52 protein-coding genes and 1 tRNA gene (1 of these 53 running past the window's edge) are annotated in these 57,206 nt (G+C 64.1%); 32 read left to right on the top strand and 21 right to left on the bottom strand.

Going from position 1 to position 57,206, the window contains the following annotated elements; all coding sequences use genetic code 11:
* The 3 genes from pnp to F758_RS0120275 form a co-directional block, all read left to right on the top strand.
* Window positions 1-1,344, top strand: the 3' portion of a protein-coding gene (gene pnp / locus F758_RS0120285) for a polyribonucleotide nucleotidyltransferase (RefSeq protein ID WP_024509590.1). 834 nt of this gene lie to the left of the window's left edge; the window shows 1,344 of its 2,178 coding nt (coding positions 835-2,178); its start codon lies beyond the left edge, outside the window; it ends in the stop codon at window positions 1,342-1,344.
* A gap of 230 nt (window positions 1,345-1,574) precedes the next feature.
* Complete coding sequence (locus F758_RS0120280) at window positions 1,575-2,039, top strand: GNAT family N-acetyltransferase (RefSeq protein WP_024509589.1); 465 nt, start codon at window positions 1,575-1,577, stop codon at window positions 2,037-2,039.
* Entirely contained in the window at window positions 2,036-2,632 is a 597-nt protein-coding gene (locus F758_RS0120275) for a glutathione S-transferase family protein (protein WP_024509588.1), read from the top strand. The genes F758_RS0120280 and F758_RS0120275 overlap by 4 nt, the downstream gene beginning before the upstream one ends.
* Window positions 2,633-2,822: 190 nt before the next feature.
* Here F758_RS0120275 and fabI read toward each other — a convergent pair whose 3' ends face one another.
* From fabI to fabA, 3 genes are all read right to left on the bottom strand, one after another.
* Window positions 2,823-3,623 carry an enoyl-ACP reductase FabI gene (gene fabI, locus F758_RS0120270; RefSeq protein ID WP_024509587.1) on the bottom strand — a complete coding sequence of 267 codons (801 nt, stop codon included), beginning with the start codon at window positions 3,621-3,623 and terminating at the stop codon, window positions 2,823-2,825.
* Between the two features lie 192 nt (window positions 3,624-3,815).
* Window positions 3,816-5,039 (bottom strand): beta-ketoacyl-ACP synthase I, encoded by a 1,224-nt coding sequence (gene fabB / locus F758_RS0120265; RefSeq protein WP_024509586.1) that lies wholly within the window; start codon window positions 5,037-5,039, stop codon window positions 3,816-3,818.
* A gap of 59 nt (window positions 5,040-5,098) precedes the next feature.
* The gene (fabA, locus tag F758_RS0120260) at window positions 5,099-5,620 is read right to left on the bottom strand and encodes a 3-hydroxyacyl-[acyl-carrier-protein] dehydratase FabA (RefSeq protein WP_024509585.1); all 522 of its coding nucleotides are present in this window, start codon (window positions 5,618-5,620) and stop codon (window positions 5,099-5,101) included.
* 352 nt (window positions 5,621-5,972) lie between these two features.
* On the opposite strand from fabA, the gene irrA reads away from it, so the two are divergent.
* A complete protein-coding gene (irrA, locus tag F758_RS0120255) occupies window positions 5,973-6,464 on the top strand; it encodes an iron response transcriptional regulator IrrA (protein ID WP_024509584.1) in 492 nt (163 codons plus the stop codon).
* 168 nt (window positions 6,465-6,632) lie between these two features.
* Here irrA and F758_RS0120250 read toward each other — a convergent pair whose 3' ends face one another.
* Window positions 6,633-7,160, bottom strand: coding sequence for an SH3 domain-containing protein (locus F758_RS0120250; RefSeq protein ID WP_024509583.1), 528 nt, complete (start codon window positions 7,158-7,160; stop codon window positions 6,633-6,635).
* Between the two features lie 307 nt (window positions 7,161-7,467).
* On the opposite strand from F758_RS0120250, the gene F758_RS0120240 reads away from it, so the two are divergent.
* Complete coding sequence (locus F758_RS0120240) at window positions 7,468-8,469, top strand: 2-hydroxyacid dehydrogenase (RefSeq protein WP_024509581.1); 1,002 nt, start codon at window positions 7,468-7,470, stop codon at window positions 8,467-8,469.
* A 59-nt stretch (window positions 8,470-8,528) separates the two neighbouring features.
* Here F758_RS0120240 and F758_RS0120235 read toward each other — a convergent pair whose 3' ends face one another.
* Window positions 8,529-9,449 carry a LysR family transcriptional regulator gene (locus F758_RS0120235; RefSeq protein WP_024509580.1) on the bottom strand — a complete coding sequence of 307 codons (921 nt, stop codon included), beginning with the start codon at window positions 9,447-9,449 and terminating at the stop codon, window positions 8,529-8,531.
* A 119-nt stretch (window positions 9,450-9,568) separates the two neighbouring features.
* Between F758_RS0120235 and F758_RS0120230 the strand changes: the two genes are divergently transcribed.
* Window positions 9,569-10,573, top strand: coding sequence for an aldo/keto reductase (locus F758_RS0120230; RefSeq protein WP_024509579.1), 1,005 nt, complete (start codon window positions 9,569-9,571; stop codon window positions 10,571-10,573).
* Window positions 10,574-10,645: 72 nt separating this feature from the next.
* Here the strand turns inward: F758_RS0120230 and F758_RS0120225 are convergent, their stop codons facing one another.
* Complete coding sequence (locus F758_RS0120225; RefSeq protein ID WP_024509578.1) at window positions 10,646-11,446, bottom strand: HesA/MoeB/ThiF family protein; 801 nt, start codon at window positions 11,444-11,446, stop codon at window positions 10,646-10,648.
* A gap of 140 nt (window positions 11,447-11,586) precedes the next feature.
* Between F758_RS0120225 and F758_RS0120220 the strand changes: the two genes are divergently transcribed.
* Entirely contained in the window at window positions 11,587-12,951 is a 1,365-nt protein-coding gene (locus F758_RS0120220; protein WP_024509577.1) for a serine protease, read from the top strand.
* A gap of 353 nt (window positions 12,952-13,304) precedes the next feature.
* Here F758_RS0120220 and F758_RS0120210 read toward each other — a convergent pair whose 3' ends face one another.
* On the bottom strand, window positions 13,305-13,877 hold the full coding sequence (locus F758_RS0120210; protein WP_024509575.1) for a GNAT family N-acetyltransferase: 573 nt from the start codon (window positions 13,875-13,877) through the stop codon (window positions 13,305-13,307).
* A gap of 284 nt (window positions 13,878-14,161) precedes the next feature.
* On the opposite strand from F758_RS0120210, the gene F758_RS44250 reads away from it, so the two are divergent.
* Window positions 14,162-14,953 (top strand): nucleotide-binding protein, encoded by a 792-nt coding sequence (locus F758_RS44250; RefSeq protein WP_024509574.1) that lies wholly within the window; start codon window positions 14,162-14,164, stop codon window positions 14,951-14,953.
* A 30-nt stretch (window positions 14,954-14,983) separates the two neighbouring features.
* On the opposite strand, the gene F758_RS0120200 is transcribed toward F758_RS44250, so the two are convergent.
* Window positions 14,984-15,898 (bottom strand): DMT family transporter, encoded by a 915-nt coding sequence (locus F758_RS0120200; protein WP_024509573.1) that lies wholly within the window; start codon window positions 15,896-15,898, stop codon window positions 14,984-14,986.
* Between the two features lie 94 nt (window positions 15,899-15,992).
* Here F758_RS0120200 and F758_RS0120195 point away from each other — a divergent pair, with 94 nt between their 5' ends.
* A complete protein-coding gene (locus F758_RS0120195; RefSeq protein ID WP_024509572.1) occupies window positions 15,993-16,766 on the top strand; it encodes an AraC family transcriptional regulator in 774 nt (257 codons plus the stop codon).
* Window positions 16,767-16,905: 139 nt separating this feature from the next.
* On the opposite strand, the gene mutM is transcribed toward F758_RS0120195, so the two are convergent.
* Window positions 16,906-17,811, bottom strand: coding sequence for a bifunctional DNA-formamidopyrimidine glycosylase/DNA-(apurinic or apyrimidinic site) lyase (gene mutM, locus F758_RS0120190; RefSeq protein WP_024509571.1), 906 nt, complete (start codon window positions 17,809-17,811; stop codon window positions 16,906-16,908).
* Between the two features lie 297 nt (window positions 17,812-18,108).
* Between mutM and ubiE the strand changes: the two genes are divergently transcribed.
* The 12 genes from ubiE (at window position 18,109) to F758_RS0120125 (ending at window position 36,680) form a co-directional block, all read left to right on the top strand.
* Window positions 18,109-18,870, top strand: coding sequence for a bifunctional demethylmenaquinone methyltransferase/2-methoxy-6-polyprenyl-1,4-benzoquinol methylase UbiE (ubiE, locus tag F758_RS0120180; protein ID WP_024509570.1), 762 nt, complete (start codon window positions 18,109-18,111; stop codon window positions 18,868-18,870).
* Window positions 18,867-20,441: a 2-polyprenylphenol 6-hydroxylase gene (gene ubiB / locus F758_RS0120175; protein WP_024509569.1), complete on the top strand. Its 1,575-nt coding sequence runs from the start codon at window positions 18,867-18,869 to the stop codon at window positions 20,439-20,441. The genes ubiE and ubiB overlap by 4 nt, the downstream gene beginning before the upstream one ends.
* Before the next feature lie 57 nt (window positions 20,442-20,498).
* Window positions 20,499-21,929 (top strand): bifunctional phosphopantothenoylcysteine decarboxylase/phosphopantothenate--cysteine ligase CoaBC, encoded by a 1,431-nt coding sequence (gene coaBC / locus F758_RS0120170; protein WP_024509568.1) that lies wholly within the window; start codon window positions 20,499-20,501, stop codon window positions 21,927-21,929.
* Complete coding sequence (gene dut / locus F758_RS0120165) at window positions 21,926-22,384, top strand: dUTP diphosphatase (RefSeq protein WP_024509567.1); 459 nt, start codon at window positions 21,926-21,928, stop codon at window positions 22,382-22,384. Before coaBC ends, dut begins: the two co-directional genes overlap by 4 nt.
* Before the next feature lie 302 nt (window positions 22,385-22,686).
* Window positions 22,687-25,191, top strand: coding sequence for a sensor histidine kinase (locus tag F758_RS0120160; RefSeq protein ID WP_024509566.1), 2,505 nt, complete (start codon window positions 22,687-22,689; stop codon window positions 25,189-25,191).
* A complete protein-coding gene (tsaE, locus tag F758_RS0120155; protein WP_024509565.1) occupies window positions 25,188-26,711 on the top strand; it encodes a tRNA (adenosine(37)-N6)-threonylcarbamoyltransferase complex ATPase subunit type 1 TsaE in 1,524 nt (507 codons plus the stop codon). The genes F758_RS0120160 and tsaE overlap by 4 nt, the downstream gene beginning before the upstream one ends.
* A 283-nt stretch (window positions 26,712-26,994) precedes the next feature.
* Window positions 26,995-27,309 (top strand): PilZ domain-containing protein, encoded by a 315-nt coding sequence (locus F758_RS0120150; RefSeq protein WP_024509564.1) that lies wholly within the window; start codon window positions 26,995-26,997, stop codon window positions 27,307-27,309.
* 131 nt (window positions 27,310-27,440) lie between these two features.
* Window positions 27,441-28,163 carry a nucleotidyltransferase family protein gene (locus tag F758_RS0120145; protein WP_024509563.1) on the top strand — a complete coding sequence of 241 codons (723 nt, stop codon included), beginning with the start codon at window positions 27,441-27,443 and terminating at the stop codon, window positions 28,161-28,163.
* Between the two features lie 154 nt (window positions 28,164-28,317).
* Window positions 28,318-31,464 carry a double-strand break repair protein AddB gene (gene addB, locus F758_RS0120140; RefSeq protein WP_024509562.1) on the top strand — a complete coding sequence of 1,049 codons (3,147 nt, stop codon included), beginning with the start codon at window positions 28,318-28,320 and terminating at the stop codon, window positions 31,462-31,464.
* Complete coding sequence (gene addA, locus F758_RS0120135) at window positions 31,458-34,961, top strand: double-strand break repair helicase AddA (RefSeq protein WP_024509561.1); 3,504 nt, start codon at window positions 31,458-31,460, stop codon at window positions 34,959-34,961. Before addB ends, addA begins: the two co-directional genes overlap by 7 nt.
* 74 nt (window positions 34,962-35,035) lie before the next feature.
* Window positions 35,036-35,356, top strand: a complete 321-nt coding sequence (gene trxA, locus F758_RS0120130) for a thioredoxin (protein WP_024509560.1) — start codon at window positions 35,036-35,038, stop codon at window positions 35,354-35,356.
* A 313-nt stretch (window positions 35,357-35,669) separates the two neighbouring features.
* Window positions 35,670-36,680, top strand: a complete 1,011-nt coding sequence (locus tag F758_RS0120125; protein ID WP_024509559.1) for an ATP-dependent DNA ligase — start codon at window positions 35,670-35,672, stop codon at window positions 36,678-36,680.
* A gap of 103 nt (window positions 36,681-36,783) precedes the next feature.
* On the opposite strand, the gene F758_RS0120120 is transcribed toward F758_RS0120125, so the two are convergent.
* The 11 genes from F758_RS0120120 to aroA form a co-directional block, all read right to left on the bottom strand.
* Complete coding sequence (locus tag F758_RS0120120) at window positions 36,784-38,127, bottom strand: bifunctional folylpolyglutamate synthase/dihydrofolate synthase (RefSeq protein WP_024509558.1); 1,344 nt, start codon at window positions 38,125-38,127, stop codon at window positions 36,784-36,786.
* Complete coding sequence (accD, locus tag F758_RS0120115) at window positions 38,124-39,065, bottom strand: acetyl-CoA carboxylase, carboxyltransferase subunit beta (protein WP_024509557.1); 942 nt, start codon at window positions 39,063-39,065, stop codon at window positions 38,124-38,126. The genes F758_RS0120120 and accD overlap by 4 nt, the downstream gene beginning before the upstream one ends.
* Window positions 39,066-39,159: 94 nt before the next feature.
* Window positions 39,160-39,996, bottom strand: a complete 837-nt coding sequence (gene trpA / locus F758_RS0120110) for a tryptophan synthase subunit alpha (RefSeq protein ID WP_024509556.1) — start codon at window positions 39,994-39,996, stop codon at window positions 39,160-39,162.
* Window positions 39,993-41,210 (bottom strand): tryptophan synthase subunit beta, encoded by a 1,218-nt coding sequence (gene trpB, locus F758_RS0120105; RefSeq protein WP_024509555.1) that lies wholly within the window; start codon window positions 41,208-41,210, stop codon window positions 39,993-39,995. The genes trpA and trpB overlap by 4 nt, the downstream gene beginning before the upstream one ends.
* Entirely contained in the window at window positions 41,207-41,866 is a 660-nt protein-coding gene (locus tag F758_RS0120100; RefSeq protein ID WP_024509554.1) for a phosphoribosylanthranilate isomerase, read from the bottom strand. The genes trpB and F758_RS0120100 overlap by 4 nt, the downstream gene beginning before the upstream one ends.
* Window positions 41,867-41,921: 55 nt before the next feature.
* On the bottom strand, window positions 41,922-42,308 hold the full coding sequence (locus F758_RS0120095; RefSeq protein ID WP_024509553.1) for a lipopolysaccharide assembly protein LapA domain-containing protein: 387 nt from the start codon (window positions 42,306-42,308) through the stop codon (window positions 41,922-41,924).
* Between the two features lie 119 nt (window positions 42,309-42,427).
* Complete coding sequence (locus tag F758_RS0120090; RefSeq protein WP_024509552.1) at window positions 42,428-42,727, bottom strand: integration host factor subunit beta; 300 nt, start codon at window positions 42,725-42,727, stop codon at window positions 42,428-42,430.
* A 171-nt stretch (window positions 42,728-42,898) separates the two neighbouring features.
* Window positions 42,899-43,879 carry a signal peptide peptidase SppA gene (gene sppA / locus F758_RS0120085; protein WP_024509551.1) on the bottom strand — a complete coding sequence of 327 codons (981 nt, stop codon included), beginning with the start codon at window positions 43,877-43,879 and terminating at the stop codon, window positions 42,899-42,901.
* Between the two features lie 258 nt (window positions 43,880-44,137).
* Window positions 44,138-45,856, bottom strand: a complete 1,719-nt coding sequence (gene rpsA / locus F758_RS0120080) for a 30S ribosomal protein S1 (protein ID WP_024509550.1) — start codon at window positions 45,854-45,856, stop codon at window positions 44,138-44,140.
* 249 nt (window positions 45,857-46,105) lie between these two features.
* Window positions 46,106-46,744: a (d)CMP kinase gene (cmk, locus tag F758_RS0120075; protein ID WP_024509549.1), complete on the bottom strand. Its 639-nt coding sequence runs from the start codon at window positions 46,742-46,744 to the stop codon at window positions 46,106-46,108.
* On the bottom strand, window positions 46,741-48,078 hold the full coding sequence (gene aroA / locus F758_RS0120070; protein WP_024509548.1) for a 3-phosphoshikimate 1-carboxyvinyltransferase: 1,338 nt from the start codon (window positions 48,076-48,078) through the stop codon (window positions 46,741-46,743). The genes cmk and aroA overlap by 4 nt, the downstream gene beginning before the upstream one ends.
* Before the next feature lie 144 nt (window positions 48,079-48,222).
* Here aroA and F758_RS0120065 point away from each other — a divergent pair, with 144 nt between their 5' ends.
* From F758_RS0120065 to F758_RS0120055, 3 genes are all read left to right on the top strand, one after another.
* Window positions 48,223-48,630 carry a TIGR02300 family protein gene (locus F758_RS0120065; RefSeq protein WP_024509547.1) on the top strand — a complete coding sequence of 136 codons (408 nt, stop codon included), beginning with the start codon at window positions 48,223-48,225 and terminating at the stop codon, window positions 48,628-48,630.
* Between the two features lie 76 nt (window positions 48,631-48,706).
* Window positions 48,707-48,782: transfer RNA gene (locus F758_RS0120060), tRNA-Ala, on the top strand.
* Window positions 48,783-48,974: 192 nt separating this feature from the next.
* Window positions 48,975-49,244, top strand: a complete 270-nt coding sequence (locus F758_RS0120055; protein WP_024509546.1) for a GIY-YIG nuclease family protein — start codon at window positions 48,975-48,977, stop codon at window positions 49,242-49,244.
* Window positions 49,245-49,248: 4 nt separating this feature from the next.
* Here F758_RS0120055 and F758_RS0120050 read toward each other — a convergent pair whose 3' ends face one another.
* Complete coding sequence (locus tag F758_RS0120050) at window positions 49,249-49,707, bottom strand: MarR family winged helix-turn-helix transcriptional regulator (RefSeq protein ID WP_024509545.1); 459 nt, start codon at window positions 49,705-49,707, stop codon at window positions 49,249-49,251.
* A 166-nt stretch (window positions 49,708-49,873) separates the two neighbouring features.
* On the opposite strand from F758_RS0120050, the gene F758_RS0120045 reads away from it, so the two are divergent.
* From F758_RS0120045 to F758_RS0120010, 8 genes are all read left to right on the top strand, one after another.
* Entirely contained in the window at window positions 49,874-50,299 is a 426-nt protein-coding gene (locus tag F758_RS0120045; protein WP_024509544.1) for an organic hydroperoxide resistance protein, read from the top strand.
* A 139-nt stretch (window positions 50,300-50,438) separates the two neighbouring features.
* A complete protein-coding gene (locus F758_RS0120040; RefSeq protein ID WP_024509543.1) occupies window positions 50,439-51,641 on the top strand; it encodes a CaiB/BaiF CoA transferase family protein in 1,203 nt (400 codons plus the stop codon).
* A gap of 177 nt (window positions 51,642-51,818) precedes the next feature.
* The gene (ugpB, locus tag F758_RS0120035; RefSeq protein ID WP_024509542.1) at window positions 51,819-53,135 is read left to right on the top strand and encodes a sn-glycerol-3-phosphate ABC transporter substrate-binding protein UgpB; all 1,317 of its coding nucleotides are present in this window, start codon (window positions 51,819-51,821) and stop codon (window positions 53,133-53,135) included.
* Between the two features lie 51 nt (window positions 53,136-53,186).
* Window positions 53,187-54,068, top strand: coding sequence for a sn-glycerol-3-phosphate ABC transporter permease UgpA (ugpA, locus tag F758_RS0120030; RefSeq protein ID WP_024509541.1), 882 nt, complete (start codon window positions 53,187-53,189; stop codon window positions 54,066-54,068).
* A 5-nt stretch (window positions 54,069-54,073) separates the two neighbouring features.
* Entirely contained in the window at window positions 54,074-54,922 is an 849-nt protein-coding gene (gene ugpE, locus F758_RS0120025; RefSeq protein ID WP_024509540.1) for a sn-glycerol-3-phosphate ABC transporter permease UgpE, read from the top strand.
* Between the two features lie 7 nt (window positions 54,923-54,929).
* Window positions 54,930-56,021 (top strand): sn-glycerol-3-phosphate import ATP-binding protein UgpC, encoded by a 1,092-nt coding sequence (locus F758_RS0120020; RefSeq protein ID WP_024509539.1) that lies wholly within the window; start codon window positions 54,930-54,932, stop codon window positions 56,019-56,021.
* 158 nt (window positions 56,022-56,179) lie between these two features.
* Complete coding sequence (locus tag F758_RS0120015; protein WP_024509538.1) at window positions 56,180-56,605, top strand: Hsp20 family protein; 426 nt, start codon at window positions 56,180-56,182, stop codon at window positions 56,603-56,605.
* A gap of 50 nt (window positions 56,606-56,655) precedes the next feature.
* Window positions 56,656-56,919 carry a BQ00720 family protein gene (locus F758_RS0120010; protein ID WP_024509537.1) on the top strand — a complete coding sequence of 88 codons (264 nt, stop codon included), beginning with the start codon at window positions 56,656-56,658 and terminating at the stop codon, window positions 56,917-56,919.
* The last annotated feature ends 287 nt before the right edge of the window (window positions 56,920-57,206 follow it).

Raw genomic sequence — 57,206 nt, 5'->3', positions numbered from 1 at the left:
CACTTCTTCCCGGAAGGGCAGGAGCCGAAATACGACAAGCTGCGGGTCGCCGACGTCTTCAAGAATCTCGAAGCCAAAATCGTGCGCTGGAATATTCTCGACACCGGCCGCCGCATCGATGGCCGCGACGTCAAGACCGTGCGCAACATCACCTGCGAGGTCGGCGTGCTGCCGCGCGCCCACGGCTCGGCGCTGTTCACCCGTGGCGAGACGCAGGCGCTGGTGGTGACCACGCTCGGCACCGCCGAGGATGAGCAGTTCGTCGACGCGCTGTCGGGAACGTACAAGGAAACGTTCCTGCTGCACTACAATTTCCCGCCCTTCTCGGTCGGCGAGACCGGGCGCCTCGGCGGCACCAAGCGGCGCGAGATCGGCCACGGCAAACTTGCCTGGCGCGCGATTCATCCCGTGCTGCCGCCGCATCACGAGTTTCCCTACACGGTGCGTGTGGTCTCGGAAATCACCGAGTCCAACGGCTCCTCGTCGATGGCGACCGTCTGCGGCTCGTCGCTGGCGCTGATGGATGCCGGCGTGCCGTTGAAGCGGCCGACCGCGGGTATCGCGATGGGCCTGATCCTCGAGGACAGCCGCTACGCCGTGCTATCGGACATTCTCGGCGACGAGGATCATCTCGGCGACATGGACTTCAAGGTCGCAGGCACCGAGACTGGCGTCACCTCGCTGCAGATGGACATCAAGATCGAGGGCATCACCGAGGAGATCATGCGGGTGGCGCTCGGCCAGGCCCGCGAGGGCCGCATGCACATTCTCGGCGAAATGGCCAAGGCACTCACCGCCGCGCGTGCCGAGCTCGGCGAATACGCGCCGCGCATCGAGACCTTCAAGATCCCGACCGACAAGATCCGCGAGGTGATCGGGACCGGCGGCAAGGTGATCCGCGAAATCGTGGAAAAGACCGGCGCCAAGATCAACATCGAGGACGACGGCACCGTGAAGGTTGCTTCCAACGACGGCGAGGCGATGAAGGCCGCGATCAAGTGGATCAAGTCGATCACTTCGGAGCCCGAGGTCGGCCAGATCTACGACGGCACGGTCGTCAAGGTGATGGAGTTCGGCGCGTTCGTGAACTTCTTCGGTTCCAAGGACGGCCTCGTTCACATCAGCCAGCTCGCGGACAAGCGCGTGCAGAAGACCACCGACGTCGTCAAGGAAGGCGACAAGGTCAAGGTCAAGCTGCTCGGCTTCGATGATCGCGGCAAGACCAGGCTGTCGATGAAGGCGGTCGACCAGACCACCGGCGAGGATCTGGAAGCCAAGCAGAAGGCCGAAGAGGCCAAGCAAAAGGCCGAGGCCGCACCGCCGCGCGAAGCCGCCGGCGAGTAAGGCTTTTCGTCACATAGCAAAACCAAAGGGCGGCCGAACGGTCGCCCTTTTTATTTTTTATCTTGGCCTCTTTACGTACTGGATCGTCCGCGAAGGCGGACGATCCAGTATCCCAAAGACTGCAATCGCATACGGATAGGTCGCGGCGTCCTGGATCTCCCGCATGCGCGGGGGGATGACGAACAGAGCGAAATCGGGACAGGTGTTTCGGCGTGAGCTATGCTTCATCCATGACAACGCCCGTCATTCGCCCCGCGCGATCCGATGAGTATGACGAAGTGGCCCGCGTCTGGATGGAGAGCTGGGTTTCCACCGGGCTTGCCGAGGCAAGCGGTTTTCTGCTCGCGAATTTGCGCGCACGCGTTCCCAAGGAGATCGAAAACGGCTGGAGCCTGTTCGTCGCCGATGACGACGGCGCGCTCGCGGCCATGCTGGCGCTGCATCTGCCGAAGCTTTATCTCGACCAGCTCATGGTGGCGCCGGCCTATCAGCGGCGCTCCCTGGGGCGGCAACTGCTCGCCTTCACGCGAACGCAATTGCCGGACGAGATTTGTCTGCGCTGCGTGCGCGAAAACGAAAAAGCCTGGCGCTGGTATGAGCGCGAGGGATTTGTCTTCGAAATGGAAGCTGTTGAGCCGATGACGGGGTTTATGATGAAGCACTATCGCTGGAAAAGGGAGGGAAATGCAACATGATGCAGCTCTACTGGTCGCCGCGCTCGCGCTCGTTCACGGCGCTCTGGCTGATGGAGGAAACCGGGAAGCCTTACGAGCGCGTGCTGACGGACATTTCCACCGGCGCGCAGAAAAGGGTCGAATATCTCGCGATCAATCCGATGGGCAAGGTACCGGCATTGAAAGACGGCGACGCCACCGTCGCGGAGTCGGCTGCGATCTGCGCCTATGTGGCCGAACGCTATCCCGACACCAGGCTGGCGCCGCCGCTCGGTGACCCCTTGCGCGGCAAATATCTGCAATGGCTGTTCTTCGCGCCCGGCTGCATCGAGCCCGCGATGGTGCAGATCGCAACCAAGCTCGAGATGAACCCGGTTGCGGCCGGATGGGGCGATGCACAACGCGTATTCGATGTGGTCGACGCCGCGCTCGAGAAAGGCCCGTGGATTCTCGGCGAGAATTTTTCCGCTGCCGATATCGTGATAGGCTCGGCGCTGAATTTTTCCGTGCGGCTGTTCAAGATGGTGCCCTCGCGCCCGTCATTCGACGCCTATCTCGCACGCTGCGTCGCGCGCCCGGCGTTCCAACGCGCCGAGAAGATCGCGGCGGGATAGTGCGGGTTGGCTCGCGCCCACGCACAACTGCCGTCATCCCCGAAGGCAGATGATCCAGTATTCCAGGGACGCTCGAGCTATTTCGAAGAGCCGCGGCGTACTTGGATGCCCCGCATTCGCGGGGCATGACGAGCTTCGGTGGGCACGAGCTACGGCGAACAAGTGCGCTTTGCCCACCCTACAACGCTCCTTACTGCGTCTTCAAATCCTCGGGGCGCGGCATCGAGATCACGTTGTAACCGGAATCGACATAATGGATCTCGCCGGTCACGCCACCGGATAGCTCCGAGAGCAGATACAGCGCCGAGCCGCCAAGCTCGTCGAGCGAGACGCCGCGACCGAGCGGCGAGTGCTTTTGCTGGAAGGCGAACATGGTACGCGCGTCGCCAATGCCGGAACCTGCGAGCGTGCGCACGGGACCGGCGGAGATCGCATTGACGCGGATGCCGCGCGCGCCGAAATCGGCGGCGAGATAGCGGACCGACGCTTCCAGCGCCGCTTTCGCCACGCCCATCACGTTATAATTCGGCATCACGCGCATCGAGCCGCCGAACGTCAAGGTGATCATCGCGCCGCCAGAAGGCGGCATCAGGTCTGCGGCACGCTTGGCGAGCTCGGTGAAGGAAAAGCAGGAGATCAGCATGGTGCGCGAGAAATTCTCGCGCGTGGTATCGGCGTAGCGGCCCTTCAGCTCGTTCTTGTCGGAGAAGGCGATGGCATGCACCAGAAAATCGAGGCCACCCCATTTGTCGCGCAAGGATTGGAAAACCGAATCGACACTCTCGAGGCTTTCGACCTCGCAGGGCAGGACAAGATCGACGTTGAGCGACTCCGCCAGCGGGCGGACCCGCTTGCCCAACGCCTCGCCCTGATAGGTGAAGGCGAGCTCCGCGCCGGCGCCCGCGAGCGTCTTGGCAATGCCCCAAGCGATCGAATGATCATTGGCGATGCCCATGATCAGACCGCGCTTGCCCTTCATCAGCTCCTGCATACTACGCCCGCTCCATGTTCCCCTGTCATCACCCGCGTATGCGGGTGATCCAGTATTCCAGAGGCGTCAATGAATCAATCGAGAAGCCGCGGCGTACTGGATGCCCGCCTGCATCCGATCTCGGGTTTACCCGAGATCGGCACAACCAGTGCGCAAGTCGGCAAAAGCCGACCTGCGGGGCATGACGAAACCTTACGCATCCAGCCGCTTGAATACCAGCGTGGCGTTGGTGCCGCCGAAGCCGAACGAGTTCGACAGCACCGTGCCGAGCTTGGCATTGTCGATGCGCTTGCGCACGATCGGCATGTCGGCAAAGACCGGATCGAGTTCGCTGATGTGGGCGCTTTCGCAGATGAAGCCGTTGTTCATCATCAGAAGCGAATAGATCGCCTCCTGCACGCCGGTGGCGCCCAGCGAATGCCCGGTGAGCGCCTTGGTCGCGGAGATCGGCGGAGACTTCTCGCCGGTGCCGAACACTTTGCGGATCGCATCGATCTCCGGCGGATCGCCCGCCGGCGTCGAGGTCGCGTGGGGGTTGATGTAGTCGACCTTGGTCTTCACGGTCGAGAGCGCCTGTCTCATGCAGCGCTCGGCACCCTCGCCCGACGGCGCGACCATGTCATAGCCATCGGACGTGGCACCGTAGCCGACGATCTCGGCATAGATGCGCGCGCCGCGCGCTTTCGCATGCTCGAGCTCCTCGAGCACGACGACGCCGGCGCCGCCGGCGATCACAAAGCCGTCGCGGTTGATGTCGTAGGGCCGCGAAGCCGTGGCAGGCGTATCGTTGTATTTCGACGACATCGCCCCCATCGCGTCGAACAGCACGGACAAGGTCCAGTCGAGCTCCTCGCAGCCGCCCGCGAAGATGACGTCCTGCTTGCCCCACTGGATGGTCTCGTACGCATTGCCGATGCAATGGTTGGAGGTCGCGCAAGCGGAAGAGATCGAGTAGTTGACGCCCTTGATCTTGAACCAAGTGGCGAGCGTCGCGGACGCCGTCGACGACATCGCCTTCGGCACCGCAAAAGGCCCGACCTTCTTCGGTCCCTTGCTCCGAGTGATGTCGGCGGCCTCCACGATGGTGCGTGCTGAGGGGCCGCCCGAACCCATGATGATGCCGGTGCGCTCGTTTGAGATTTCGGTCGGCTCCAGGCCCGAGTCCTGGATCGCCTGCTCCATCGCGATGTGATTCCAAGCGGCGCCCTGGCCCAAAAATCGCATGGCGCGGCGATCGATCACGCCTGAAGGGTCGAGCGTCGGCGCACCTTGCACCTGCGAACGGAAGCCAAGTTCCGCATACTTATCAGCCCGCGTAATTCCCGACTTCGCGTCGTAGAGGCTCGCAAGCACTTCCTGGGTGTTGTTTCCGATGGATGAGACAATGCCCATCCCCGTGATGACAACCCGCCTCATGTTCGCCTCGCCTGCCGTTATGCCCTTAAGTCCTTGTTCAACGTTTCCCGGTTCAACGTTCAACCCGGCGCGGTGCCTTGCTTGAACAGTCCGACCTTCAAATCCTTGGCGCGATAGATAATCTGGCCGTCCACGGAAAGCCACCCGTCGGCGATCCCCAGCACCAGCTTTGAGCGCATCACGCGCTTGATGTCGACGTTGTACACAACCTTCCGCGCGTCCGGCAGCACCTGGCCACCGAACTTCAATTCACTCAAGCCCAGCGCGCGGCCGCGACCCTCGCCGCCGATCCAACCGAGATAGAAGCCGACCATCTGCCACAGCGCATCGAGACCGAGGCAGCCGGGCATGACGGGGTCATTCTTGAAATGGCAGCCGAAGAACCAGAGGTCCGGCTTGACGTCGAGTTCGGCACGCACCAGGCCCTTGCCGAACTCACCGCCGGTATCGCTGATCTCGGTGATGCGGTCGAACATCAGCATTGGCGGCAGCGGTAATTGTGCGTTGCCGGGGCCGAATATCTCGCCGCGGGCGCAGGCCAGCAAATCCTCGTATTCGTAACCGGAGCGCCGTTGCAGCATGCCAGGTCGCCTCTCCTCTAAAATCCTCGATCGAGCAGTTTTCCGCGAAACGGACCCCAAATCGCGTGGGAAGCCCACCGGATCGTCGCTTAACCGGTGCAGCTACATCAGAGTGTCACGACACGCTTGTACACGCCTGCGCCGATATCGGTGATCGGGTCCGCGCGCTCTCTAACACAGGCCCCGCGGAGGGCAAAGCTCGGCAACAACAGCTAAATCGCCGCATCGGGCTTATAGTTCCGAAAGGGGGAGCTGGCCGCTTTCTAGTTGCGAAAAACTTGCATCTGGCGAATTTCCTTCTTATATTGCGGGGCGATAGTCTGAACTCTCCAGCCCGGTGCCTGACGTGGAAATGAACGAAAAGGCGGCGCGTTTGAACGACGAGACCGCTCCTCTCGCGGCCCCAGAGAAGGGCCGGCAGCCGGCTTTGAACGGCTGCCCTTGGCACGATGTCAACGAAATGCTGCAGTCGGCGGGCCTGCGCCCGACGCGACAGCGCATGGCGCTGGGATGGCTGCTGTTCGGCAAGGGCGCCCGTCACCTCACTGCAGAAATGCTGTATGAGGAGGCGACGCTCGCGAAAGTGCCGGTGTCGCTCGCGACCGTCTACAACACTCTCAACCAACTGACCGATGCCGGCCTGCTGCGTCAGGTCAGTGTGGATGGGACCAAGACCTATTTCGATACCAACGTCACCACCCATCACCACTTCTATCTCGAGCACAATCACGAGTTGGTCGACATTCCCGACCCGCATTTGGCGCTGTCGAAAATACCCGACGTGCCCGACGGCTACGAGATCTCGCGCATCGACATGGTGGTGCGCCTGCGCAAAAAGCGCTGAGCTGTCTCTGCTATCGGTTATATCGCTGTAGCTTGCCGTCATTCCGGGCCGGCGCCAACGGGTCCGCGTAAAGCGCGGCCCGATGACAGGCTCCGAACCAAACCCCGAGTCTCAAGGTTCTGGGTTGGATGCTTATGCATCGCCCCGGAATGACGCGCTGGAGCTGCGTCAATTCACATGCTCGTCGGCATAAACGCCCCAGAGCCGCTGCTGCTCGATCCAGCCGTCAAAGCCATTGCCGGCGACGTGGCACCAGTGGGAATCGCATTTCTTGACTTGGGCGATGACGCCCGCCTGCAGGCGTGCGGTCACCGCGCTCGCCGTATCGGCGCTCTCGTGCAGCGCGGCGAGATCATCCTTGTGCTTCATGGTGACGACCGCCGTGCGGCGCCCGGACAGCAGCGAGTGATAGACCCAGCCCTCGGAACCTTCGGAGTCACGCACGCGCCGCCAATTCTCGAACTCCGCGGTGACTTCAACCGGCAGTCCAGCGCGCGTGTAGACCCAGGCCACATCATTGTCCTTGGTCGGGCCGGCGCGGACATTCACATGGTCGGATTTCAAGCTGACATAGCGCGGAACGGGCAGCCCGCTCGTGGTGACGACCGTATCCTTCGCCGAAAAACCTGTCGTGACCGAAGCTCCCAGCCAACCGCCAACGAGCACCGCGACCAAACAGAAACGCCCCAACGCCATTCCACTCGTCTCCTGCCGAGATTAGCGCAATTCAATTCTTGCGAGCCGAATTGCAGCAATCTGCGCCAGATCCCCTTAAGTCCCCGCCACGGCCCAGGCTAACGCAGGCCTCTCCCCGCGCGCGGGGTTCTTGTCTTGGCCCCGCCTTCTGCTAGAGAGGACGGAACACCTTAGCGCCAAGACGCGCCCGAGGCCCTCTGACGACCTGAGGCAGATCGGGAACCCCAGGAAACGCCGGGACCAAGCGGCCATGGCAGTGTCGAACAACCGGGTTAATGAGGTCTGAACGGCCTCATGAGTGCAGGCCATGTCGGGTAAGAAAAAACCTCTTGTTGTCGTCACACGCAAGCTGCCGGATACGATCGAGACCCGCATGCGCGAATTGTTCGACGCGCGGCTCAATCTCGACGATACACCGATGACGGCCGAGCAGCTCGCGGAAGCGGCGCGCACCGCCGATGTGCTGGTGCCGACCGTCACCGACGAGATCACCTCCGACCTTCTCAACGCGGCCGACTGCAAGCTCAGGCTGATCGCCAATTTCGGCAACGGCGTCGACAATATCGACGTCGCGGCGGCGCATGCGCGCGGCATCACCGTCACCAACACGCCAAAGGTTCTGACCGAAGACACCGCCGACATGACCATGGCGCTGATCCTGGCGGTGCCGCGGCGGATGATCGAAGGCTCGCTGATTCTGACCGAGGGGCGGAACTGGCCGGGCTGGTCACCGACCTGGATGCTCGGCCATCGCATCGGAGGAAAGCGGCTCGGCATCGTCGGCATGGGCCGCATCGGGCAGGCGGTGGCGCGGCGCGCCCGCGCTTTCGGCCTGCAGATTCATTACCACAACCGCCGTCCCGTAGCGCCCCGCATCGCCGAGGAACTCGGGGCGACCTATTGGGAAAGCCTCGACCAGATGCTGGCGCGGATGGACATCATTTCGGTGAACTGTCCGCACACGCCGGCGACGTTCCACCTGCTTTCGGCGCGGCGCCTCAAACTGATCCGCAAGGACGCCTATATCGTCAACACCGCGCGCGGCGAGATCATCGACGAGGATACGTTGGTCAAGCTGATCGAAGCCGGCGACATCGGGGGCGCAGGCCTCGACGTGTTCGAGAACGAACCTGCGGTCAACCCGAAGTTCGTGCGCCTTGCGAAAGCCGGCAAGGTGACGCTGCTGCCGCATATGGGCTCGGCCACGATCGAGGGCCGCGTCGAGATGGGCGAGAAGGTCATCATCAACATCCGCACCTTTCTCGACAATCACAAACCGCCGGATCGCGTGCTGCCCAGCATGCTGTGAAATAAGCCGTCGTCCCGGCCAAGCCACCGGGTGGCTTCTCCGGGACGAGTTTGCGGCACCTATTGCGACTTCCCGCTCCGCCGCTCCTGCTTGCGCCATTCGCCGACGAAGGCGACGAACGCGGCGAGCGCGGGCGGTGGCTGGCGACGGCTCGGGTAATAGAGAAACGGCCCCGGAAATGGCGGACACCATTCCTCGAGCACGCTCACCAGCGCGCCCGACTTCACCGCCTCGCGGACCCAGCCCTCGAACGTCATCCAGAATCCGACGCCATCGATGGCCGCCCGCAGCGCCAGCGGCTGATAGACCGCGGTCAGCCTTGCCGGCGGCGACACTTTGACGATCCGACCCGCCCTCTCGAATTCCCAATCCAGCATGGTGCCGCTGCCAAAGCGGGTACGGATCGCGGGGTGATCGAGGAGGTCGTTCGGTTCGGTCGGCGTTCCATGCTGCGCAACATATTGCGGCGAAGCCACCACAGCGTAGCGCTGCGGCGGGCCGAGCGCCACCGCGATCATGTCCTGCGCGAGATGCTCGCCATAGCGTACGCCGGCATCGAAGCCGGCGTCGACGATGTCGACGAACGTGCTCTCGGCGACGATCTCCAGGTCGATTTTGGGGTAGGCCCGCAGGAACGAACCGACCATCGGCGCCAACACCAGGTCGACCGCCGGCGGCGGCGCGTTGATGCGGAGCCGCCCCGATGGCCCTTCTCGCAGGCCGCGCACGCGTTCCAGCGCCTCGTTCACCTCGGTCATTGCCGGCCCCACGCGCGCCAGGAGCATTTCGCCGGCTTCGGTGACCGCGACACTGCGGGTGGTGCGGTTTAGGAGGCGCACGCCAAGCCGCTCCTCAAGATCGCGTAGCCGCTGGCTGAGGCTGGAGGTCGAGACCCCCTGCTCGCGGGCCGCGCGGCGGAAATTGCGGGTGCGGGCGACGGCGACAAAGGCCGCGAGATCGCGGTAATCGAAATCGATCATTGTTCGGTATACTGAACAAGATGTTCAGCATTGTCCAGCTTATCGGCGCAATAACAGACCCTCATATCAACGGCAACTTCAACTGCGGGCATTGGCCCGCCATTTCGAGGAGAGCCACGATGGAGAAACGCAAACTCGGTTCGACCGGCCCCAGCGTGTCGGCGATCGGCCTCGGCTGCATGGGCATGTCGGATTTCTATGGCCCCGCCGACCGCAGCGAGAGCATCGCGACCATTCATGCCGCGCTGGATGCGGGCATCACCCTGCTCGACACCGGCGATTTCTATGGCATGGGCCACAATGAAATGCTGATCCGCGAAGCGCTCGCCGGCCGTGACCGCGATTCCTTGCAGATCTCGGTCAAGTTCGGCGCGTTGCGCGATCCGGCCAAGGGCTGGTTCGGTTATGACAGCCGCCCGGTCGCCGTGCGCAATTTCCTCGCCTATTCGCTGCAACGCCTCGGCGTCGACCACATCGACATCTATCGCCCGGCGCGGCTCGATCCGTCGGTGCCTATCGAAGAGACCGTGGGCGCCATCGCCGACATGATCAAGGCCGGCTATGTCAAACATATCGGACTGTCCGAGGTCGGCTCGGAGACCATCCGCCGCGCGCATGCGGTCCATCCGATTTCGGATCTGCAGATCGAATACTCCCTGGTCTCACGCGGCATCGAGAGCGAGATCCTCAAAACCTGCCGCGAACTCGGCATCGGCATCACAGCCTATGGCGTGCTGTCGCGCGGACTGATCAGCGGTCACTGGTCGAAGGACCGTTCGGGGCAAGCGGATTTTCGCAAGATGAGCCCACGCTTTCAGGGCGCCAATCTCGATGCCAATCTCACGCTTGTCGAGAAACTGCGCGCAATCGCGGAAGACATCGGTGCCACGCCCGCGCAGCTCGCGATCGCCTGGGTGGCCGCGCAAGGCGCTGACATCGTGCCGCTAATCGGCGCCCGCCGCCGCGACCGGCTGACGGAAGCGCTTGGCGCGCTGGATGTCGTGCTGACGCGGGACGATCTCGCCGCACTCGCCAAGACCTTCCCGCCCGGCATCGCTGCCGGCGAGCGTTATCCGGAATCGCAGCTCGTGCACATGGACAGCGAGCGCCCGCTGACGGCGTGATGTGAAAGCGTGAGGCGGTGCTGGTGCCGCGAACTCCCTCGCCTCTCCCCGTGAAGGACGGGGAGAAGGAGATCACACATGCGCGCTGAGATCGGTGATGGTGAGCCCATCGCCGTTGAGCGGATTGTTCGGATCGCGCGCATAGCGGAGCGTTTCAAAACGCATGGTGCGCGCGTCCACCATCAACAGCCGTCCGACCAGGCCGTCGCCGAAGCCGACGATCTCGCGGATGGCCTCCAGCGCCATCATCGAACCCAGCATGCCCGCGAGCGCGCCCATGACGCCCGCTTCGACGCAAGGCGGCACGGTGCCGGGCGGCGGCGGCTCGGGAAACAGGCAGCGATAGGTCGGGTTGAACTCGCCGTTCTCGTTCTTCTCGTGCGCCCGGATGGTGGTGAGCGAGCCGTCGAAAGTCCCGAGCGCGGCCGTGATCAGCGGTTTCGCAGCGAGGAAGCAGGCATCGGAAACCAGATAGCGCGTTTCAAAATTGTCGGAGCCGTCGAGCACGAGATCATAGCCACCGATGAGGTCGAGCGCGTTGTCCGCCTTGAGCCAGGTGGCATGGGCGGCGAAGCGGACATGCGGGTTGAGCGCATGGATGCGCTCGGCCGCAGTGTCGACCTTGCGTCGGCCGATATCGGGCGTGGTGTGAATGATCTGGCGCTGCAGATTGGATAACGAGACCACGTCGTCATCGACCACACCAAGCGCGCCGACACCGGCCGCGGCCAGATACATCAGCGCGGGCGCGCCCAGGCCGCCGGCGCCGATCACCAGCACGGAGGCCTCCTTCAGAGCGGCCTGCCCGGGACCGCCGACCTCGCGCAGCACGATGTGACGGGCGTAGCGCTCGAGTTCTTCCTCGCTGAACATGGTCTTGCTACTCCTTACCTTGTTCGCCTGCCGCTCCTCATGATGAGGCTACCGAGTTTTCCATGAACCCTGGCGCTGTCATTGCCGACCAACGAGATGTGCTTAAGCCAGAGCAAGTTCAATCGCCTGCCGGATTTGTCATGAGAGCGATGCTCGCCGCAATGGTCTTCCTGACCTCGACCGTTCTTGCACAGGCGCAGGTGACCCAGCCGAGCACCGTCGGCGCCAAGCCGAAACAGGTGGCGACCACGCCGGTCCGCCCTGCCGTGCAGACGCCGACCGACAGCGCCAACGCCATGGCGCAGGCGGAACGGCTGGCGCTGCAATCCGACCTCGCCTGGGTCGGCGAATATAACGGCGCGATCACCGGCGACGTCAGCGAGCGCATGGTCGCCGCGATTAAGGAATACCAGAAGTCCCGCGGCGGCAAGCCGACCGGTGTACTCAATCCGCAGGAACGCAGCGCGCTCGCCGAGACCGCGCGGCGACGCCAGGAGAATGTCGGCTGGAAGATCGTCACCGATCCCGTCACCGGCGCGCGCCTCGGCATCCCCACAAAATTGGTGCCGCAACAATCGAGCGACGCCACCGGCAGCAAATGGAGTTCGCCGACCGGCACCATCCAGCTCCTGTTGACCCGGCGCAAGGAAGCTAATCCCACCACCACAAAGCTCGCTGACCGCGAAAAGAAGGAGCCGGCAGGGCGCAGCGTCGACTATACCGTGGTCAAGCCGGACTTCTTTGTTCTCTCCGGCCTGCAGGGCCTGAAGAAGTTTTATGTGCGCGGCACTTTCAAGGACGATGAAGTCCGCATCATGACCATCCTCTACGACCAGGCGACCGAAAATACCGTCGAGCCCGTGGTGATCGCGATGTCGAGCGCGTTCAATGCGTTTCCGCCCGCCGTGCAAGTCGGAGGTCCACCGCCGCGCCGGACGGTCGAATACGGCACAGGCGTTATCGTCAGCGACGACGGCGCGATCGTGACGGACCGCGAGGTCACCGACGGCTGCATCGCCATCACCATTCCGGGCTTCGGCCATGCCGACCGCGTAGCCGACGACCGCGAGCGCGGGCTTGCGCTGTTGCATATCTATGGCGCGCGCAGCTTGAAACCTTTGTCACTGGCGAGCAGTGCAGCAGCAACGGCCGTTGACGTGATCGGCATTGCCGATCCGCAAAGCCAGGGTGGCGGCGCGGCGGTGAGCGTCATCAAGGCGCAGCGCTCGCAAGTCGGGGATTCCAGCGATGCCGCGCTGTCCCCGGTGCCAGGGTTCGGCTTTTCCGGTGCCGCAGCACTCAATGATGCGGGCAAGTTTGCCGGCATCGCGCTGCTGAAGCCGGCGACCATTGCTGGGCCATCGAACGCCACGGCTGCAGCCCAGGCGGTGCTGGTCTCGCCGGATGCGGTTCGCGCTTTTCTCAAGGCGAATGGCATTGAGGCGAATGGCTTGTCGACAGACGCCAAGGCTGCCGTAGTCCGCGTGATCTGTGTGCGGAAGTAGGCAATTCCTCGCCACGTCCGGGACGAGATTTCGCTGGTGCCAAGCGCCGCCTGCTGCACGTTGCGCGCGATCTCCTGGGTGGCGGAGCCCTGTTCTTACACGGCGCTGGCAATCGCGGTGGCAATCTCGTTCATTTGGTTGATGGTCGCGCTGATGCCCCTCATCGCGGCGATTGCCTCGCCGGATGACGGGTTCGGCAGAACGCTGCCGCGCGAATGTTCAGCGCGCGCAGAGCACGGTGCGCGCGAAAGCGCTGCCATAAGCCGAAGCTGGCGACAGCAGCATTGATGGCACTGCCACCAGCCGCCGCTCGCGTCGAGAGACCATGCCCATCGGATTCCGCCGGCTGACCGTCATTTCCGGCCTTTCTGATGCGCCTGCCGGGCCAGCCAGCTTTCGCGGGTGACTTCCCACTTCTCCGAGACCTTTTGGCCGCTGTGGTTCTGCAGCTCGACATAGCCGATGAATCTCGCCCCGGTCTTTTCCTTTACCCGGCGCGAGGCCACGTTGGTGACCACGTTGCAGGCGTAAAAGCGCTCAAGCCGCAGCGTGCCGAATACGAAGTCGTCGACCGCCGCTACCGCCTCGGTCATCAGGCCCTGGTTCCAGTACGGCTCCGCCAGCCAAAAGCCGCGGCTGCCGTTCGGAAGGTCCGCCCGCGGCTCGAAACGAAAATTCCCGATTGCCTCCCCATCGCCCGAGCGCAGCACCAGGACCCATTGATAGATCTCCTCGCCGGAGGCGATCTTCTCCAGCTCGCGTTTGATGAAGGTCTCGGCGCCATCAGCCGGATAGGGCCAGGGAACGATCGTCGCCAGGTTCTTGATGATGTTCCAGTTGTTGAAGTGACGTTGAATCGCTGGCGCGTCCGATAGCGCAAGCGGTCGCAGGATCAGTCGCCGGGTCTCGAGAGTCGGAGTTTCCATCAATCTTCTCACCGCGGGATGAGTGGTCTTGGACTAGTCAGCCCGCTCTATCTTCGTGCTCCAGGTAGCGCAGCCGCGATATCACGCACGATCGTACTCGTACGGAGTTGTCACGACTGCCATAATCAGTCATCCTCGGCCATTAGCGAATCGGACTACCGCGATCTCCCTCTCCTTGGGATCGGGCCGGAACGTCCTGAGCGAGAATCGCTCGGCATCGCGAAAGGCGATGCAGCTCAGTGTGGCGTATCCGCAAAACCCCGTAAACTCCTAAGGATACCTCTATGTATACGATCGTTTTGGCCACCCAAAAGGGTGGCAGCGGCAAGAGTACGCTCGCCATTGGGCTCGCGCTGGCGGCGAGGGACGCCAGGCACAACGTCCGACTGATCGAGACTGACAAACAGGGCACGCTCTCGAACTGGCAGGCTCGCCGCGGCCTGGCCGAACCGATCGTCGAGGCCGTCTACGATGCCCGGGATATCGAGCAGCGCTTGCAGGCGCTGGAACGCGGCGGTGTGACGCTCACCGTGATCGATACCGCGAGCGGCACCAATGCCGCGACCACGGCGGCCATCCGCTACTCCGACCTCTGCATCATTCCTGCGCGCCCTAGTGTCGCCGACATCGAGGCGATGGTGCCGACGCTGGCCGTGGCCCGCGCCTGGCGCACCCCGTTCGCCTTCGTCCTCAACCAGACGCCGATTCGCGGCGGCCATCGCGTGAACGACGCGACCTCGGTGCTCGACGAGCGGGCGCCGCGCGATCTGGCCGAGGTGCTGGCACAGCCTTTCATCGTGATGCGCAACGACCACCAGGACGCGCTCGCTGCCGGCCTTGCCGTGAGCGAATACGCGCCATCAGGCAAATCCGCCGCGGAAATCCGCGAATTGTGGAGGTGGATCGACAACCGCCTGCACGGCTCAATGGTGGCCGGGGAAGAAGCTGCGGGCGAATTCAGGGAGGAGCCGTTCCGATTCGTGTTCGGAGAGACACCCGTGCGGCCGACCGCGCCCGTGGTCCCGCCGCTTCCGGCATGGCGCGACATCGACCCATCCTGGGACGCCTGCCTTTAGCGCGCGCTATCGCTGCGCAAAGCGCGTATCTTACTCGACCGCCAGCGCGGCGCGGCGAAGCAACGGGCGCCTGACGATCTGCGCAACGGCGACGCCGAGCAGCGCGAGGCCGCCGCCGACGATGTGATAGGACCGAATCGGCTCACCGAGCATGACGATCGCGCCGGCTGCCGTAAGCACGGGCAGCAGGTTCATGAACACGGCACAACGGTTGGGTCCGAGTTGGTGAACGCCGCGGACCCACAAGAACGGCAGCACCACCGAGGCCAGTCCGCCGGCGTAGGCGATCAACGGCAGGGTGTCCCGATTGAGCTGGCGCAGCGGCGCCGGCGTCGCAAGAAAGGCGGGAAACATGATCGCCAGCGCACATAGCGCCTGCAGATAGGTCGATTCCCAGCCGGTCACGCCGAGATTCCAGCGTTTCAGCAACACCCCGTAAAGCGCATAGACGACGGCCGCCAGCAGCATGAGGGGGTCGCCGACATGAACACCCTCGTGCAGGAGCGCTCCGGGGGTGCCGCTGCTGACGAGATAGACGAGGCCCGCCAGCGACAAAAAGCCGCCGCCGACCATGCCTATGGTCGGCGGCTCGCCGAGCAGCAGCGCACTGAGGCCGACGCTCAGTAGCGGCGTCAGTGCCGTGAAGACCGCCATATTCGTCGCCGTCGTCGTTTCCGCCGCCAGATAGGACAAGCTCTGGAACAGGCACATGGCGAGAAAGCCGAGAATGACGAACTGACCGAGATGGGGCCAGACCGCCTGCCGGTTGCGCCACGCGGGGCCTGCGACGAACAGACTCATCAAGAGAACCGCCAGCAGCAGGCGATAGAAGGTGATGGCCTGCGGACCAATGGCGTGCGCGGACAGCCGCGAGACGATGACATTTCCCGCCCACAGGACGATGGCAAAAAAGGGATAGAGAAAGGCTAAATTGCGCTTGAGCATGAGACCTCGCGGGACGGTGGGCGGACCTGTCTGGTAACGAATCGCGATCCGATCGGTCTCGCGGTAGAATGACGAGATCTAGCGAGATTGGGACATGCTTGACGATCTCATAAGGCGTCACCTCGACTATCACGCCACTCCCCGGCCGATCGCGGCAATGGAGATCGACTATCCGAGCGGCACGTCCACGGGATTGCACGCGCATCCACGCGGCCAGCTTCTTCACGCCATAACAGGCGTCATGATCGTTCGCTCCGCCGCCGGCTCCTGGGTCGTGCCGCCGAATCGTGCGCTCTGGCTCGCCGCCGACCTCGAACATGAAGTGCAGATGTGCGGTGAGGTGAAGATCCGCACGGTATTCGTCGATCCGGACGCGGCACCGCATCTGCCGCGAACGAGCTGCGTCATCGCGGTCTCCGCGCTGCTGCGCGAATTGATCGTTGCAGCCGTCGCCGTGCCGATCGATTACGAGAGAGGTTCGCGCGACGAGCGCCTTCTGCTTCTGCTGCTCGACGAGCTGCGCAAGTTCGATGCGCTCCCGCTGCATCTTCCTGCACCGCGCGATATCCGCCTGCGAACGATCTGCGAAGCCCTGACCTCAAGGCCCGACGATGTCACTACCGCCCAGCAATGGGCGGACCGGATCGGCGTAACGGCGAAGACGTTGCACCGGCTGTTCTCGAAGGAGACCGGTATGACCTTCGGCCAGTGGCGCCAGCAGGCGCGACTCCTGTTCGCCCTGCAGCGGCTTGCGCGCGGGGAAAAGATCATCGATGTCGCGTTCGACAGCGGCTATGCGAGCCAGAGTGCCTTCACGGCCATGTTCCGCAAGCATTTTGGCATTCCGCCCAGCGCCTTCTATCGCTAGAGCATGATCCGGAAAAGCGGGCAGCGGTTTTCCGAAAAGATCATGCTCAAACAAAATTTAGAGCGCGATGATGATTTAACCTAATCTCATGCCCTCTGATCGCTCTCGCGGCAAGCGCAGGTCGGCGCCCCAGCCGCGCTCACTTCTGGCACTTCGGGCACCAGAAGGTGGAGCGGCCGTTCTGGGTGAAGCGGCGGATGATGCCGCTGCAGCCCTTGGTCTGGCACTTTTCGCCTTCGCGATCGTAGACCTGAAACGAATGCTGGAAATAGCCAAGGTCGCCGTTGGCCTGCCGGTGATCTCGCAACGATGAACCGCCGGCCTTGATCGCCTCATTGAGGACGGCGTGGATCGCCTCCACCAGACGCGCCGCGTGCTCGGTGGGCTCGCCCCCGGCAACGCTCTTGCGTTGTCCGGCCTTAGTGGCAAGAGTTGCCGCCAATCGGCGCGGCGACAGATGAGCGCGGTACAGGGCCTCGCACACATAGATGTTGCCGAGCCCCGCAACCACGCGCTGATCGAGCAGCGCCGCCTTCAGGCTGGTTTTCTTGTTGGCGCAGGCGCGCGCCAGCATCGCGGCATCGAATTCGTTGCCGAGCGGTTCGGGGCCGAGCCCCTGCAAGAGCGGCTCCTCGTCGATCGCATTGCGCGCGATGATCTTCATGTAGCCGAAGCGCCGCGGATCGTTGAAGACGACATCCGCGCCGGAGGACATGTGAAACACCACGTGGTCATGGGTTTCGTCCTTGTCGCGCGGATGGTGAAACTGGCCGGGTACCTGCTCCTCGCCCGCTTTCCGGATGCGAAACGAGCCGGACATGCCCAAATGCATCAGCAGCACGTCGCCGGAGGCGAGATCAGCGAGCAGATATTTGGCCCGCCGTCCCAGCCCGGTGACCGTCTGGCCGTGCAGGCGGGCGGCAAAATCCTTCTGAAACGGAAATCGCAGGTCCTTGCGGCGGGCTTCCGCCTTGACAATTTTGGCCCCTTCCATCACGGGCTGCAGGCCGCGGCGGACGGTTTCGACCTCGGGCAATTCGGGCATTTTCTGTCGTTCACCTTATGTGGATGACGTGATACCGCCATTGCGCCAGGCGCGCTATGGTCCCGGCAAGTCGCAGTCGTCGCGAGCGCAGCGAAGCGGGGAAGCAGTCGGTCTTGGACGGCGTCATTCCGGGCCGATGTGCCGGCATCGAACCCGAAAATCTCGAGATTCCGGGTCTGGTGCTAACGCAGCATCCCGGAATGACATAGCCAGTGTGGCCTCGCTGCGCTCGCAATGACAGGCCAAATGTCCTATGCCCGCATCGAATCCCGCGGGGCACCTCCAGGACCACGAGCAATGAGTCAACCGGACCAGACCACGCATTTCGGCTTTCGAGACGTGCCCCTGGGCGACAAGCAGACGCTGGTCAACCAGGTGTTTCACAGCGTGGCCTCGCGCTATGACCTGATGAACGATCTGATGTCGATGGGCCTGCATCGGGTCTGGAAGGACATCATGATCAACACGCTCAATCCGCCGAAGAGCGATGCGCCCTTCGCGCTGCTCGATGTGGCCGGCGGCACCGGCGACATCGCTTTTCGCGCGGCAAAAGCCTCCGGCGCCGGCTTTCATGCCACCGTCTGCGACATCAACGAGAATATGCTCAATGTCGGGCGCGAACGTGCGCTTCTCCAGCATCTCGACGACCGCGTCTCGTTTGTCGACGGCAACGCGGAGACGCTCGCCTTTCCCGATCGCAGTTTCGACGGCTACACTATCGCCTTCGGCATCCGTAACGTGCCGCGGATCGATCTGGCGCTGAAAGAGGCGTTTCGCGTGCTCAAGCCCGGCGGACGCTTTCTGTGCCTGGAATTTTCAACCGTCGAGGTGCCGGGACTCGATCGGCTTTACGATTTATTCTCGTTCAAGGTGATCCCGCCGCTCGGCCGCGTCGTGACGGGCGATGCCGAGTCCTATCAGTATCTCGTCGAGTCCATCCGCAGATTTCCCAAGCCCGCCGCTTTCGCCGACATGATCCGCGCCGGCGGATTCTCGCGCGTCGGCTGGCAAATGCTGTCCGGGGGGATCGTGGCATTGCATTCGGGCTGGCGTTTGTGATTTCAGCAGCAACCCATGTCTTGCGGCTGACCCGCGCCACTTTTGTGCTGGCACGCGAAGGCGTGTTCGGCGTCGTCGACCCCGCGCTGGTGCCGGCGCCAAGCCAGCTTGCGATCAAGATCGCGCGGCTGATCGAGCGGCGCGGCGCCAAATCCGGCCCCAGGCTGTCGCGCGCGTTGGAGCGGATGGGCCCCGCTTATTTGAAGCTCGGCCAGTTTCTGGCGACGCGCCCGGACGTGGTCGGCGTCGGGCTGGCGCGAGACCTGGAAAGCTTGCAGGACCGGCTGCCGCCCTTCCCGCAGGACGAAGCCGAGGCTGTGATTGAAGCCTCGCTGGAGCGGCCGATCAAGGACGCCTTTGCCAGCTTCGGTCCGGCGGTCGCGGCGGCCTCGATCGCACAGGTGCATCGCGGCGAGGTGTTGCGCGACGGGGTGCGCCGCCCGGTTGCGATCAAGGTGCTGCGGCCGAATGTGGCTTCCCGCTTCCGCCGCGATCTCTCCGACTTCTTCTTTGTCGCACATAAGGCCGAGGCGCATTCGGCGGAGGCGCGGCGGTTGCGGCTGGTCGAGGTCATCAACACGATGTCGCGCTCGGTCGCGATGGAGATGGATTTGCGGCTGGAAGCGGCCGCGCTCTCCGAGATGGCGGAAAACACCCAAGGAGATCCGGATTTCCGCGTTCCCGCGGTGGACTGGGACCGCACCACTCACAACGTGCTGACGATGGAGTGGATCGACGGCATCCCGCTGTCGGATCATGCCCGCCTGTTGCAGGCCAATGTCGACCTGCCCGATCTCGGCCGCAAGGTGATCCAGAGCTTCTTGCGTCACGCGCTGCGCGACGGCTTTTTCCACGCCGACATGCATCCGGGCAATCTGTTCCTCGACGATGAGGGGCGGCTGGTGGCGGTCGATTTCGGCATCATGGGCCGGCTCGGCACCAAAGAGCGCCGTTTTCTCGCCGAAATCCTGCTCGGCTTCATCACCCGCGATTATCGGCGCGTCGCGGAGGTGCATTTCGAGGCCGGCTACGTGCCGCCACACCATTCAGTCGAGAATTTCGCGCAAGCGATCCGCGCCATCGGTGAACCGATCCACAACCGCACCGCCGAGGAAATCTCCATGGCGCGGCTGCTGACGCTGCTGCTCGAGGTCACCGGCCTGTTCGACATGCGCACCCGGCCCGAGCTGATCCTGTTGCAGAAGACCATGGTGGTGGTCGAGGGCGTGGCACGCAGCTTCGATCCCAAGCTCGACATCTGGCGGATCGCCGATCCGGTGGTGCGGGAATGGATCGAGCGCAATCTCGGCCCGGTGGGGCGCATCCAGACCGCGGCAACCGGCGCCGGCGAGCTCGCGCGGGTGTTCGCGGGACTGCCGATCATCGCCGGCCGCGCGGTGGCCGTGCTGGAGCAGCTCGAGCGCATGACCCGCGAGGGGGTCCACCTGTCACCGGAAACCATCGCCGCCATGGGCCGCAGCGAGAGCAGGAAGACCCGCTGGCGCACCATTGCGCTCTGGATCATTGCCGCCACTTTCATCGGCATCCTCGTTGCCGTTACGCGACTTTGATTGCATTGCAATCATCGTGGTGCTAGCATTGCAGGCATCGCCACCTCGGAAGCTGCCATGGCCAGCCTGACCATCCGAAAGCTCGACGACGCCATCAAAGCTTCTCTCCGCCTGCGCTCGGCTAGGAATGGCCGTTCGGTCGAGGAAGAGGTCCGGGTGATCCTGCGCGAGTATCTGGGGGACAGTCCGGTGACCGCGACGGACCCTCCGGCGTCGTCGGCGACGGCGCCTGCTGTATCTCCGCAGCCCGCCCGTGCAGCGGGCGAGGCCCGCGTCACCCTAATTATCGGTGGCGGAATCGCCGCCTATAAGGCGCTGGACCTGATCCGGCGGCTGAAGGAGCGCCATATTCGCGTGCGCTGCGTGCTAACCAAGGCGGCGCAGCAATTCGTCACTGCACTTGCGGCCAGCGCCCTCTCCGGCGAGCGCGCTTATACCGACCTGTTCGACCCCGAGAGCGAGTTCGACGCCGGCCATATCCGCCTGGCTCGCGACTGCGACCTGATCGTGGTGGCGCCGGCGACCGCTGACCTGATGGCGAAGATGGCGCATGGCCATGCCGACGATCTCGCCAGCGCCATTCTGCTCGCCGCGAGCCGGCCGATCCTGCTTGCGCCCGCGATGAACCCGATGATGTGGAGCAATGCGGCCACGCGCCGCAACGCCGAGCAGCTAAGGCGCGACGGCATCCACTTTATCGGCCCCAATACTGGCGAGATGGCGGAAGCGGGCGAAGCCGGCGTCGGCCGCATGGCCGAGCCCTTGGAAATCGCGGCCGCAGCGGAGCGCTTTCTGCGCCCTGTGGCGCCGCAGCCGCTATACGGCAAGCGCGTGCTGGTCACGGCCGGCCCCACGCACGAGCCGATCGATCCCGTGCGCTACATCGCCAACCGCTCCTCCGGCAAACAGGGCTTTGCGATTGCCGCCGCCGCACGCGCCGCCGGCGCCGACGTCACGCTGATCGCGGGCCCGGTCGAGCTCGACGATCCCAAGGGTGTTGCGGTGGTGCATGTGGAATCCGCCCGCCAGATGCTGGAGCGTGTGGAAGCGGCGCTGCCGGCGGATGTCGCGATTTTCGCCGCCGCGGTGGCCGACTGGCGCGTCGCGCATGAGGGCGGGCAGAAGCTGAAGAAGACTTCAGGTCACCTGCCGCCGCCGCCGCTTGAGCTCGTCGAAAACCCCGACATCCTGGCGACCATCTCGAAACTGAGGGAAAAGCGGCCGGACCTCGTCATTGGTTTTGCCGCCGAAACGGAACATCTCATCGACAACGCCAAGGCCAAGCTGGAGCGCAAGGGCTGTGATTGGATCGTCGCCAACGACGTTTCGCCCGCAACCGGGGTCATGGGCGGCGACCGCAACACCGTGCATCTGATCAGGCGCAATGGTACCGAGGTCAGTGTCGACGACTGGCCGATCATGACCAAGGACGAGGTCGCCGTCGCGCTGGTCGCGCAGGTCGCCGAAGCGGTGGGGAAGCCCGCATGAGCAGCATCATCAAAGTCGAGGTTCTGCGGCTGCCGCATGGCGAGGGCCTGCCGCTGCCCGCCTATCAGACGGCGCATGCGGCCGGACTAGATCTGCTGGCTGCGGTTCCTGAGAGCGCGCCATTGGTGCTCGAGCCGGGCCAATACGCGATGGTGCCGACCGGCCTTAGTATTGCGCTGCCGGAAGGCTATGAGGCCCAGGTGCGGCCGCGCTCGGGGCTCGCCGCCAAGCATGGCCTGACGGTGCTGAACGCGCCGGGCACGGTGGATGCGGATTATCGCGGCGAGATCTGCGTGCTCTTGATCAATCACGGCCGCGCGCCCTTCACCATCCGCCGCGGTGAGCGCATCGCGCAGATGGTAATCGCCGCCGTAGCGCAAGCCGAGCTCATTCCGGTGATGTCACTGTCGTCCACAGGGCGCGGCAACGGCGGGTTTGGTTCAACAGGCCGCTAGAATGTGAGGAGCTCTCGTCAAGTCGGCGCCGCAGCGCACTCGGTTCACCTCTCCCAAAGGGAAAAGTGAACCGCCGATGCAATCAACCGGACCTGATCGCATCGCACTGATGCCGAACGCACGAATTCATTTTCATCAAAATGGAACGCGCGCCGTTCCACTTTTTGCACAACAAGATTCACGTTCACGGTCTGGACTCTTACCCCTAGAGTCCCCCTGGCGATATTGTTCTTTGATTCGCGAACGGCGCGGCGAGGCGATCCGCGACCGCTCGCGAAAATTCGTGCGGTTTTGGGGCAATCATGTCAGGCGTAATCGTGGCGATGCGTCGGACGCTGCTGTCGTGCACATCGCTGGCACGCAACAGCCTGGGCGGACTTGCCACAGCAACGCTGTGGCCGGGCAGCAGCGCTCAGGCCGCCGACATCTCGGCGCTCGACAGCATCGCGACCGCTCTCGCCTTCAACCGCCAGGACATCGCGGTACTCGCCGGGGTCCTGGCACTGCTCGGTTTCTCGGTGGTGTCGGCCATTCTGCTGGTGCGCGCCCGCGTGGGCGCGGCGCGCGACGCGGTGCGGCTGCGTAGCCGCATTGGTGATCTCCAGGTCGAGGCCGACAGTTATCGCGCGCTGCTGTTCGCCGAGCCGCAGGTGTTGATCTCCTGGGCCGCCGGTGACGACCGCCCGCAGATTTCCGGCGACATCTCGCTTCTGGTGCATCAGGATCTGCCACAGCGCGTGCTCGCGTTCGGAACCTGGCTGCCGCCGGAACCCGCGCTGCAGATGGACCATGCGGTGGATGCTTTGCGCGAGACCGGCGAAGGCTTCTTGCTCAATCTGACCACCACGAACGGACGCGCCATCGAGGCCATGGGCCGCGCCATCGGCGGGCAGGCAATCGTGCGCATCCGCGAGCTCAGCGGGCTGCGCCGGGAGCTTGCGGAAACCAACCTGCGCTATCGGCAGCTCACGGAGGAAACCGAGCTATTGCGCGGCTTCGCCGCCGCGGCACCCTGGCCGATCTGGGCCCGCGGCACTCAGGGCGGCCTGACCTATGTGAATGACGCCTATGCCCGCGCGGCCGACGCGGCCGGCATCACCGATGCCGTCACCCGCAACCTCGAACTGCTCGACAGCGCCGACCGCACCGACATGGAACGCGCGCTGAAGAACGGGACGAGCTTCAGCGCGCGCCTGCCGATCGTCGCCAGTGGCGAGCGGCGCATCTACGACGTGCGTGCGGTCAATATCGCAGGCGGCAGCGTCGGCATCGCCATCGATGCCAGCGAGGCGCATGCGCTGAGCTCGGCCCTGGTGCGGATGGCGGAGGCGCATCGTCGGACGCTCGACCAGCTCTCCTCCGGCGTCGCCGTGTTCAACGGGCAGCGCCGGCTCGCCTTCTATAACGATTCCTATCGGCGGCTATGGGATCTCGAGCCGGCCTTTCTCGACGGCCATCCCGACGATTCCAGTGTACTGGATCGGCTGCGCGCCGCGCGCAAACTGCCGGAACAGGCGGATTTTCGCGCCTGGAAGGCCAAACTGCACGAAGCCTACCGCGCAGTCGAGACCGCCAAGGACACCTGGTTCCTGCCCGACGGCCGCGCGCTCAGCGTGGTCACCACGCCCAATCCCGAAGGCGGCGTCACCTACCTGTTCGACGACGTCACCGAAAGCCTCGATCTGGCGCGGCGGTTCGACGGCCTGATCCGCGTGCAGCGCGAGACGCTCGACAGCCTGGCTGAAGGCGTCGCCGTGTTCGGCAGCAACGGCCGGGCGCGTCTGTTCAACCCGGCCTTTGCCAAAATGTGGAAGCTGTCCGCGGAGGCGCTGCGGGAGGAGCCGCATATAGATACCGTCGCAGCCTGGTCCAAGCCGCTGTTCGACGATGCACGGGCCTGGCAAATCATCCGCGAAGCGATCACCGGAATCGAGAACCGGATCGACGTGCCGCTCAAGATGGAGCGCAAGGACGGCAGCGTGCTCGACTGCCTGATCCGGCCGCTTCCGGACGGCGCCACCATGGTGACCTTCCAGGACATCACCGATACCGAAAATGTCGAGCGCGCACTGCGCGAAAGCAACGAGGCGCTCGAGGCCGCCGGCCAGATGAAGATCGATTTCGTCCACCACGTGTCCTACGAATTGCGTGCGCCGCTGACGACCATCATCGGTTTCGCGCATTTCCTCAGCGATCCCTCGACAGGGCCGCTGACGCCGAAACAGGCCGAATACCTGGACTACGTCACCAAATCGGCCAACGCGCTGCTGGCGCTGACCAACAACATTCTCGACCTCGCCACCATCGATGCCGGCGCGATGCGACTGGAACTCGGGCCCGTCGACGTGCCGAAGGCGATCGCCGCCGCGGCCGAGGGCGTCCAGGACCGGCTCGCCACCGACCGCATCCACCTGAGGGTCAATATCGCCCCGAACATTGGCAGCTTCGTCGGCGACGAGCGCCGCGTGGTCCAGGTGTTGTATAATCTGCTCGCCAACGCCGTCGGATTTTCGCCACAGGACGCAACCGTCGTGGTCAACGCCATCAGGACCGATCACAGCATCATCTTCACCGTGACCGATTCAGGTCCGGGCATCCCGCCCGACATGAAGGACAAGGTGTTCGACTGGTTCGAGAGCCGCTCCCACGGCTCACGCCACCGTGGCGCCGGGCTCGGGCTGTCGCTGGTGCGCTCCTTCGTCGAGCTGCACGGCGGCAAGGTGCGGGTGGATTCCGCGATCGGCAAGGGCACCACGGTGACTTGCGAATTTCCGACCGATCAGGCGCAGCGTCACGCCGCGGAATGAGGGAAGCTGCGACATTCTCTGCGCTGCTGGCCGACGAGGCTGCGACCGCGCATCTGATGGCGGATCTCGCGCTCCTGATCGGCCCCGGCGATGTGATCACGCTGTCGGGCGACCTCGGCGCCGGCAAGACCACCGCGGCGCGGGCGATGATCCGCTATCTCGCCGACGACGAGGAGCTGGAGGTCCCAAGCCCTACTTTCACGCTGGCGCAATCCTACGACCTGCCATCCTTTCCGCTCGTTCACGCCGACCTCTACCGCGTCAGCGACGCGAGCGAGCTGGAAGAGATCGGGCTCTCGCCTTTGCCCGAGGCAACGGTTGTCCTGATGGAGTGGCCGGAGCGCGCCGGCGAGATGCTGCCGGCCGACCGCATCGACATCAATTTCAGCCATCGCCCCGAGCACGACGCCGGCGCACGCACCGCCGAGATCAAGGGCTTCGGCAGGGCCGCGGCGCAGATCGAACGGCTGAAGTCGCTCAGGCAATTCCTCGAGCAGGCCGGCTTTCTCGCAGCCAAGCGACGCCGCATGGCCGGCGATGCCTCGATCCGCTCTTATGCGCGGCTGCTGCGCGGGGGCGAGAGCTTCATCCTGATGAACTCACCGCGACGGCCGGATGGACCGCCGGTCTATGACGGCAAGCCCTATAGCGCCGCGGTGCACCTGGCCGAGGACGTCAAACCCTTTGTCGCCATCGCGGGCGGCTTGCGCGCGCATGGTTTCTCCGCGCCCGAGATTTATCATGCCGATCTTGAGAGCGGGTTTTTGATCACGGAGGATTTCGGCAGCGAGTGCTTCTTCGAAGGCGACCCGCCGCACCCGATTCCGGACCGCTATGAAACGGCGACTGACCTGCTGGCGGCGCTGCACGGCAAAACGCTGCCGGAAACGGTGCCGCTGGCGCCGCATGCGGAGTATCGCATTCCGCTCTTCGATACCGATGCGCTTCTGGTCGAGATCGGATTGATGGCGGAATGGTATCTGCCGGATCGCGGCGTCGCGCTGACTGAAGTCTTGCGCGCCGAATTCCTCGAGCTGTGGCGGGACCTCCTGGAAAAGCCCGCGGCGGCCGCAAAGACCTGGGTGCTGCGCGATTTCCATTCCCCCAACCTGATCTGGCTGGAGAAGCGCGCTGGAATCGCCCGGGTCGGCCTGATCGATTTCCAGGACGCGGTGCTGGGCCCGGCCGCTTATGATTTGGTGTCGCTGCTGCAGGACGCGCGGCTCGACGTTCCAGAACAGCTCGAGCTCTCGCTTCTATCGCGCTACATCAAGGCGCGGCGTGAGATCGACGCCAATTTCGACGCGAGCGCCTTTGCCGCGCTCTATGCCATCATGTCGGCACAGCGCAACACGCGGCTGCTTGGCACGTTTGCGCGGCTGAACCGGCGCGACGGCAAGCCGCATTATCTGCGCCATCAGCCGAGAATCTGGACCTATCTGACCAGGTCATTGGCCCACCCCGCCCTCGCGCCGATCAAGGCCTGGTATGCGGCCCACGTGCCGCCGCCGGTTGGCTGATTTACCGCTTCTTAGTCAACATTCCGTTAGTCTCGCACGAGCGGCATTGTTCTCAAGAGTCGCGGTGCCGCTCTCAAACCGTCATCCTCGCGCAAACGGCTTCGCCGTTTTTCGCTGGAGGTGCTGGCGGAGCGAGCCTCGAAGGATGAACGCCCGAGTACGAGAGCGGGGCCGTCGCCCTTCGAGGCGGCCGCGGTTCGCGGCCTCTTCAGGACGACGGCGCTGGATGAGCGCCCGTTGCTTAGAGGGGCTATCCACCTGGGTTAGGGGGTTGGAGCGAAAGATGACGAATGAGCGGCGCACCGGCGACCGCGTCGTGTTCGAACGCGGCATACCGGCGTTTATGATGGGCATCGACGGAACCTGGCGGCGCAACTGCATCCTGGAGGACGTGTCCGAGACCGGCGCAAAATTGACCGTCGAGGGCTCCGTCGAAGGGCTGCACCTGAAGGAATTCTTCCTGCTGTTATCGTCGACCGGCCTCGCCTACCGGCGCTGCGAGCTGTCCTGGGTCAATGGCGACCAGATCGGGGTGAATTTCATCAAACAAGGCGACAAGAAGAGAAAGCAGGCGGGACGGACGACGGCAGACGCTTGACCCGGCGGTCGTATAATCGTCATCTGTGATCGCTATGGCAGCGGGAATGCGTGCCGACCGAATCAGCGCGGGTAGGATCATCAGCGCGATAGATCGGTCTCCAGAAGGAAACAGCTCGAGACTCCCTGAACATGTCGGTCAAGCCAACCAAAGCCATGGTTCTCGCCGCGGGCCTCGGACTGCGCATGCGCCCGCTGACCGATCACAAACCGAAGCCGCTGGTCGAGGTCGCCGGCCGACCGCTGCTCGACCATGCGCTGGATAAGCTCGCGGACGCCGGCGTCAGCGAGGCCGTGGTCAATGTGCATTATCTGCCCGACCAGATCATCGCCCATGTCGCCGCGCGCACGCGCCCGCGCGTGATCATTTCCGACGAGCGCGATCGCGTGCTCGGCACCGGCGGCGGCGTGGTCAAAGCGCTGCCTCTGCTCGGCACGGCTCCGTTCTTCCACCTCAACTCGGACACGATGTGGATCGACGGCGTGCGCCCCAACCTGACGCGGTTGGCCGAGACCTTCGATCCCGCGCGAATGGATATTCTGCTCTTGATGGCGCCGACCGCGAGCAGCATCGGCTATAGCGGTTGCGGTGACTATGCCATGCTGCCCGACGGCGCCTTGCGCAAGCGGCGCGAGAATCAGGTCGTGCCCTTCGTCTATGCGGGTGCGGCGATCATCTCGCCCGCGATCTTCACGGAGGCCCCCGCCGGCGAGTTCTCGTTGACCAAGATGTTCGACCGCGCCAACGAGCAGGAACGCCTGTTCGGCCTGCGGCTGGACGGCGTCTGGATGCATGTCGGAACGCCGGATGCGGTGGCGGCCGCCGAAGAGGCATTTTTGGAAAGCGTGGCGTAGACGCTCGCCCCTAGCCTGTAGATGGGGTAACGGGCCGGCCACCAGGCATCAAGCCTGCTCGATCTGTCCCCGCAATCCCGTGGACAACTCGCGCGCATGACCAATGCGCCGCTAACCCCTATATTGCGCGTGAATCAGTCGAATCACCAAGCTCATGCGCGTCTACAGCGTTCCCCTCTCCGTCCCCTTCCTGCGCACCGTTATTGCCGCCCTGATTGACGGCAGACTGATCGCGGGCTTTGACGCGCGCGAGGATCCGGCGCGGCTTGCGGCGGCAACGCTGTATCTGCCGACCCGCCGCGCCGTGCGCGTGGCGCGTGAGGTCTTCCTCGAGGAATTGCACACCGACGCTGTGGTGCTGCCGCGCATCGTTGCGCTCGGCGATATCGACGAAGACGAGCTCCTGTTCGGCGATGAGGCCGACGTAACAGGTGGAACCGCGCCGCTCGAGATTCCGCCAAAGCTCGGCGAACTGGAGCGCCGGCTGACGCTGGCGCGGCTGGTGGCCGCCTGGGCCAAAGGCGAAGTGCTGGCGCCACTGGTCGTCGGCGGCCCTGCCTCGACGCTGTCGCTCGCCTCCGACCTCGCCCGGCTGATGGACGACATGGTGACGCGCAACGTACCGTGGGATGCCCTTGACGATCTCGTGCCCGATCAGCTCGACCAATATTGGCAGCATTCACTGCAATTCCTGCAGATCGCGCGCCAAACCTGGCCCGCTCATCTTGCCGAGATCGGCAGGATCGAGCCGGCGGCGCGGCGCGATCTGTTGATCGCGGCGGAAGCCAAGCGGCTGAGCCTGCATCATGCCGGCCCGGTCATCGCGGCAGGTTCGACCGGCTCGATGCCGGCCACCGCAAAATTTCTTCACGCGGTGGCGAAATTGAGAAACGGCGCCGTGGTGCTGCCGGGCCTCGACACCGATCTGGACGAAGCCGCCTGGAAAACCATCGGCGGCACCAAGGACGCGCAAGGCAAATTCGAGATTCATCCCGCGTCGAACCATCCGCAATATGCCATGCACGCCCTGCTCAAGCGTTTCGGCATCGAGCGCCGCGACGTCGAGAGTCTCGTCCCGCCGGCACCGCATGGCCGAGACGTGCTGCTCTCCGAAGCGATGCGACCTTCGCATGCAACCCACCATTGGCACGAGCGGCTGCAGCAGGCCGACGTCGCCGCCGCCATCGCGCGCGGCATGACCAATGTGGCCGTCGTCGAGGCGCCGAACGCCGAGATGGAGGCGCTCGCGATTGCGATCGCCATGCGCGAAGCACGGCACTTGCAGAAATCCGCCGCGCTCGTCACACCTGACCGCGCGCTGGCGCGGCGCGTGATGGCCGCCTTGAGCCGCTGGAATCTCGATTTCAACGATTCCGGCGGCGAAGTCCTGATCGAAACCTCCGCCGGAATCTTCGCGCGCCTCGCGGCTGAAGCCGTGGCAAAGGGACTGGAGCCGGCGACGCTGCTCGCGCTGCTCAAACATCCGTTGTGCCGGCTCGGCGGCGCGGCAGGTGCGCTCAAGCCCGCGATCGAAGCCCTGGAACTGGCGCTGCTGCGCGGCACGCGGCCGCAACCGGGCACGGCGGGCCTTTCGCATGAGTTCGCGCGCTTCCGCGACGAGCTCGGCAAATTGCGCCGCGGCGAGCCCTGTTCGCTGCATGCCGCCGAACAGCGAGCGAGGCTCACGCAGGCACAGCTCGATCGCATCGAGAGGCTGATCGCGGCGCTGAAGTCGGCGCTCGCGCCCCTGGAAACTCTCGCCGGACCAAAGCTGTATGACTTTGCCGAGCTGGCGCAGCGCCATCACGAGGTGCTGATCGCCTTGTCGCGCGACGAGCGCGGCCTTGCCCTCGCCTTCGAGGGGCAGGATGGCGCGGCGCTCGCCGCTGCCTTCGACGATCTGCTTGCGGAGCAACGGCGCAGCGGTCTGGCGCTGCAACTGCCCGATTATCCCGAGCTGTTCCAGACCGCCTTTGCCGATCGCGCGGTGCGGCGGCCCGAACGTGCAGGGGCCACGCTCCACATCTATGGTCCGCTGGAATCGCGGCTGATGCAGGCCGACCGCATCATCGTGGGCGGGCTGATCGAAGGCGTCTGGCCGCCCGCCCCGCGCATGGACCCCTGGCTGAGCCGACCGATGCGCCACGAGCTTGGCCTTGACCTGCCGGAGCGGCGTATCGGCCTCTCCGCCCATGACTTCGCGCAGTTGCTTGGCGGGGAGGACATCATCCTCACCCATTCCGCCAAAGCCGGCGGCGCGCCGGCGGTGGCATCGCGCTTCCTGCATCGGCTGGAGGCGGTCGCGGGCGACGAGCTCTGGAGTGCCGCCAGGCGGAGAGGCGCGCATTACGTCCGCTTCGCCCAAGAGCTCGATCGCCCGGACAAGGTCGAGCCGATCGCGCAGCCCGCGCCAAGGCCGCCGCGCGCGACCCGGCCTCTCAAACTATCGGTTACCGCGATCGAGGACTGGCTGCGCGATCCCTATACGATCTACGCCAAATACATCTTGCGGCTTGATGCGCTCGATCCCGTCGACATGCCGCTGTCGGCGGCCGATCGCGGCTCGGCGATCCACGATGCGATCGGCGAGTTCACCAAGGCGTTCGCCGAAAAGCTTCCCGGGGAGCCGGCGCGGACCTTGCGCGAGATCGGTGCCAGATATTTTGCACCGATGATGGAGCGGCCCGAGGCGCGGGCGCTGTGGTGGCCGCGCTTTCAACGCATCGCCAACTGGTTCGCCGACTGGGAAGCGGCGCGGCGCGAGACGATCGAGGCGATCGAGGCCGAGATCCGCGGCGAGATCGCGATCCCGCTCGACAACGAACGCAGCTTCAAGCTCTCGGCGCGCGCCGACCGCATCGAGCGTCGCCGCGACGGCACGTTCTCCATTCTCGACTACAAGACCGGCCAGCCGCCGACCGGCAAGCAGGTGCGCATGGGCCTTTCGCCGCAGCTCACACTGGAAGCCGCGATCCTGCGCGAAGGGGGCTTCGCCGGCATTCCAGCGGGCAGCTCGGTCGGCGAGCTGATCTATGTCAGGCTCTCCGGCAACAATCCGCCGGGCGAAGAGCGCGTGCTGGAGCTCAAGATTAACAAGAGCGACCAGCCGCAGCCGCCCGATGTCGCGGCTGACCAGGCGCGACGCAAGCTCGAAGCGCTGGTGCGCGCTTTCGATGATGAAAACCAGGCCTACACCTCGCTGAACCTGCCGATGTGGAGCAACCGCTACGGCACCTATGACGATCTCGCCCGCATCAAGGAATGGTCGGCGGCGGGCGGTTTGGGGCTGGAGGAATGGTGAAAACGCCGCGCCCCATACCGGAAGCCGTGCGCGCCACGCAAGCGCGCGCGTCGGATCCAACTGCATCGAGCTTCGTCTCGGCGAATGCCGGCTCGGGCAAGACCCATGTGCTGGTACAGCGGGTGATCCGGCTGTTGCTCGCCCGTGTGCCGCCGGAGAGGATTCTCTGCATTACCTTCACCAAGGCCGCCGCCGCCAACATGGCCGAGCGAGTGTTCTCGACGCTCGGCCACTGGGTGAGCCTCGACGATGCCACGCTCGATGCCGCGATCCGCGAGGCCGGCATTCCCTATCCCAATGCGCGCTTGCGTGCGGAGGCGCGCAAATTGTTTGCCAGCGCGTTGGAGACGCCCGGTGGCCTGAAGGTGCAGACCATTCACGCGCTCTGCACCCGCCTGCTGCAGCAGTTTCCCTTCGAGGCCAATGTTCCGGCGCGCTTCGCCGTGCTTGATGACCGCGACCAGGCCGAGATGATGGTGCGGGCCAACCTCAAGGTGTTCCTGGAAGCGTCGCGCGACCCGCAGAGCGCCACCGGGCGTGCGCTCCTGACCGCGATGGCGAACGCTGCCGACGTCACCTTCAAGGACGTGGTGCGCGAAGCCTGTCTGTCCCGCGACCATTTCATGCGCTGGACCGATGCCGCCGGCACCGCCGAGGCCGCGGCGGCGCAAATGTCGGCGGCGCTGGGCGTCAGCGCCGCAGATCGCATCGAGGATGTCGAGGCTGAGATTCTGGATGGGCGGTTCCTGCCGCGCTCGCGCTGGCAGGAGATCGTCGCGGTGCTCGAGGCCGGCAGCAAGTCGGACCAGGAGCAGGCAAGCCGCTTGCGCGCGGCGTTGGCGTTTTCCGGTGGCGCGCAGGTCGATGCCTACCTGACCGTGTTCCTGACCGACGACAAGGCGCCGCGCAAGTCGGTCATTACCAGGAAATTTGCCGATGCCAATCCGAGCGTGGCGCGGCTGTTCGAGGCGGAAGCCGCACGTCTGGAAAGGCTGATCGAGAAGCGGCGGGCACTGGCGGTGCGCGACCGCACCCAGGCGCTGCTTTACATCGCAACCGCCGCCGCGGCCAATTACCGCCGCGAGAAGACGGAGCGTGGCCTGCTCGACTATGACGACCTGATCGACAAGACACTCGAGATGCTGAACCGCTTCTCCTCAAGCTGGGTGCATTACAAGCTCGACCGCGGAGTCGATCACGTGCTGATCGATGAGGCGCAGGATACCAGCCCCAAGCAGTGGGACATCATTGCTCATCTGATCGAGGAGTTCACATCAGGCGAAGGCGCGCGCGAGGGCGTGACCCGCACCATCTTCGCCGTCGGCGACGAGAAGCAGTCGATCTTCTCCTTCCAGGGCGCCGCTCCCCATGAATTCGATCTGCGCCGCCGTGCGCTAAAAAAGAAGTTCGAGGACGCCGGGCTCAAATTCGATCCCGTCTCTTTCACTTATTCGTTCCGCTCGGGGCCGGCGATCCTGCAATCCGTCGACCACGTGTTCCGGGACGAGGCGATCTACCGCAGCATTCATGCGGAAAACACTTATCCCGTGCATGAATCGCTGAGCGACGCCGGCCCCAGCGTGATCGAGTTCTGGGATTTGGCGGAAGCCGATGACAAGCAGGACATCGAAGGCTGGCGCGCGCCGTTCGATGGCGTCTCGGCGACCAGCCCCGAAGTCAAGCTCGCGCGCCGCATCCAGGGCGAGATCAAGCGGCTGATCGAGTCGGGCACCATGACCGGACATGCCGGCGCGCGGCGGCCGCTGAGCTATGGCGATGTGCTGATTTTGGTGCGCCGGCGCGGCAACGCGTTCGATGCGGTGATCCAGGCCTTGAAGCACGCCAATATTCCGGTCGCCGGCGCGGACCGCCTGAAGCTGACCGAACACATCGCCATCATCGACTTGATGAACCTTGCCGATGCGCTGCTGCTCCCGCAAGACGATCTCGCCTTGGCGGTGGCGCTGAAGAGCCCGCTGTTCGGCCTCGATGATGACGACTTGTTCGAACTCGCCTGGGAGCGCAAGGGCAGCCTGCGCGAGGCGCTGGCGCAGCATGCCGCGACAGGCGAAAAATTCCGCGCCGCGTCGAGGCGGCTCGAGCAGTGCGAACGCCGTTCCACCAACGAAACGCCGTTTGCCTTCTACGCCTGGCTGCTCGGCGGCGACGGCGGTCGCAACCGGTTCTTGCGACGGCTGGGCCAGGAGGCCAATGACGCGCTTGACGAATTTCTCGAGCTTGCCCTGAACTACGAGCGCAAGGCGCCTGCGTCGCTGCAGGGTTTTGTCGCCTGGCTGCGCGCGGCCGACACCGAAGTGAAGCGCGACATGGAAATCTCGCGCGACGAAGTCCGCGTCATGACCGTGCACGGCGCCAAGGGGCTAGAGGCCTCGGTGGTGTTCCTGGTCGACACCACGTCTTCGCCGGCGGACACGCAGCGCCTGCGGCTGATCTATCTGCCCGATGGCAGAGGCGGCGAAGTCGTGGTCTGGGCCGGGCGCAAGGCGGATGATCCGGCCGCAGTCGCGAGCGCCCGCGCAGTGATGCTGGGCGACACCGAGGACGAATATCGGCGCCTGCTCTATGTGGCGATGACGCGCGCCGCCGACCGGCTGATCGTCGGCGGCTGCATGCCCGGCAATATGAACAGCGTGCGAAAGCTCTGCTGGTACGACCTGATCGCCAAAGGCCTCGCCAATTCCGGACTGACGGAACAAACCATCGAGACAGCCGATGGTCCGGTGAAGCGCTTTTTGCGGCCACAGGATGCGCTTCCCGCGACGGGCGCCGCCGAGCCGACCGCGACCCACACACCTTGCGAACTGCCGGAGTGGCTGGCAGTCCCGCTGCCGGCGCCCGCTCCCATCGACAATCCGCTGCGTCCGTCGGACACGGGTGGCGCGGGCCGCGGCATCCGGTCGGGCGAATCGCCCATACTGCGCTCGCGCGCCATGCAGCGCGGCACGCTGGTACACCGCCTGCTGCAATCGCTGCCTGATGTCGCGGCGGCGCGACGGCGCGACACCGCGCTCGCCTATCTCGCCCGCAATGCGGCTGGCTGGACCGAGGGCGAGCGGGACGCGCTCGCGACAAACGTGCTGGCGCTGATCGAGGATCGCCGCTTCGCGCCCGTGTTCGCGGAAGGAAGCCGCGCCGAAGTCTCGATCGCCGGCCGGCTCGACTTGCCCGGGCGGCCGCTGGTATCAGGCCAGATCGACCGCCTGGTGGTGACGGACCGCGAGGTGCTGATCGTCGACTTCAAGACCAATCATAATCCGCCCTCCGACGCCGTCGAGGCGCCAGAGCACTACGTCCGCCAGCTTGCGCTGTACCGGGCGGTGCTGGCCAGGCTTTATCCGCAACGCAGCATAAGGACCGCGCTGCTCTGGACCGAAACCCCTGAATTCATGGAGATTTTACCGCCCGCGCTGGACGCGGCGCTGGCATCCCTGGATCGGGCCCCAGGCGCGCTTGACCCGGCAAGACCCCGTTCATAGGTTTTGTTGCATGATCCCAGGCGCGATTCTTTCACTTCTGCCGCGCCTTTCTCCAACTTAAGCGAGGTAATCCCATGGCCGTTGGTAAAGTATCTGACGCCAATTTCGAAGCTGAAGTGCTCAAGGCGTCCGGCCCGGTCGTCGTCGATTTCTGGGCCGAATGGTGCGGCCCCTGTCGCATGATCGCGCCCGCGCTTGACGAGATCGCCGGCGCCATGGGCGACAAGGTCAAGATCGTCAAGCTCAACGTCGACGAGAGCCCCAAGACGGCTTCCAAGTATGGCGTGATGTCGATCCCGACCTTGATGATCTTCAAGGGCGGCGAAATGGCGTCCCGCCAGGTCGGCGCCGCGCCGAAGCAGAAGCTGCAGCAGTGGATTTCCGCTGCGGTCTGACCCTCGCGTCCGATAGCAATATTTTTTAAGACCGGCCGGCGATTTCGCCGGCCGTTTGCGTTGAGAGGACAGTTGTCGCGTTACGGCATAACCGTTTTGGACCGAAACGAGCTCCTAAGACTGTCACCGTTACCCTGGAGGGGCTCGCCCCCCAAGCAGGGCGAGCGCCTCCAGCGACAAACGGCGACGCCGTTTGCGCGGGGATGACGGTCAAACAGGGGGCTTGCTTCGGTCAAAATAGTCACCGCCCAGAGTTCTGCCCTTGCGCCCTCGCTCCGCCAAAGTCGCCTCCCAACACCGCGCAATTGAAGCGATGGAAGCGCGGTCGGTGGACGCCATTCCACGCGGGCGTGAATGGCAATACGAACCGAAATGGGACGGCTTTCGCTGCCTGTTGTCCCGTGAAGGCGGCAAGGTCGATCTGCGCTCCAAATCCGGCGAGGCGCTGGGGCGCTATTTCCCCGAATTGGTCGAGGCGGCGCTGCGGCTGAAGGCGACCTCCTTCCTGCTCGACGGCGAGATCGTCGTGCCGCACGGCAAGGGCTTCTCTTTCGACGACCTCTTGCAGCGGATTCATCCTGCCGTCAGCCGGGTGGAAAAACTGTCGCAGGAAACGCCGGCGCTCTTCATCGCTTTCGACCTGCTTACCGACCCGAGGGATCGCGAGCTTGCCACGCGCCCGCTGAGCGAGCGCCGCGCGGCGCTGGAGGCGTTTGCCAAAGCCAATTTCAAGTCCGACCCGGCCTTCCGCCTGTCGCAAACAACGACCAGCTACGCGACCGCACAAAAATGGCTGGCGGAGTCGGGCGGCGGCTGCGACGGCGTGATCGCGAAGCGGCGCGACCTGCCCTATCAGGCAGGAAATCGCGAGGGCATGCAGAAGATCAAAAAGCTCCGCAGCGCCGATTGCGTGGTCGGCGGCTTCCGCTATGCGACCAAGAGCATCGCCGGCAAAAAGGTCGTCGGCTCATTGCTGCTCGGGCTCTACGACGACGCCGGCCTGCTCAATCATGTCGGTTTCACCTCGGCGATCAAGCAGCAGGACAAACCTACGCTCACCGAAAAACTCGAACCGCTGATCGGCCCGCCCGGCTTTACCGGCAATGCGCCGGGCGGCCCCAGCCGCTGGTCGACCGAACGCTCGGCGCAGTGGTGTCCGCTCAAGCCAAAGCTCGTGATCGAGGTCTGCTACGACCATTTCTCCGGAATGCGCTTTCGCCACGGCACCTCGATCCTGCGCTGGCGCCCGGACAAGGCGCCGCGGCAATGCACCTTCGATCAGCTCAAGCAGAAGGCGGCCGATCCGAGAAAGCTGCTGGCTTGAGGGATATCCGAGTGAGTGAAGCTGAGTTGGTTCACTCCGTTCACCTCTTCCGAAGGAGAGAGGTGGTCGAGTTCGCAGCCCGACCGTTTCAAGCAATCATCCTCTACACCGGCGGCGTGCCATTGATCGCCAGCACGTGGCCGGCGAGATAGAGCGAGCCCGTGATCAGGATCCGCGGCGGCACCTCGTAGGCGAGCCGCGCGATCGCGCATAGCGCCGCTTCCACCCCGTCGGCGATCTCCACCCGCATGCCGAGCGCGCGTGCGGCATCGGCGACTTTTTCCGGCGGCATCGCATTGTCCTGCCCGGGAATCGGTACGGCGATGATGTGACGCGTCAGTCCGGCGAAATTGTTGAGAAATGCGAGGGCGTCCTTGTTGGCCATCATGCCTGCGACCACCACCAGCGGGCGCGACACACGCTCTTCCAGATCGCCGAGCGCCAACGCGGCGACGCGGCCGCCTTCCGCGTTGTGACCGCCATCCAGCCAGATCTCGCAACCTTGCGGACCAAGGCCGATCAGGTTCCCTGCGGAAAGCCGCTGCATCCGCGCCGGCCATTCGGCATTGACCATGCCGGCCTCATACGCGGCATGCGGAATCCTGAGCTTGTCGGCGACGCGCAAGGTCGCAATTGCAAGCCCCGCATTGTCGAACTGATGCCGTCCGAACAATTTTGGCGCGGCGAGATCCATGAGACCGCGATCGTCCTGATAGACCAGCCGGCCGCGCTCGACGCCGACATGCCATTGCTGGCCCGCGGCATAGAGCGGCGCACGCCGGCGCCGCGCCTGCATCTCGATAACGTCCATCGCTTCCGGCGGCTGCTCGGCACAGACGACCGGCACGTTGCGCTTGATAATCGCGGCCTTCTCGCCGGCGATTGAGATCAGGCTATCTCCGAGAAAGTCAGTGTGATCCATGCTGATCGGCGTCAGCACGGCGGCAAGCGGCGTCTCGATCACATTGGTTGCGTCCAACCGGCCGCCGAGCCCGACTTCCAGCAGCACGACATCGGCCGGATGCTCCGCGAAAAGACAAAAGGCCGCCGCGGTCTTGGCCTCGAAGAAGGTAATGGGATCGCCGTCATTGGCGTGCTCGCAGCGAGCAAACGCCGCGCACAATTCATCGTCGCTCGCCAGTCGGCCGCCGCCGGCTTGGCCGAGCCGGAAGCTCTCGTTGATGCGCACCAGATAGGGCGAGGTATAGGTGTGAACCTGCAAACCTGCGGCTTCCAGGATCGCGCGCAAGTAGGCGACCGTCGAGCCCTTGCCGTTGGTGCCGGCAACATGGATCACCGGCGGCAGCTTTTGCTCGGGATGATCGAGCTGCGCGAGCAGGCGATGGACACGATCAAGCGTGAGATCGATCCGCTTGGGATGCAGCGCGGAGAGCCGTGCGATCAGCTCGTCAAGCCGCGCTCGCGGTGTATCGGCTGCCGCGTTCACGCGTGCGGAGCGGCCGGCGCGACGTCCGGTGCCGCGATGATTGTCGCCGGCTCGGGAACGAGCGGCGCGGTTTTCGCCCCGCCCGGCAGCGCAGGCGATTTGGTCAAAAGCCGCAACAGGCGCGCCAGCGTCGGACGCAGATCGTGGCGATGCACGACCATGTCGACCATGCCGTGGTCTTTCAGATATTCGGCGCGCTGAAAACCTTCCGGCAATTTTTCGCGGATGGTCTGCTCGATGACGCGCGCGCCGGCAAAGCCGATCAGCGCGCCGGGTTCGGCGATGTGGACGTCGCCGAGCATGGCATAGGAGGCGGTCACGCCGCCGGTGGTCGGATTCGTGAGCACCACGATATAGGGCAGCCGCGCCTCGCGCAGCATCTGCACGGCCACCGTCGTGCGCGGCATCTGCATCAGCGACAGGATGCCCTCCTGCATGCGCGCACCGCCGGAGGCCGCGAACATGATAAACGGCGATTTCTTCTCCACTGCGAGCTCCATGCCGCGGACGATCGCCTCGCCCGCCGCCATGCCGAGCGAGCCGCCCATGAACTCGAAATCCTGCACGGCGACGACGACGCCCGCGCCTTCCAACTTGCCGTAGCCGACCTTCACGGCGTCATTCAGATTGGTGCGGGCGCGCGCGTCCTTGACGCGATCGGCATAGCGCTTCTCGTCGCGGAATTTGAGAGGATCGGGCGTCACCTCGGGCAGCGCCACGTCGAACCAAGTCTCGTTGTCGAAGATCGATTTCAGCCGCGCCACCGCGCCCATGCGCATGTGGTAGTTCGAACCGGGGATCACAAACTGATTGGCCTCGACGTCCTTGTAGAACACGAGCTGTCCGGAATCCGGGCACTTGATCCACAAATTCTCCGGCGTCTCCCGCCGCAGCATGTTGCGGATCTTCGGCCGGACCACGTTGGTGAGCCAATTCATGTTTCGCTCCGGTTTGCGATAAGCCTTGCCGATCGCATGGGATATATGGCGGCTGGGCGGAGGGCCGGCAAGCCGCCGCTGAACTCCAATTGGCCTATTCCGCTGCCTGCTGGGCGCCTCGGACGCCCTGCGCCAAGGACGCAGCCAGCTCCGCCACGGCATTGATGGTTTTCGCGGTCGCCTGCCCCTCCGCATCGAGGCTCGCGCGCAATGCATCGACCAGCGCGGTGCCGACCACCGCACCGTCGGCATGCTCGGCAATGGCGCGCGCCGCTTGCGGGGTCTTGATGCCGAAGCCGACGCAGACCGGCAGACTCGTATGCCGCTTGATCCGTGCAACAGCCTGGCTGACCGCGCTCGAATCGGCCGCGGCCGCACCGGTGATGCCGGTGATCGAGACGTAGTAGACAAAGCCGGAGGTATTGGCGAGCACCGCGGCCAGCCTCTTGTCGTCCGTGGTCGGCGTCGCCAGGCGGATGAAGTTGAGCCCAGCCTTCAACGCGGGCACGCAGAGCTCGGTGTCTTCCTCCGGCGGCAGGTCGACGATGATCAGGCCGTCGACGCCGGCGGACTTCGCATCCGCAAGGAATTTGTCGACGCCATAGATGTAGATCGGATTGTAATAGCCCATCAGCACCAGCGGCGTCGCATCGTCGTCCTTGCGGAAGGCACGCACCAGCTCGAGCGTCTTCTTGAGCGTCATGCCGCCCCTGAGCGCCCGCACGCCCGCAGCCTGGATCGAAGGCCCGTCCGCCATCGGATCGGTGAAGGGCATGCCGATCTCAATTACATCGGCGCCGGACTTCGGCAGCGCCTTGATGATCGCAAGCGAGGTCTCGTAATCGGGATCGCCGGCCATCAGGAAGGTGACAAAAGCCGAGCGTCCTTCGCGCTTGAGTTGGGCGAAACGCGCATCGATGCGGGTGGTCATGAATTCTTCCCCCGCAGGAGGTCGCCGACTTGCGGCACATCCTTGTCGCCGCGGCCCGAGAGGTTGACGACCATCAAATGATCCTTCCGCCGCTGCGGCGCGAGTTCCATCACTTTGGCGATCGCATGCGCGGACTCCAGCGCGGGGATGATACCCTCCAGCCGCGACAAAAGCTGGAACGCGGCGAGCGCTTCATCATCGGTCGCCGAGAGATATTTGACCCGGCCGACCTCATGCAGCCAGGAATGCTCCGGGCCGATGCCGGGATAATCGAGGCCCGCGGAGATCGAATGAGCGTCCTGGATCTGGCCGTCATCGTTCATCAGCAAATAGGTGCGGTTGCCGTGCAGCACGCCCGGCCGGCCGCCGGCGATCGAGGCCGCGTGCAATTGCGTCAGCCCGTGGCCGGCCGCCTCGACGCCATAGATCTCCACACTGGGATCATCAAGGAACGGGTGAAACAGCCCGATCGCATTGGAGCCGCCGCCGACGCAGGCAATGAGCGAATCGGGCAGCCGTCCCTCGGCTTCCTGTAGCTGCTTGCGCGTCTCGTCGCCGATCACCGACTGGAAGTCCCGCACCATCATCGGATAGGGGTGGGGACCTGCGACCGTACCGATGCAATAAAAAGTGTTGTGCACGTTGGTGACCCAGTCGCGCAGCGCTTCGTTCATCGCGTCCTTCAGCGTGCGCGAGCCTGACTGCACCGGAAACACCTTCGCCCCCAGCATCTCCATGCGGATGACATTGGGCTGCTGCCGCGCCACGTCGACCGCGCCCATATAGACCACGCATTCCAGGCCAAAGCGCGCGCAGAGCGTCGCGGTGGCGACACCATGCTGGCCGGCGCCAGTTTCCGCGATGATGCGCCTCTTGCCCATGCGGCGCGCCAGCATGATCTGGCCGAGCACGTTGTTGACCTTGTGCGAACCGGTGTGGTTGAGCTCCTCGCGCTTCAGATAAATCTTGGCACCGCCGAGATGCTCGGTCAGCCGCTCGGCCAAATAGAGCGGCGAGGGCCGGCCGACATAGTCACGCAGGTAGCCGTTCATCTCCGCCTGAAAGGCCGGATCGGCCTTGGCCTCGGCATAGGCCTTCTCAAGGTCGAGGATCAGCGGCATCAGGGTTTCCGCGACAAAGCGGCCGCCGAAGATGCCGAAATGACCGCGCTCGTCGGGGCCGCTGCGGTAGGAATTTGGTCTTGCGGGAGTCATCGGATGGCCAGCTCTTGCGTCGCGCGCGCGGCGCGGATGAAGCGTTCGATCATTGCGGGATCCTTGACACCTGGCGCGCGCTCGACCCCGGAGGAAATGTCCACGCCGCCTGCGCGTGTGACACGGACGGCTTGGGCGACATTGTCGGCGGAGAGCCCGCCGGACACCATGAACGGCGGCTTGATGTCGAGATTTTCCAGGACGTGCCAGTCGAAAACGGCACCCAGCCCGCCCGGCCGCGTCGCGCCCTTGGGCGCACGGGCGTCGAACAGGATGCGATCGCAGACGACTGCATAATCCGGCAACACGGCAAGGTCGGCAATGGTTTCGACGGCAAGCGCCTTCATCACCTCGAGCCCGAATTTGCGCTTGAGATCGGTCACGCGGGCGGCGCTCTCGCGACCATGCAGTTGCAGAATATCGGGCTTGAGCGCCTGCACGAGGTCGGAAAGCGTGGCATCATCGGCATCGACCGTCAGCGCCACTTTCTTTGCGCGGCCGCGCACCTCGCCGCCGAGCTCGCGCGCGGCCTCAAGCGAAACGTGCCGCGGCGAGGGCGGGAAGAACACGAAACCCACCATGTCCGCACCCGCGCCGAGCGCCGCATCAAGCGTCTCGCGCGTGGACAGGCCACATATTTTGACCAGCAGGGACATGGGTCTCGGTTAACGAAAAACGCTTCTGACGAAAAGGGTTTCTGATGGGGGCGGTTTACAATGTCGCGCCCTGCTTGTCTCGCCCGGAAACCCCGTAAAACCCGCCTTGCGAGGGGGCCGGAAGCCCCCGGGTTTCGGGCCTGCTGCTGGCCGCGCGGAGACCGGCCAATTCAGCCCGCAGCGAGCGGGCGTCGGCCTGGTGCCGGCGCGCCGCCCGCCGCCAATGCCGCTGACCGAGCCAGGTTGCGCAGCCGCCCGCAATCACGCCGACGATCGCCACCGCGATGATCAGCGCGAACAGCGGCATCGATACCGCAAGCGCGGGATCGGCCGAATTGAAGGGATCGAAGGAGACCGTGACGAAATGCCGGTTGGCGACCGCAAAGGCGATGAAGATCAGGGCCAGCGGAATCACGATCACATAGGTGATGAATTTTCGCATGAATCGCGCTCGCGTTGATCGCCGTGTGCGGCCGCCGCATCATACGCCATGGCCGATACGGCAATTAAGGCCGATACAGTATTATGAGGCCTCTATTTAGAGGCCGTCGCGCCAAACTTTTAGCCGCCGCTTTCGGGATTGTCGCGGTTCAGCCGTTCGCGCATTTCCTTGCCGGTCTTGAAGAACGGCACGTTCTTCTGATCGACCGGAACATGCGCGCCGGTGCGCGGATTGCGCCCCGCACGCGCCGGACGGTGCTTGACCGAGAACGCGCCGAAGCCGCGCAACTCGACCCGATCGCCGCGCGCCAGGGCCGCAACGATCTCATCGAGGATGGCGTTCACGATGTTCTCGACATCCCGCTGGTAGAGATGCGGGTTGTGCTCGGCAATGCGCTGAACCAGTTCGGATTTGATCATCGAAAGGTGGGCCCGGGAGCGTGGGCCATCATTTCCGTGAAAATACCTTGAATTGTCAAGACGCTAAATCAAATTTGGGCGCGACGAAAAGGTGTGACAAACGGCCGAAATTGGGGTTTGTCCCGATACCCGCAATACGGGAAAACTTGTCTTAAATGGAATTCGTGCCTCTTAATTGGTTCCGGCGGGCTCCCAAAGCGCCAACATTCCATCCAGGCTGAGGCGATCGACGGCTTGCGTCATGCCGGCCCGCTCGATTTGCTGCGCTATGCCGCGCAGACCCAACGCATCCAGCGTAACGGACGCAGCGGTGCGCAGGAAAGTGAGATCGCCGAAGCTCGGGCTGAGCTTGTAGTCGCGCACCGGCAGATCTTTTTTGACCTTCTTCTGCTCGACCAGCCAGGCGATCGCGGTCCTTTCATCGCCGAGTTGATCGATCAACTTGAGATCGACCGCCTGGCGTCCGGTGAATACGCGCCCATCTGCGACTTTCTCGAGCAGCTCATCGTCCATGCCACGACGTTCCTTCACCAGTCCGCGGAACCACGCATAGGAATCCTTCACCAGCGCATCCAGCGCCGCACGCGCTTCGGGGCTTGTCGGTTCATAACCGTTGGGCGCCGCCTTCAGCGGCGACGACTTCACTTCCTCGATCTTGACGCCGATCGTCTTCAAGAGCTCGGCGACATTCGGATATTGAAACAGCACGCCGATCGAGCCGACCAGCGAACTCTGCTGCGCGACGATGTGGTCGGCGGCAATCGCTGCGATATAGCCGCCGGAGGCCGCCAGGCCCTCGACAACCACGACCAGCGGCTTCTTCGCTTTCAGCTCCGTCAGCGCGTTGTAAAGCTGTTCCGAGCCGGCTGTGGTGCCACCGGGCGAATTGATATGAACGATCACGGCCGCGGCATTTGACTTACCAAGCCGCTCCAGTGCCTCGACACGCTCCTGATTGCTGCGAATCAGGCCTTCGATGTTGACGCGCTCAATCGAACCCGCGCTGGTGAAGGTGCTGCGCCCGCGCGGCGACACCATGACGCCGATCGCGACAATGGCCGCGATCGCAATCACGGCGGCGGAAACACGCCAGAACGTCAGCTTGCGGCGCATCCTGCGGCGATCAACGATCACGTCCGAATCAAGCGACATCGAAATGCTCCCAATTGCCTCGCGCGCGTTTCGGAACGGCCAGTTCAGCGACGCGTTATCTCCATACACCAATTGCCGCCTAATATGAAGAAACCGTGGCTCCTCGTCGCATGCCGAAAGCCCGGGCCCACAACGAAGGCCCCCTCTCGAACCGTCATCCCCACGCAAACGGCTGCGCCGATGCTCACGAGGGAGATAAGGCAAAAAGGCCCCGGCAAAGTGCCGGGGCCTTGATTGCGGCGAACGCAAAGCGTCGGCTTACTTGTCCTTGTCGACGCCGCGGTTCTTGAGCGCGGTGCCCAGGATGTCGCCCAGCGTCGCGCCCGAATCGGACGAGCCGTACTGCGCGATGGCCTCCTTCTCCTCGGCGACTTCCAGCGCCTTGATCGAGACCTGCACCTTGCGGGCCTTCTTGTCGAACTGGATCACCCGCGCATCAACCTTCTCGCCGACGGCGAAGCGGTCGGCGCGCTGGTCGTTGCGGTCGCGCGCCAGCTCCGAGCGCTTGATGAAGGTGGTGAAGTCGGTACCGACGATCTTCACCTCGATCCCGCTCTCCTTGACCTCGAGCACTTCGCAGGTCACGACGGCGCCCTTCTTGACGTCGCCGGGCTCGGCGAACGGATCGCCTTCGAGCTGCTTGATGCCGAGCGAGATCCGCTCCTTCTCGACATCCACGTCGAGCACCACGGCCTTCACCATGTCGCCCTTCTTGTAGTTGTCGATCACCTGCTCGCCCGGAAGCTTCCAGTCGAGATCGGACAGATGCACCATGCCGTCGACGTCGCCCTCGAGCCCAAGGAACAGGCCGAACTCGGTCTTGTTCTTGACCTCGCCCTCGACCACTGATCCGACCGGGTGCTTCTCGATGAAGACCTCCCAGGGATTACGCATGGTCTGCTTGAGGCCAAGCGAGATGCGCCGCTTGACGGAATCGACTTCCAGGACCTGCACTTCGACCTCCTGCGAGGTCGAGACGATCTTGCCGGGATGCATGTTCTTCTTGGTCCACGACATCTCCGAGACGTGGATCAGGCCTTCGATGCCCGGCTCCAGCTCCACGAAGGCGCCGTAGTCGGTGATGTTGGTGACGCGGCCGTGGAAGCGGGCGCCGAGCGGATATTTCGCTTCGATCCCCTGCCACGGATCGTCCAGGAGCTGCTTCATGCCGAGCGAGATGCGGTGCGTCTCGTGGTTGATCTTGATGATCTTGACCTTCACCGTCTGGCCGATGGTCAGAACCTCGGTCGGATGGTTGACGCGGCGCCAGGCGATATCGGTCACGTGCAAGAGGCCGTCGATGCCGCCGAGATCGACGAACGCACCGTAATCGGTGATGTTCTTGACCACGCCGTCGATGACCTGACCCTCTTCGAGATTCTGCACCAGTTCCTGGCGCTGCTCGGCGCGGGTCTCTTCCAGCACGGTGCGCCGGGAGACGACGATGTTGCCGCGCCGGCGATCCATCTTGAGGATCTGGAACGGCTGCGAGTTGTTCATGAGCGGAGCGACGTCGCGGATCGGGCGGATATCGACCTGCGAGCGCGGCAGGAAGGCCACGGCGCCGTCGAGATCGACGGTGAAGCCGCCCTTGACTTGGTTGAAGATGACGCCCATCACCTTTTCGTTGTTCTGGAACGCCTTCTCCAGCTTGCCCCAGCTCTCCTCGCGCCGCGCCTTGTCGCGCGACAGCACGGCCTCGCCGAGCGCATTTTCGATGCGGTCGAGGAACACCTCGACCTCGTCACCGACCTTGAGATCGCTTTCGCGGCCGGGGCCTGAGAATTCGCGCAAGGCGACGCGGCCCTCAGTCTTCAGGCCGACATCGATGACGGCCATGTCCTTTTCAATCGCAACCACCTTGCCCTTGACGACGGAGCTTTCCTGCAGGTTCCCGCCGGCGAAGGACTCATCCAGCATCGCGGCAAAATCATCGCGAGAAGGGTTGTAAGTATTAGCAGCAGTAGTCGAAGCCATTTGCTCTCCACTTGCGGAAATCTTGCCGGCCATTGCGGTTAGGGGGCGTATCGCACGTGAAGTGGTTCGAGGTCCGCAAAGCCCTCGGACGACCGCCTGTCGCGCTCGGAAGCGCACCATCGCGGGCCGGCAGAAGCCTGCACGTTCGATACGGTGATTTGAGTCCGGAAACGGATCAATCTCGAGATCATTCGAGATTTCGATCAGATCAAGGCGGGAGCGGGTATTCCTCCAATGACGGCGACGGGGTTAGCCCCGCTGCCGGCCCGCTCGGACGGCCTCGACAATATCGATGGCGGCCCGGACGCCCGCCTCTATATCGAGATTGCTGTTATCTAGCAAGTAAGCATCCGGGGCCGGCTTTAAAGGGGCAACAGCCCTGTTCTTGTCACGCTCGTCGCGCTGCAGGATGTCCTGGAGCACGGCGGCCTCATCGGCGTCCTCGCCCCTCGCCCTCGCCTCCAGGGTGCGCCGGCGGGCCCTGACCTTGGGATCAGCGACGACGAAGATCTTCACATCGGCATTCGGGCAGATCACGGTCCCGATATCGCGGCCGTCAAGCACCGCCCCCGGCGGATCGGCGGCGAATTGACGCTGGAAGTTGACCAGCACCTCCCGGACCTTGGGGAAGGCCGACACCACGGAAGCGGCCTCACCGACCTTCTGGGTCTTGAGGATCGGATTGCCGAACTTTTCCGGATCGAGCTCCAGCGCGGCTGAAACGGCCAGCACCTCGCTGTGGAGGTCCGCCCCGGCCTCCATCAACGCGTAGGCGACGGCGCGATAGATCACGCCGGTGTCGAGATGGCGATAGCCGTAATGCTTGGCGAGGCGCTTGCCGAGGGTGCCCTTGCCGGATGCGGCCGGTCCGTCGATGGCGATGATCATGAAAACTCCGCCCCGAGCATGCGCATCATCGGAATGAAATCCGGAAAGCTGGTGGCGATGAAGGCAGTATCGTCGACCCTGACCGGCTTGTCGGATGCAAGCCCCATCACCAGCGCGGACATCGCGATGCGATGGTCCATATGGGTTAAGACCAGGCCGCCGCCAGGCACATGCCCCCGGCCCTCCACGATCAAATCGTCGCCGGAGATTTCGACCTTGACCCCGTTCGCGCGCAGCATGTCCGCAGTGGCCGCGAGGCGGTCGGATTCCTTGACCCGCAACTCCTGCAGGCCGCGCATGATGGTGGTACCCTCGGCAAAAGAGGCCGCGACCGCAAGGACGAGGTACTCGTCGATCATCGATGGCGCGCGTTCGGGAGGAACCTCAACGCCGCGCAGTCTGGAAGCGCGAACGCGCAAGTTCGCCATGCCCTCCCCGGTGTCGGTGCGCACGTCGGTTTCCTCGATGGAAGCGCCCATTTCCCGCAAGGTGGTAATGAGCCCGGTGCGAAGCGGATTGGTCATGACATCGGACAGGAGAATGTCGGAACCCTCCACGATCAGGGCCGCCACCAGCGGGAATGCCGCCGAGGACGGATCGGCCGGCACCACGACCTCGGCGCCGTGCAGTTCGCCCTGACCGGTCAAGGCGATGCGGCGGCCGTAATGGCCCTCCGGCGTGGAGACGATCTCGGCGCCGAAATGTTTCAACATCAGCTCGGTATGATCCCGGCTCGCCTCCTGTTCGATCACGGTGGTGACGCCGGGGGCCGCGAGCCCGGCCAGCAGCACGGCCGATTTGATCTGGGCCGAAGCGACCGGCGTCCGGTAGGTGATGGGCACCGGATCGCGCGCGCCTTGCAAGGTCAGCGGCAGGCGGCCGCCTTCGCCACCGGCCGTCACCTTCGCCCCCATCAGTTCCAGGGGATCGAGCACCCGCCGCATCGGGCGGCTGCGCAAGGAGGCATCGCCATCGAACACGGCCGCGACCGGGCAGCCTGCGACCGCCCCCATCACCAGGCGGCAGCCGGTGCCGGAATTACCGAAATCGAGCGGGGCCTTGGGCTGTGCGAAGCCGGATACGCCGACGCCCTGAACCTGCCAGGCGAAATCCGCGGTGCGTTCAACAGTGGCGCCCAGCGCGCGCATGGATTTGGCGGTATTGAGGACGTCTTCGCCCTCGAGCAACCCGGAAATCCGGGTCTTGCCGACGGCCAAGGCTCCGAGAATCAGAGCCCGGTGCGAGATCGACTTATCGCCTGGGACGCGCGCTTTTCCACCCAAGGGGCCGCTGGCGCGCGCCTCCAAGGGGGTCGGATGGTCGGAATGGGTCAACTTTGTGTCCTTTGCCGGCGGCAGGTAACACAGGGGCGGCGCTACGTCACGACCCTGTAATTTCTTGGCTGCCGCGCTATTGACAGCGGGCGCTCAACTAGCCAAGTGAAGCTCCGCTTTTCCGACATTGCCAGGATTCCGCACGTGGCCAAACCCGATCTTGGAACCAAACGCATTTGCCCGACCACGGGCAAGAAATTCTATGACTTGAACAAGAATCCCGTGATCTCGCCTTATACCGGCGAAGTCGTGCCGATTGCCCCTGTTGCGCCCGTCCGTGCCCGCGGCGAGGCCGCCCGCGCCAGTGCCCCCAACGAAGCCGTGCCGGAGACGATGGAAGCCGAAGAGCTGGTGCCGCTCGAGGAGGCCGATGCCGAGGAGAACACCGGCAAGGTTAAGGCGATCGTTCCGGAGTCGGAGGACGATATCGAGATCGACGAGACCCTCGAGGACGATGATGACGATTCGACCTTCATCGCCGACGATGAGGAAGAGGGCGAGGAGGACGTCACCGACATCATTGGTGACGTCGGCGGCGACGAGGAGACTTGAGCTTCTCGCCGAAGTGTGATCAACGAACGTCCGTGATGATCCGGCGCGCTGCCCAAAGTACGCCGGCCTACCTGATGGGGCCATAGCTCAGCTGGGAGAGCGCTTGCATGGCATGCAAGAGGTCGGCGGTTCGATCCCGCCTGGCTCCACCACGCTTCGCCTTCGGCTACGCGTGGCGCAGCCCGTGTAGCCGAAGGCGAAGCGTGCCCGGCGTAGCCCGAAGGGCGAAGACGGGCCCCTAACAAGCGTTCAGTTCTGCCTCCCCTGGATCGGCGGCTTCTAGGCGAAGGGTACCAGCTTGAGGCTGCGCTCTGCCTCCTGCCGACCATCATCTTGGGGCGACGATGTGGTACGTCTATATCATTCGGAGCGTCGAGTTCCCTGAGCAGGAGTACACCGGCGCATCCGAGGACTTGAAACAGCGAATACCTGATCACAACGCTGGAAAGTCAGCCCACACCGCTAAATACAAACCCTGGAAATTGGTTTGGTATTGCGCCTTTCCCGACAAGCGGAAGGCCCTGGAGTTCGAGACATACCTCAAGTCCCATTCAGGCCGGGCGTTCGCGAAGAAGCGCTTGTTGTCATCGGCCGAAGTGGACGGCTCTCGGTAAGCCCCTACTCGCCCACAGCCGCATTGAGCTGGTCCCTTAGCGCCACCAGGCTCTTCCGCAAACCCGACGCCTCCCCGATCGAGCAGCCGGACGCCGCGAGAATCGCCTGCGGCACGGTCCTCGCCTTTTCCCGCAGAGCCTGGCCCTGCGGCGTCAGCGCGATCAGCACCTTTCGCTCGTCTTCGGCCGACCGCGTCCGCTTGATCAGGTTGGCGGCTTCCAGCCGCTTGAGCAGCGGCGTCAGTGTGCCCGAATCCAGGAACAGTCTTTCGCCGATCTCCTTCACGGCCACGCCGTCGCGTTCCCACAGCACCAGCATGACGAGATATTGCGGATAGGTGAGCCCGAGCCGGTCGAGCAGCGGCTTGTAGACGCGGTTGAACGCATGCGCGGTCGAATAGATCGCGAAACAAAGCTGATGGCCCAGCATGAGCTGAGCGTCATTGAGGGATTTCTTCGCCATTCTGCGTCTCTTCAAGCCTCGCCGCCGGGAAGATTCCGGCGCTCGCCCGCACCCGCCGATCGATTGCGCACGATGTAATCACGAAAATTCGATCGGTCAATTATATTGTACACAATATAATTGTGTGCAATGTACGCGTACCGAAACCGAACCCCCGGAGATGATCATGTCCGTGAATGTGCTCTACAAGACCAGCGCAAAGGCCACCGGCGGCCGCGACGGCCACGCCGCGACGCTCGACGGCGCGCTGGACGTCAAACTCACCACGCCGAAGGAATTGGGCGGCGCCGGCGGTGCCGGCAACAATCCCGAGCAACTCTTCGCGGCAGGCTACGCCGCCTGCTTCATCGGCGCGATGAAGTTCGTGGCGTCCCAGGGCGGCCCGAAGGTGCCGGCCGACACCTCCGTGACTTCGACGGTCGGCATCGGACCGCGCTCGGAGGGCGGCTTTGGGCTGGACATCGAGCTTGCGATCTCCCTGCCCGGGCTGGCGCGTGCCGAGGCCGAAGCGCTGGCGGCCAAGGCGCATCAGGTATGCCCTTACTCCAACGCGACCCGCGGCAATGTTGATGTCCGCCTGAAGGTCGTCTGACCGGCGGGACTCTTTCCGGCCTTCCGCGACGCGGCATGCGTCCGCGGAAGCCAGGGGCATGCGGCGGCGCATTTGCGCTGCCGTGTCCGCGATGCTTAATGGTTCGCGAATCCCAAACCAATCTCGCGAACGCATCTCCATGACCCCTCAATCTGCTCCCGGCGCGATGGCCGGACTGCGCGTGATCGATCTCACGCGCGTGCTCGGCGGCCCCTACTGCACGCAGATCCTGGCCGATCACGGCGCCGACGTAATCAAGGTCGAGCCGCCGGCCGGCGACGAGGTGCGCGACTGGGGTCCGCCCTTCCACGAGGAAGACGCGGCCTATTTCGTCGGCATCAATCGCAACAAGCGCTCGATCGGTCTCGACCTCGCCTCCGAGGGCGGTCGCGCGGTGCTGATCAAGATGCTCGAGGGCGCCGACGTGCTGATCGAGAATTTCAAGCCGGGCACGCTGGAGAAATGGGGCATCGGCAGCGAGAGCCTGCGGGAAAAATTCCCCGCCCTCGTGCATTGCCGCATCTGCGGCTTCGGCGCCGACGGCCCGCGCGGCGGCAACCCCGGCTATGATGCGATCATCCAGGCGATGACCGGCATGATCGCCGCCACCGGCTCGCCGGAGAGCGGGCCGATGCGGATCGGCGTGCCGCTCGTCGACATCACCACCGGGCTTTATGCCGCGATCGGCATTCTGATGGCGCTCTCGGAGCGGCAGAAATCCGGGATCGGACAGTTCCTGGAAGTGACGCTGTACGAGACCGGGCTCGCCATCATGCACCCGCACACCGCGAATTATTTCATGCACGGCAAGCCGCCGGCCCTGACCGGCAACGAGCATCCCAACCTCGTGCCTTACGCGATCTTTCCGACGAAAACCGACAACATCTTCATCGGCGTCGGCAATGACGGCACCTTCCGCAAGCTCGCCAAGGAGATCGGCAAGCCTGAGCTCGCCGCCGATCCGCGCTTTGCACGCAACAAGGACCGCGTCGCCAACCGCGAAGCGCTGCGCGCCGAGCTTGCGGCGGTATTCTCGCAACATGAGGCGGAGCCGCTGTGCAACCGTCTGCTCGCCGCCGGCCTGCCCGCCGGTCCCGTGCAGAAGATCGACCAGGCGCTCACCAATCCACACACGATCTACCGTGGCGACGTGATCGAGAAGGATTGGTACAAGGGAGTCGCCTCGCCGATCCGCCTCGATCGCACCAAGCCGAGCCTGCGCCGCGTGCCGCCGAAATTCAGCCAGCATGCCCAGGAGGTGCTGGCCGAGTTCGGTTATTCGGACAGTGAGATCGACGCGCTGGTTGCCAACGGCGTGGTCTGCTCCGAACGCAAGCGGTAATGGCCCTGTCATCCTGGCGAAAACCGGGACGACAGCCGCGCGTGGTCGGCGCCTGCGTCCATTTTCCGGCTTCCCTATCCCAGCCTTGTCCCCCCACCATCCCCTTGTCATAAGGTCATTTGCGCGTCATTGAGCATTGCTAACGCGCAAGAACGCCGTACCAATGGAGGGGGGTTGATGGCTTATCGAGGGTTTGGTGCTGCAGCGGCTGGCGTTGTCACGCTTGCGTTTGCCGCCTCGCCTGCGTCGGCGGTGACCGAGATCCAGTGGTGGCACGCCATGACCGGCCCGAACAACGACGTCGTGGTCAAGCTCGCCAACGACTTCAACGCCTCGCAAAGCGACTACAAGATCGTGCCCACCTTCAAGGGCTCTTACGCCGATACGCTCAATGCCGGTATCGCGGCGTTCCGCGCCGGCAATGCGCCTGGAATCATGCAGGTGTTCGAGGTCGGCACCGCGACCATGATGTCGGCCAAGGGCGCCATCAAGCCGGTGTTCGAACTGATGAAGGAACAGGGCGAGAAGTTCGACCCGCAATCCTATCTGCCGGCGATCACGGGCTATTACTCCACCTCGAAGGGCGACATGCTGTCGTTCCCCTTTAACTCGTCGAGCATGGTGATGTGGGTCAATCTCGACGCGCTGAAGCAGGCCGGCGTCGCCGAGCCGCCGAAGACCTGGCCGGAGGTGTTTGCCGACGCGAAGAAGCTCCATGCCACGCATCCGACCTGCGGCTTCTCGTCATCCTGGATCACTTGGGGTCTGATCGAGCAGTTCTCGGCCTGGCACAACGTGCCGATCGGCACCAAGGCCAACGGCCTCGACGGATTTGACACCGTGCTCGAGTTCAACACGCCGCTGGAAACCAAGCTGCTCGAAAACCTGGTCGAGCTGCAAAAGGACAAGAGCTACGACTATTCGGGGCGCACCAACACCGGTGAAGGCCGCTTCACCTCTGGTGAATGCCCGCTCTACATGACCTCGTCGGCCTTTTATCCGAACGTCAAGGCCAACGCGAAGTTCGCCTACACGGCAGTGCCTATGCCCTACTTCCCGGATGTCGCCGGCGCGCCGCAGAACTCTATCATCGGCGGCGCATCGCTGTGGGTGATGGCCGGCAAGTCGGCAGACGAATACAAGGGTATCGCAAAATTCTTCACCTTCCTGTCCGACACCGACCGTCAGGTCTACCTGCACGAGGTCTCCGGCTATCTGCCGATCACCAAGGCGGCGTATGAGAAGACGAAAGAATCCGGCTTCTATGACAAGAACCCGATCCTGGAGGTGCCGCTGAAGGAGCTGACCAACAAGCCGCCGACGGAGAACTCGCGGGGCTTGCGCTTCGGCAGCATGGTGCAGATGCGCGACGTGTGGTCGGAAGAAATCGAAGCGGCGCTCGCCGGCAAGAAGTCGGCCAAGGACGCGCTTGACGCTGCGGTTTCGCGCGGCAACCAGATGCTGCGGCAGTTCGAACGCACGGCCGTGAAGTAACGGCCTGGATCGTGGCCGGCGCGCCGGCCACGATCGCCACGCGGGGGCGGCATGGAGAACAGAGCGATCTTTTCCGGCAAGCTGCTGGCGTTTCTGCTGGCGGCCCCGCAGCTCGCGGTCTCCCTGATCTTTTTCTATTGGCCGGCGGCGCAGGCGCTATGGCAGTCGTTCCTGGTGCAAGACGCCTTTGGGCTCTCGACCGAGTTCGTCTGGTTCGAGAATTATGCAGCGCTCTTGAAGACGCCTGAATATTACCAGGCCATCGGGGTGACCTTCGTCTTTTCGATCCTGGTGGTGGCCTTCTCGCTCGCCATCGGGCTCCTGCTTGCGGTGATGGCCAACCGCAACATCGCTGGCGTGCAGATCTACCGCACCTTCCTGATCATCCCCTATGCGGTGGCGCCGGCGGTGGCGAGCGTTCTTTTCATCTTCATGTTCCAGCCAGGACTCGGCATGATCGCGCGCACTCTGCAGCGCGGCGGCATCGACTGGAATCCGGTGCTCAACGGCACCCATGCGATGATCCTGGTCGTCATCGTCGCGGTGTGGAACCAGATCAGCTACAATTTCCTGTTCTTCCTCGCCGGGCTGCAGTCGATCCCGAAAACCGTGATCGAAGCCGCCGCAATCGACGGCGCGCGGCCGATGCGGCGGTTCTGGACCATCATATTCCCGCTGCTGTCGCCGACGACGTTCTTCCTGATCATCGTCAACATCACCTATGTCTTCTTCAACACGCTCGGCATCATCGACACCGCGACCGGCGGCGGACCGAACGGGGCGACGCAGACGCTGGTCTACAAGGTATTCCAGGACGGCAGGGTCGGCGCCGATCTCGGCGGCTCGGCGGCGCAATCGGTGATCCTGATGATCATCGTGGTCGTACTGACAGCGTTTCAATTCCGCTATGTCGAGAAGAAGGTTCATTACTGAACGCCATGGTCGAGCATCGCCGCTTTGGAAATCTCCTTCCGCACCTGATCTTGCTCGCCGGCATCATCGTCGTCGCCTTCCCGGTTTATCTCGCCGTGATCGCCTCGACCCACGACAATGCCGCGATCGCGAACGGCCAGATGCCGCTTTATCCCGGCACCCACGGTCTCGAGACCTATTGGCACACGATAGCCTCGGGCACCGGCAAGACCACGCGTCAGCCGGTCGGCGGCATGATGCTGGCGAGCCTGATCATGGCGACCGGGATCGCGGTCGGCAAAATCGCGATCTCGATCATCTCGGCCTATGCCATTGTGTTCTTCGCCTTTCCGTTCCGGATGGCGGCGTTCTGGACCATCTTCATCACGCTGATGCTGCCGGTCGAGGTGCGGATCTACCCGACCTACAAGATCACCTCCGACCTCTCCATGCTGGATTCCTATTCCGGCCTGATCCTGCCGCTGATCGCCTCGGCAACGGCGACACTGCTGTTCCGCCAGTTCTTCATGACGGTACCGAAGGAGCTGGTCGAAGCCTCCAAAATGGACGGCGCGGGCCCGATCCGCTTCTTCTTCGATACGCTGTTGCCGCTGTCGGTGACCAACATCGCCGCGCTGTTCGTGATCCTCTTCATCTACGGCTGGAATCAATATCTCTGGCCTCTCCTGATCACGACGCGCGACGACATGCAGACCATCGTCATCGGCATCAAGAAGATCATCGACGTGCATGACGCGCTCACCGAATGGTCGGTGGCGATGGCGACCGCCGTGCTGGCGATGCTGCCGCCGGTTGCGGTCGTGGTGCTGATGCAGCGCCTGTTCGTCAAAGGCCTGATCGAGACAGAGAAGTAAGGCAGCCATGGCCAACGTCGCGCTTCGCAACGTCCGCAAGGCCTATCCCAACGGCTTCGAGGCCATCAAAGGCGTCGATATCGAGGTTGGCGACGGCCAGTTCTGCGTGCTGGTCGGCCCGTCCGGCTGCGGCAAATCCACGCTGCTGCGGATGGTCGCGGGGCTCGAGACGGTGACATCGGGCGAAATCGATATCGGCGGCCGGGTCGTCAATCGGGTCGAACCCGCCGACCGCGACATCGCGATGGTGTTCCAGAACTACGCGCTCTACCCGCATATGAGCGTCTACAACAACATGGCTTACGGCCTGCGTAACCGCGGCATGGCGAAGGGCGAGATCGACACCCGCGTGCAGGAAGCGGCGCGCATTCTCGAGCTCTCCGCCCTGCTCGATCGCAAGCCCGGCCAATTGTCCGGCGGCCAGCGCCAGCGCGTGGCGATGGGCCGCGCGATCGTGCGGCAGCCGAAGGCGTTCCTGTTCGACGAGCCGCTATCGAATCTCGACGCCAAACTCCGGATCGCGATGCGCGTCGAGATCCGCAAATTGCAGCGGCGGCTCGGCACCACATCGATCTACGTCACCCACGACCAGCTCGAGGCGATGACGCTGGCCGACATTCTGGTGGTGATGAATGGCGGCCAGGTCGAGCAGATCGGAAACCCGCTGGAGGTCTATCAAAATCCGGCGACGACCTTCGTCGCCTCCTTCATCGGGGCGCCACCGATGAACCTGATCGGCTTGCGCGATGCGGGCATCGCGCTTGCGGGCGCAGGCAGCGAGGCCGGCATTCTTGGCATTCGCCCCGAGGACCTGCAGATGGTGGACGGCGCGGTGCCCGACGGCGGCGTCGCGTTCGACCTCAGGGTAGAGGCGATCGAGCGGGTGGGCGCGGAGACCTATGTTTACGGCCTGCGTGCCGAGCAGGCTGGCGGCGCGGCCGTCAGCACCAGGCCCGGAGACTTGCCGCCGGGCGAAATCCTGGTCCGAATCCCCGGCCAGAGCGGGCCTGCGATCGGCGAACGCATCCGCGCCGCCGCTGTGCGGGAGAAGCTGCATCTATTCAGCACGGACGGGCGGAAGCGGATCGCGCTTCGTTAAGCCGCCTTAAGGAAACCCTGGATTATGATTCGCTCGTTGCGAGGAGGCCGGTTCCAGCGCGCTTGAACAGCCTTACATTCGTGCCCATATTGCCGCTCAAGGGGTGCCGCAAGGGCCCTGAAACATCAAAGTCGCTTTCCGCGAGGACTTTGTAAACTATGTCTCGTGTTCCATCGTTATCCAGTCCGTTCCTGCTGGGATTTGACGAGATCGAGCGCGTGCTCGACCGGGTCGTCAAAGGGGCCGACGGCTACCCTCCCTACAATATCGAGAGGTGCGACCGTACCAACGGCCAGCCCGAACGACTGCGCATCACGCTGGCGGTGGCGGGGTTTACCCGTGACCAACTCGATGTGACAATTGAGGAAAACCAGCTCGTGATCCGCGGTCGCCAGCAGGACGACAAGGCACGGCAATACATCCATCGCGGCATCGCCGCGCGCCACTTCCAGCGCACTTTCGTGCTGGCGGAGGGGATGCAGGTGCTGGGCGCGGACTTGAGGAATGGGCTGTTGTCGATTGACCTCGCCCGGCCTGAGCCGGAGCGGATCGTTAAGACAATCGCTATCAATGAACACGAATAATGGAACGAGTGGCGGACTCGACCGCTTGTGGCTCAGAAGGAGTCGAGACCATGACTGAAGGTAATGTTGCGTCAGAAACCCCTGTGTCCCCGGAGGCGTTGGCCCATCTGGGTGAGGGTCATATCGCCTATGTGAAGCAGATCCGTTCCGAGGATGTGCCGGAGCTGTTTCCGCAGGCGCCGAAGATCGCGCCGGGCTTGAAGCTTTTCGCGCTCCACGCCGCCGACGGTACGCCGATCATGCTTACCGACTCGCGCGAAGCGGCGATCGCCAACGCCTGGAGCAACGAGCTGCAGGCCGTCAGCGTCCACTGACGTCAGGCACCAGAGAGGAATTCGAAAANGGCGGGCTNCCTCTGATGGATCAGAGGCGCCCNCCGTTTTTATTTTGCCCACGCGGTCGGACCGGCGCGGCCACTGCGAAGCACGGCCCGGCTCTCGCAGCGGGGCCGTTCATCCTTCGAGGCCCGCCGCGGAGCCTGTCATCGGGCCGCGCTTTGCGCGGACCCGTTCGCGACGGCACCTCAGGATGACGCTTTGAGATGGATGCTTAGGGCAAAGACGGCAGCTCACGCCGCGCTCGCCGGCGGCAGCGCCAGGAC

The organism is Bradyrhizobium sp. ARR65 (assembly GCF_000472385.1).
Lineage (GTDB): Bacteria > Pseudomonadota > Alphaproteobacteria > Rhizobiales > Xanthobacteraceae > Bradyrhizobium.
The sequence above is the reverse complement of the archived record's forward strand: the minus strand, read 5'-3'. Positions and strand labels throughout refer to the sequence as shown.

Coding starts and splice junctions, on each gene's coding strand:
- F758_RS0120280 (WP_024509589.1), top strand. CDS start 1,575: ATGACAACGCCCGTCATTCGCCCCGCGCGATCCGATGAGTATGACGAA.
- F758_RS0120275 (WP_024509588.1), top strand. CDS start 2,036: ATGATGCAGCTCTACTGGTCGCCGCGCTCGCGCTCGTTCACGGCGCTC.
- fabI (WP_024509587.1), bottom strand. CDS start 3,623: ATGCAGGAGCTGATGAAGGGCAAGCGCGGTCTGATCATGGGCATCGCC.
- fabB (WP_024509586.1), bottom strand. CDS start 5,039: ATGAGGCGGGTTGTCATCACGGGGATGGGCATTGTCTCATCCATCGGA.
- fabA (WP_024509585.1), bottom strand. CDS start 5,620: ATGCTGCAACGGCGCTCCGGTTACGAATACGAGGATTTGCTGGCCTGC.
- irrA (WP_024509584.1), top strand. CDS start 5,973: ATGAACGAAAAGGCGGCGCGTTTGAACGACGAGACCGCTCCTCTCGCG.
- F758_RS0120250 (WP_024509583.1), bottom strand. CDS start 7,160: ATGGCGTTGGGGCGTTTCTGTTTGGTCGCGGTGCTCGTTGGCGGTTGG.
- F758_RS0120240 (WP_024509581.1), top strand. CDS start 7,468: ATGTCGGGTAAGAAAAAACCTCTTGTTGTCGTCACACGCAAGCTGCCG.
- F758_RS0120235 (WP_024509580.1), bottom strand. CDS start 9,449: ATGATCGATTTCGATTACCGCGATCTCGCGGCCTTTGTCGCCGTCGCC.
- F758_RS0120230 (WP_024509579.1), top strand. CDS start 9,569: ATGGAGAAACGCAAACTCGGTTCGACCGGCCCCAGCGTGTCGGCGATC.
- F758_RS0120225 (WP_024509578.1), bottom strand. CDS start 11,446: ATGTTCAGCGAGGAAGAACTCGAGCGCTACGCCCGTCACATCGTGCTG.
- F758_RS0120220 (WP_024509577.1), top strand. CDS start 11,587: ATGAGAGCGATGCTCGCCGCAATGGTCTTCCTGACCTCGACCGTTCTT.
- F758_RS0120210 (WP_024509575.1), bottom strand. CDS start 13,877: ATGGAAACTCCGACTCTCGAGACCCGGCGACTGATCCTGCGACCGCTT.
- F758_RS44250 (WP_024509574.1), top strand. CDS start 14,162: ATGTATACGATCGTTTTGGCCACCCAAAAGGGTGGCAGCGGCAAGAGT.
- F758_RS0120200 (WP_024509573.1), bottom strand. CDS start 15,898: ATGCTCAAGCGCAATTTAGCCTTTCTCTATCCCTTTTTTGCCATCGTC.
- F758_RS0120195 (WP_024509572.1), top strand. CDS start 15,993: ATGCTTGACGATCTCATAAGGCGTCACCTCGACTATCACGCCACTCCC.
- mutM (WP_024509571.1), bottom strand. CDS start 17,811: ATGCCCGAATTGCCCGAGGTCGAAACCGTCCGCCGCGGCCTGCAGCCC.
- ubiE (WP_024509570.1), top strand. CDS start 18,109: ATGAGTCAACCGGACCAGACCACGCATTTCGGCTTTCGAGACGTGCCC.
- coaBC (WP_024509568.1), top strand. CDS start 20,499: ATGGCCAGCCTGACCATCCGAAAGCTCGACGACGCCATCAAAGCTTCT.
- dut (WP_024509567.1), top strand. CDS start 21,926: ATGAGCAGCATCATCAAAGTCGAGGTTCTGCGGCTGCCGCATGGCGAG.
- F758_RS0120160 (WP_024509566.1), top strand. CDS start 22,687: ATGTCAGGCGTAATCGTGGCGATGCGTCGGACGCTGCTGTCGTGCACA.
- tsaE (WP_024509565.1), top strand. CDS start 25,188: ATGAGGGAAGCTGCGACATTCTCTGCGCTGCTGGCCGACGAGGCTGCG.
- F758_RS0120150 (WP_024509564.1), top strand. CDS start 26,995: ATGACGAATGAGCGGCGCACCGGCGACCGCGTCGTGTTCGAACGCGGC.
- F758_RS0120145 (WP_024509563.1), top strand. CDS start 27,441: ATGTCGGTCAAGCCAACCAAAGCCATGGTTCTCGCCGCGGGCCTCGGA.
- addB (WP_024509562.1), top strand. CDS start 28,318: ATGCGCGTCTACAGCGTTCCCCTCTCCGTCCCCTTCCTGCGCACCGTT.
- addA (WP_024509561.1), top strand. CDS start 31,458: ATGGTGAAAACGCCGCGCCCCATACCGGAAGCCGTGCGCGCCACGCAA.
- trxA (WP_024509560.1), top strand. CDS start 35,036: ATGGCCGTTGGTAAAGTATCTGACGCCAATTTCGAAGCTGAAGTGCTC.
- F758_RS0120125 (WP_024509559.1), top strand. CDS start 35,670: ATGGAAGCGCGGTCGGTGGACGCCATTCCACGCGGGCGTGAATGGCAA.
- accD (WP_024509557.1), bottom strand. CDS start 39,065: ATGAATTGGCTCACCAACGTGGTCCGGCCGAAGATCCGCAACATGCTG.
- trpA (WP_024509556.1), bottom strand. CDS start 39,996: ATGACCACCCGCATCGATGCGCGTTTCGCCCAACTCAAGCGCGAAGGA.
- trpB (WP_024509555.1), bottom strand. CDS start 41,210: ATGACTCCCGCAAGACCAAATTCCTACCGCAGCGGCCCCGACGAGCGC.
- F758_RS0120100 (WP_024509554.1), bottom strand. CDS start 41,866: ATGTCCCTGCTGGTCAAAATATGTGGCCTGTCCACGCGCGAGACGCTT.
- F758_RS0120095 (WP_024509553.1), bottom strand. CDS start 42,308: ATGCGAAAATTCATCACCTATGTGATCGTGATTCCGCTGGCCCTGATC.
- F758_RS0120090 (WP_024509552.1), bottom strand. CDS start 42,727: ATGATCAAATCCGAACTGGTTCAGCGCATTGCCGAGCACAACCCGCAT.
- sppA (WP_024509551.1), bottom strand. CDS start 43,879: ATGTCGCTTGATTCGGACGTGATCGTTGATCGCCGCAGGATGCGCCGC.
- rpsA (WP_024509550.1), bottom strand. CDS start 45,856: ATGGCTTCGACTACTGCTGCTAATACTTACAACCCTTCTCGCGATGAT.
- cmk (WP_024509549.1), bottom strand. CDS start 46,744: ATGATCATCGCCATCGACGGACCGGCCGCATCCGGCAAGGGCACCCTC.
- F758_RS0120055 (WP_024509546.1), top strand. CDS start 48,975: ATGTGGTACGTCTATATCATTCGGAGCGTCGAGTTCCCTGAGCAGGAG.
- F758_RS0120050 (WP_024509545.1), bottom strand. CDS start 49,707: ATGGCGAAGAAATCCCTCAATGACGCTCAGCTCATGCTGGGCCATCAG.
- F758_RS0120045 (WP_024509544.1), top strand. CDS start 49,874: ATGTCCGTGAATGTGCTCTACAAGACCAGCGCAAAGGCCACCGGCGGC.
- F758_RS0120040 (WP_024509543.1), top strand. CDS start 50,439: ATGACCCCTCAATCTGCTCCCGGCGCGATGGCCGGACTGCGCGTGATC.
- ugpB (WP_024509542.1), top strand. CDS start 51,819: ATGGCTTATCGAGGGTTTGGTGCTGCAGCGGCTGGCGTTGTCACGCTT.
- ugpA (WP_024509541.1), top strand. CDS start 53,187: ATGGAGAACAGAGCGATCTTTTCCGGCAAGCTGCTGGCGTTTCTGCTG.
- ugpE (WP_024509540.1), top strand. CDS start 54,074: ATGGTCGAGCATCGCCGCTTTGGAAATCTCCTTCCGCACCTGATCTTG.
- F758_RS0120020 (WP_024509539.1), top strand. CDS start 54,930: ATGGCCAACGTCGCGCTTCGCAACGTCCGCAAGGCCTATCCCAACGGC.
- F758_RS0120015 (WP_024509538.1), top strand. CDS start 56,180: ATGTCTCGTGTTCCATCGTTATCCAGTCCGTTCCTGCTGGGATTTGAC.
- F758_RS0120010 (WP_024509537.1), top strand. CDS start 56,656: ATGACTGAAGGTAATGTTGCGTCAGAAACCCCTGTGTCCCCGGAGGCG.